This is a genomic window from Caballeronia glebae (assembly GCF_001545035.1).
Lineage (GTDB): Bacteria > Pseudomonadota > Gammaproteobacteria > Burkholderiales > Burkholderiaceae > Caballeronia > Caballeronia glebae.
The window spans coordinates 1-57,147 of sequence record NZ_FCOJ02000031.1 but is presented as its reverse complement, the minus strand read 5'-3'; the positions used below and the strand labels follow the sequence as shown (position 1 = coordinate 57,147).

Sequence of the window (57,147 nt, the reverse complement as noted above, 5' to 3'; positions counted from 1 at the left end):
ACTGCCGACTTAGGTAGCCTGTCGAAGGCCGCTGAACAACTCGACATGTCCAATGCAGCAGCAAGTCGAACGCTCAGTTCTCTGGAAGAGCGTCTCGGCGCGAGGCTCATAGAACGGACTACGCGGCGCATGTGGCTGACTGACGCAGGCCGCGAGTACCACCGCCGATGCACGGCCGTCATTTCCGAGTTGGCCGAAGCTGACTCGATTGCTTCCGAGGAGGCGGTGAGTCCGAGAGGCGTGCTCCGGGTAACCGGTTCCGTGTCGTTCGCGATGATGCATATCGCTCCCGCCCTACCTGAGTTCATCGGGCGCTATCCCAAGCTCTCAGTTCAGATTGTCGCGGCGAATCAATACCAGAACTTCATCGAGGCTGGAATAGATATCGCCATACGTACGAAGGAGCATGAAGGAGATTCTGGCATCACGATTCGGCGTTTGGCCGAGACCAGACGAGTGATGGCAGCATCGCCCGCCTATCTGGCGGCTCACGGGCGCCCTCAGAATCCTGAGGACCTGGAGCAACACAATATGCTTGTCTACAACCTCGCCGTCCACCCTTATCTGCTTCACCTGCGTCGAGGAAAGGAAGAACGCAATATCTCCATTGAGAGCGCTCTGGACTCAAACGAAGGTCAGGTTATCGTCGCCGCCGGGCGGGCAGGTTTGGGCATCGTTGTTCAACCTCTCTACATTATTTATGATGACATCGTGTCCGGGCGTCTTATCCCCGTGCTCGAGGACTGGCAGTTGCCACGGCTGACCATCAACTTGGCTTACCAAAGTCGGCGATATCAGCCCGCGAAAATTCGCGTGTTTACAGAATTCCTGATTGAGCGCGTGAAGAACCTCAATCTCGAAGAGCGCTGGATGACCTTCGCGACCTGACTTCATTGATGGTGCCGACACACCGTGATGCATCCCGGGCTGCTGATTGGGAAATCCTTCAGCGACCAAGCTTGTAGCCGCCTTGCACTGACGAAATGCGGACGCGCTCTCTGGAGCACGCCGGCATTTCGTCAGTGCGAGTAAGAATCAAACGGCCGCGGATGCCTTTCTGCGAGCGAACCGTTCGAACGGCGAGGCCAAAACCGCACCCAGACGTCCGTCGAGCAAGACCACGATGAGCAGCAACAAACCATTCACGAGAAGGATCTGCGTGGACGTGGCGTTCAGTAAGCCGAGGCCGTTGTTCAGAATGGTGAGAATCAGAACGCCCATAGCGACGCCGAGTGGGGAACCGATACCGCCGCCCAGCGCAACCCCACCAACGATGGCCGCCGAGGCCGCCTGGAGCAGGATGTTGCTGCCCATTGTCGCGGAGGCGGTCGCGAGGCTCAGCGATAGAAGGCCTCCCCCGAGAGCCGACAGTCCGCCGGAGATGACGAAGCCGACTGTCAGCGCCTTACCGACTCGAGCACCGCTTTGAATCGCCGCCTTTCGATGACCGCCTGATGCGTCGAGGTCACGACCTAGCGTAGTAAAGCGCAGGAACAGAGAAACGACGACGAAGCAGGCAAGTGTGATGAGGCTTCGCAGCGAGAAGATGCCTGCCACGCTTTGGTCGAGGAAGTCGCTGACGTCGAGATTGCCGTAACTCAAGACGCGACCGCCTGCGAGCCAGTACCCCACGCCGGTCAGAAACATCATCGACCCAACCGTGGTCACCAGCGAGGAGACGCCAAGCCATGGCAACAAGGCTGCGTTTGCGACGCCCACCGCCACCCCGAAGATAACCGCGTACAGAATGCCCAGCGAAGCACTATCGCCGCCGAACTTCACAGTGATGAGTCCGGCCACGGTCGAGATTGCCGCTACGCTCAGATCGAACTCGCCAGCAACCATCGTGACCGAAAGCCCGAGTGCGATAATTCCGAGGAACGCAAACGCCTGGAAAATCGCGTACAGGTTCGCCTGCGAAAAGTAGTGATTGACGCTAAGGCCGAATATAACGGGCATGCCGACGAGCAGGACAAGCCGAATCGCCAGATTGAGAAGTCGTTGAGATTGGTCCATTTCCGAGTCTCCTGTTATATCCGTACCGGTCCGAGCCGGGCGAGCAGCGCGCCGAACACCACCGCTGCGAGAACGACAATGCCTTTTGCGACCAGTTGGTATTCGTAGCTGACGCCGCTTACCAGTAGGACGTTGCTGATAACGGCGAGGAAGATAGCGCCGGTGACTGCGTCCGAAATCTGCCCGCGACCGCCACGAATCGAAATACCACCGACCAGCACCGCTGCAATCGCGTTGAAGTCGAGGTCGATGCCGTAAGTCAGATTGCCTTGGGCCGACGACGAGGCAATCAAGGACCCAGCCAGTGCAGCCGCTGCGCCGGCGAACGCGTAACAAACGAGCGTTGCAGCCATCGTTCGAAGTCCGGCGATACGCGCAACTTCAGCTCGCATTCCGAGCAAGCGGATTTCTCGCCCGATACGCGACTTCTGCAGAATGAAGCTCGCGATTGCAGCGAAGATGGCCAACACCAGGATTTGCGTCGGCAGCCAGCCAAACAGCTTGACTTGACCAAGCCAGGTGGCGTCGCCTTTACCGATGACAGTCAGGCCGCCAGTGTAGATGACGCCTGCACCGATGATGATTGACGAGGTGGCAATCGTGGTGATGATAGGATTCGCTTTCCCTAGAGCGATGATTCCGCCCTGAACGGCCCCCATCAGCAGACCGCTCAAGACAACGAGGAACAGCGTCGCACCCAGACCTAAATGAATCAGCGCTGCAAACATGACGGTGGAGACCGCCGCCGTCGCACCCATCGACAGCATGAACAGATTGCCGCTGAGGGTGACGAGCGCCATGCCGATAGCGCCGATGCCGACTGCTGCTACCGAATACATCAGCGACTGAACGTTGCCGAACTCCGTGAAGTGCGGCACGATGGCTGCAGCGATGATGATGAGAACAAGCGTGGCGATTCGAATCGACGCGGCATGAATGCTCGACGTTCCGAAAAGTGCCGATGCCCACCGTCGCAACGCAGTTGGCGACACTTGTGCAGTGGGCTCCAGAGCTGTCTTATGCATTACGCACCTCCGCGGGTTGGTTTCGGAAAGAGACATGTCCGTGAGATGCGTCGCTATCGCCCGCGACGATGTCGTGGAGCAGCGTGTCACCATCGATTTCAAATCGAGGCTTATGGCGCACCATTCGACCACGGAAGACGGTGAGAACGGTGTCGGCAAGTTCCAGAATTTCTTCGAGGTCTGTCGAGTAGAAGACAATCGCCAAGCCGTCGTCGGCCATCTTGCGAAGCGTCGAATAGATTTCCGCGCGAGCGCCAATATCAACGCCTCGGGTGGGCTCGTTCAACAGCAACAGGCGAGGCGCGAGCGCGACGGCTTTGGCGAGCGACACCTTCTGCTGGTTGCCACCGCTGAGCGTCGACACTTCATGAGGAAGGCGCTTCGGGTCGATGGCGAACATCGACGCGAGGCGTCGAGCCTCCTCCTGCTCACCGGCACGTCGCATAATTCCGGCCTTGCTGAACTTCGCCATGACGGAGGCAGTGATGTTGATAGCAATCGGCGCATCCAGAAAGACGCCCTTATCCGCACGGTCCTCGGCGACGTAGGCAATTCCTGCCTTCAGGGAACTGCGGATGCTGTCGAGCTTGATGGGCTGTCCATCGACCTTGACTGAGTTGGAGATGTCGCCGCGAAGCCCGGCGAGCGCCTCGACAAGAACTTCGGCGCCTGAACCCAGCTGACCGACGACCGCGAGAATCTCACCGGGCGCTACGTCGACCGACAGGTCTTTGACCTTATCTGCAACTGTGAGGCTTGACACCGACAGTCGCGGCGCGACGTCAGCGCGGCCCTCGGGTGGCGTGCCCTTGCTATGCACAAGTTCACGCCCAATCATTGCCTTGACCACTTCAGCAGTCGTCATGTCCGCGGTACGTTGCGTCAAAACGTGCTGGCCGTTGCGGAAAACCGTGACCCGGTCCGTCAGCGCAAACACCTCATCGAGCCGGTGGCTCACAAAAATCATTGCGGTGCCTTGGTCGCGCAGCTTGCGCGCAACGTCAAAGACTCGAACAATCTCCGCGTCCGACAAGGTGGCAGTCGGCTCGTCGAGGAGCAGAACCTTCGCCTGCCGCGACATGCCTCGCGCGATTTCTACGAGTTGGCATTCGGCGAGGCTGAGTCGAGATGCCGGAGCATCCAGCTTGACGTGTGACAACCCGACTGAGTCGAGATGCTCCCGGACAGAGTCCCGATACTCACCGCGACGGTAGATTGCGCTCTGGTCCGCGCCACCAAGAAGAATGTTATCGAGTACCGAGAGCGTCGGAACGATTGCAAGCTCTTGGTGAACGATTGAGATGAGCCGAGGGTCGGTGCGACTCCCGAGTTTCAGAGCGTGGCCGTCGACAGTGATTTCGCCGTCGTCAGGGTGAACGAGGCCGCCCAGAATCTTGATGAACGTGCTTTTACCCGCGCCGTTCTCTCCACACAGCGCATGAATTTCTCCGGGCGCCAGTTCGAGGCTGACGCCTGTCAGCGCCTTGACGCCACCATAATGCTTTGTGAGATTGCGAGCGCAGAGCAGACTCTGAACCGCTACCGGCTCAGCACCGGAATTCGCGTCTTGCAGCATTGTCTTCCTCCAAACGCGGACACTCTTTGGCCGTCCGCTGTCAAGGGCTGATGCCTGTCACTGTCGCCGACCTCCTGCGCGTACCTGGTCGTGTGTACGTGACGGCATACATGTCGAATAACGATGTCCCGCGTCGATGCGCTGCATTTCGCTTACCAAGGCTCAAAACGAGCGAGGAGGCGCTGCCGCATCAGCGACGCTGCTGTTGGCGGTCTCTGAGGAGAGGAACTCGCAGGGAATCGCTGCGTGCGCAGGAATGCATGTCGTCTCCAGCAGAAACCGTCAGCGGCTTCGTTATTGTTGAGTTGCAGGTTATTAGTTCGGCTGCGAAAGAAAAATGCGCTGCGGCGAAATGATATTTCCGGTGGAAGGAAATATCCCTGCTGGTCGAATTCCCGTCCCGCGGAGCCGCACGTGCTGCCCGACCAGCCGCGCGTAGCCTTGAGCCCGCGGCTCACTTTAAAGAGTGATTCGCTGCCCCTGCGCCGACGACCGAATCGCCGCGTCGACGATGCGCTGGATTTCCCAAGCCTCGCGGAAGTCTGGGAACGTGGGCGTGCCGTGCTCGATGGCCGCGATGAACTCAGCCATTTCAATGGTCTTCAAGTCATTGAAACCAAGCTGGTGCCCGCCGGCCACTGTGAAATTTTCGTAGGGAGGGTGAGCCGGGCCTGCTTCAATACGGGTGAACCCCGACGTCCGAGGCTCGCCCCCGGCCTTGAAATACTGCAGCTCATTGAAGCGCTCCTGTGAAAAGCACAGTGCGCCTTTCGTTCCGTACACCTCGAACTCGAGCTGCATCTTGCGACCGGTTGCCGCCCAATTCGCCTCTATGGAACCGGAGCATCCCCGCTCAAACGCCACCATCAGTCGGGCGATGTCGTCGACTTTGACCTCACGCCGCTCGGACGAGCCTGGTGCCACCGGGCGCGTTTTATTGACGGTCTCCAGCTGCGCGTTGACCTGGGTGACGGCCCCGAGGAGGAATCGAGATAGACCGACGATATGGTTGCCGATTTCGGCAAGCGCACCGGCCCCGTTCTGAGGGTCAACTCGCCATCCGTATGGAATCTCCGGGTCGGCCATGTAGTCTTCAGCGTGGACGCCGCGAAAGCTCGTGATTTCACCCAGTTCACCGGATGCAATCATCTCCCGCGCCAGTTTGAGCACGGGGTTTTTGATGTAGTTGTAGCCGACTTGCGTAACCACCTTCGCAGTCTCAGCCGCCTCCATCATCTCGAAAGCATCGGCGGCCGACGGAGCAGTCGGCTTCTCGCAATGAACGTGCTTCCCAGCGGCAATGGCGGCCAGCGCCATTTCCCGATGCAGGCTGCATGGCGTTGTGATTGAGATGACCTGCACACCGGGGTCGTCCAGCAACGTGCGCCAGTCAGTCGTCGCGCGCTCAAACCCGAAGTGCTCTGCCGCTTGCTGAGCACCTGCCTCACTCACATCGGCCACTGCCACCAACCGCGGCCTCAGCGAATTCGGAAAGGCGTTTGGCACGGCTCGGTATGCCAGCGCGTGAGCCTTTCCCATGAAGCCGGTGCCAATCACAGCTACGCCAATCTCTCGTCTCATCGTTGTCTCCGTTCGTAAAACGAAAGCGACCCCGAAGGGTCGCGAAAAACTTCTCGCCGCCTGTTCGACGCTCAACCTTGCGGCGCGCGTTACTTCTTCTGCGAGTAGCAGACGTTGAGCGTTGCCTTGGTCGCAGCGGGATTCGGCAGATACTGGATGGCTTGCGGTGCCTTGCCCGCCGCGAGGTCCTTGGCAGCCCGCGCAGCATACGCACCGTCGTCATACGGGGACTGCTCGACCGTGGCGTATGCCTTTCCGGCGGAGATGGCCTCCACTGCACCGGAGTCGCAGCCGTGACCGACGATGACGAGCTTCGACGGGTCGAGGCCGAGGCGCTGTGCGGCAGTCACGACGCCGCGAAGTTGCGAGTCGTTCTCCGTGTAGACGCCTTTCACGTCCTTGAATTGGGTGAAGAGCGCTGAGGCTGCGGCTTCTGCCTTCACAGCGTCCCAGTCGGCCGGTTGCGAACCGACGACTTCGATTCCAGGAGCATTCTTCTTGAGGCCGTCTACGAAACCTTGATAGCGCTGGACTTGAGGCGGCGTACCCATCGGTCCGTTGATAACGATGACTTTGCCTTTGTCGCCATACCCCTTTTCCTTGAAGCCCTGAATCATGGTCTTCGCGGCGACTTCGCCGTTACTGATGTCGTTCGGGCCCGTGAACACCTTCCAGTACTTGGAATACTTCTGGTCCGGCATCGAGTTCGAGATGACCAGCGGAATCTTGGCTTGGTCAATCTTGCGAATCGACGGAACCATGGCGCTCGAGTCCACAGGGATGAGAACGATGACATCGGGCTTCTGGGCGAGCGTCTGGTCGACCGCGGTGGCTTGTTCGTTCGGGTCGTAGTTGCTTACCTTCACGTCGAGCTTGAGGCCCTGAGCGGCCGCTTCCTTCTCGAAGCCCTTCGCATAAAGCGCCCAGTATTCAACGCTCTGCGTCGGCATGAGCAACGTAACGCGAGGCTGGTCGGCCGCACGGGCGCTCGTACCAAACGCGCTCGCGATGGCCGCCAGAGCAAAACAAGAAACGGTGGATTTGCGGAAGTTCATGCTGTGTCTCCAATAGGCCCCACGTCGTGGAAGAGCCGGGTTTTGATGTTTTGGTGGAGGCACAGTAAGGCTTGGTATCGGAAAGAAAAATGCGACAGAACGAAAAGTTATTTCCTCTCACTGGAAAAATCGCCACGGCCACAGAATAATTGCCCCGGACGTTTGAAGAATCGAACGATGCGCCTGATGCGGCGGTCCACACGGTGGCCACCACGCTGGACTTGCGCGATTGTTGAGTTTTACTCTACTTGAAGACGATTCGGGGGCTGTTTATTCGTTGCGACTTCTGCGTAATAGTACAGACATCGATTCCCCACGCCCGGCATCGAATCGCCTGTCGTCACTTTCAAGAGGTCTCATGTCCAAGTCTAAAGTCGAACTCGTTGCCGCCTACTTCACGCTCTCCGGCGATGTCTATCCGTTCGGTCCGACCGAAATCAGCCCCTTCAGCTTCAAGGACCGAGTCGAAGCAGCGGCGAAGGCCGGTTGGGACGGCATCGGCCTGATTCACTCGGACATCTACGCCACCGCTGACAAGATTGGCTTCCAGGAGATGCGCCGCATCCTCGAAGCCAACGGCATCAAGCACGTCGAGTTCGAGTTCCTGGTCGACTGGTATCAAACCGGCGAGCGTCGCCGCACCTCCGATAGCCAGCGCTACTACTACCTGAAAGCCGCGGAAGAACTCCGTGCGCGTATCGTGAAGGTTGGCCCTGGCATCGGCGATGACACCGCGAACGTCCCGCTCATGGTTGAAGAGTTTGGCAAGCTGGCAGACGACGCCGAGAAGCGCGGCACGCAGGTCATGCTGGAAATCATGCCGTTCAGCAACGTCCGCACGATTGAAACCGGCAAGGCCATCGTCGAAGGTGCGAACAAGGCCAACGCTGGTCTGCTGCTCGACATCTGGCATCTGAGCCGCGGCAATGTCGATTTCAAGGAAATCGCCACGATCAAGCCCGAGTTCATCAAGGGCATCGAACTGGACGACGCAGACCGCTACGCAATCGAGCCGCTGTGGATGGACACCTGTCATAAGCGTCGCCTGCCGGGCGAAGGCGTCCTCGACGTGAAGGGCTTTATCAAGGCAGTCCAGGCGACGGGCTTCGACGGTCCGTGGGGCGTCGAGATTCTCTCTGAAGTCGAGCGCAAGCTCCCGTTGGAAGAGATGGCCACGCGGGCATACAACGCGACGATCAGCCAGTTCGAAGACTAAGCAGGATAACGAATAGTCTCCCGACGGCTACAACCACAGGTTAGCGGCCGTCTTGCTATTTAAGATTCCACTCGCCGACTCCTGTTCGACGAAATGCCATTCACAGGCATCGCAACGAGCCTAGTCGCCGCCTCCAAAGCGAACACTGACAACCACGAAAAATGCTGGCTCTCTACATCCGATTCAAACTCGTTGCCTCGGCCAAGTCCCAGTTCTTGCCGCATCTCGACGAGCTGATTCAAGCGATGGCTACAGAACCATCGTTCGTAAGCGCAGTGCTCAATGAAGATCCGAATGCAGAGAATGAGCTAGTTCTCTTCGAAGTATGGAACGGATCGCACGACGAATGGCTCGCTCAGCAACCTAAGAAGCCGTATCGGAGCGTCTATGACCATGCGACGAAGGAGCTTATTGCCGACAAGGAAGTGCGATTCCTCTCGCCCATCGCCATTCGCAATGTATAGAGGGCACCACCCCGGGCCGGGCATTTTGTTCTTGCATTCAGTATGGATACTAATATAGTATCCATAAATGGCTTCAGTAAACACTCAATTTTCGATCGCTGTTCACGTACTCGCGGCAATCGTCCATCACGAAGGAATCTTCACGTCGGAGGTTCTCGCAGGCAGCGTGAATGCGAACCCGGTTTTCGTTAAGAGAATCCTCGTAAAACTCTCGAAGGCGAAGCTGGTTACGACGACTGTTGGTAAGTCGGGTGGCTATGGCCTGGCACGAAGCCCAAAAAGTATTTCTCTCCTGGACATCTACTCTGCGGTAGACCCTCCAAATGCGTTCGCCATCCACGCCTATCCCAGAAGGGACGAGTGTGTCGTGAGCTGTAACATCAAAGAAGTCATGAGCGACGTGCTTGCTGGCACTCAGGTGGCCGTCCGCAATGAGCTGAGGCAGACGACATTGGCGGACGTGGTGTCCAAAATCAGGGCTAGGTCCGGTTAGCGTTTTTTTTACTCTAAATAGATACTTTTATAGTAGCGAATATCTACCGAAAGGGATTCAAAATGGCCAAGCTGAATGGAAAGAACCCTGTGATCACCGGCGACGCCGCCGGAATCGGCCGCGCCGCAGCAGAGCGGGGCAAGGACGCGCCCACCGCCGTGCTCATCGGGGTGACCGGAGGACTTGGTCAAGCCTTGGTGAGGCTCCTCGCGGCCGAGGGCTTCCGCATGGTGCTGGCGGCGCGGCGCGAGCACGACGCTGCGGCGCTGACCGGTCGGAACGACGGCTCGGCAATTTACCTGCGCGCGGACGTCACCGATCCGGCGAGCCTCGAGAACCTGGCGGCGGCGGCCTTTGAGCACCTCGGCCGGATCGATGCGGTGGTGAACCTCGCGGGCATCTCGCCGCGCAAGGCCATCGAGGACTACACGTCGGCCGACGTGGACGCGCTGCTCGCGGTCAACGTGAAGGGACCCATCGGCGTGACCCAGGCATTTGTGCCGGGGCTACGCAAGCAAGCCGGCGGCGGAGTGATTGTCCACATCGGCGGCGCCATGGACGGCCGGGTGGCGCTGCCGTTTATGAGCGCCTACGCGGCGACCCGCGGCGCGCTGGCGAGCTACGTGCAAGGCGCCAACCGCGAGCTTGCCGGGACCGACGTGGTGCTTTCTTTCTTCGGGCCTGCGCCCTCGAATACCGAGTCGGAGTCCGCATATTTCGACATGTGGCGCAAGATGGGCGTCGCCCTCTGCGAGCCTGATGCGGTCGCGCGCGATATCCTCGCCACCATCCGCCAGCGACGTCGGGCCCACATCATGGGCGGCTCGCTGCTCAGGATGCTTACGCTCGTGAACGCCGTGTCGCCGTCCGCTGCCGACGCGATCGGTCTGCGGCGGTTCGGAAAGCTCATCGAGCAGCATAGTCCACGCTGATCTGCGCTCCGGGCGCCCGGCGCCTGTCAGTTCGATTCGGTCCTGAGCCGCGGTATTGCCCATCATCGTGAATCAGCCCCGTAGAACCATAAATCGCAGTGTAAAAATGTACCACTGCAGCGCACTGGAGAAGCGAGATAAACGTGTACCGGTACGCAGCCTTTATCCTTGGTTCATGGTTGATTTAAGGGAAGTCAGAAAGGATGTATTCGGCGGAGCCAAAGGCAAGCGGCGCGTGTCCACGCGTGTCCAATGTCTTGATTTCGGCGGGCGCGAATGCAGGTTACGCGCGGATTGAGGCGGCGGCAAATTCAGTGACGACATTCCAGGGCAGCAGATCGTTGATGCGATTGATCGGATGATCTCTCAAATGGCCGCGTGCAGCCCGTTGACGCCAATCTTCGAGCGACGCGCTCGCGAGGGCCGGGTAAGTGCCGAGATTGATCTGTTCGGCACGGCACCCAAACTGGCAGGTGCGGGCCTCAGCGCCGCCGGACGTCCGCGCCTGTCGATCCGGTTGATGGTCGGACTGCTCTACCTGAAGCACGCGTACAACGAAAGTGATGACTCGGTTTGCGAGCGCTGGGCACAAGACGTGTACTTCCAGTTTTTCTGCGGCGAGGAGTATTTTCAGCCGCACATGCCGTGCGATCCGACCAACCTCGTGCGCTTTCGGCAGGCGCTGGGCGAAGCCGGTGTCGAGGAGTTGCTCGCGACGACAATTGCAGCGGCCGTGCAAATGAAAGCAGTGAGGCCGGCCGAGTTCGAGCGCGTGATTGTCGATACGACGGTCCAACAGAAAGCGATTGCCTATCCGACTGACAGCCGATTGCTGGAGATTGCACGAGGCAAACTCGCAAGGCTCGCGCAACGTGCCGGACTGACACTCAAGCAAACATACGAGCGAGAGGGGAAACAGTTGCGTCGCCGCGCCGGTGGCTATGCACATGCGAAACAGTTTAAGCGCCTGCGCCGGGTGCTCAAGCGTCAGCGCACGATACTCGGACGATTGCTGCGTGACATCGAGAGAAAGTTGTCAGGCGCCTCTACTGAGCAGCAGGCATCCTTGCAGATCTGGCTTGAGCGCGCCTGGCGTATATGCCGCCAGCGTGCGAAGGATCAGCACAAGCTCTACGCGCTCCACGCGCCAGAAGTGGAATGCATTTCGAAAGTGCGACGTGAAGTCGCAAACATCATTGTCTCGCCCGCCCATAAGGCTGGTGACGAGACCGGCCGTTCCGTCGGCTGTAGCCTACCTGTGCATGCGTTGCCGGCAACAGCGACGTGTGAAGCCACGGGGACAACGTGTCGGGCCTTCTGGCCACGTCAGCTTCCGCGAGGAAGAGACGTCACCTGCGAGCATCGACGCGGGTGAGACGCCAGGCTGAGTGGCATGGTCAACAGATGTGAACTGCCGCAGGCATCGTTATGCATGACAAGCCAAAGATGCTGACAGGCTTGAACCAAAACGGTACGTGGTCGGTTATGCTCAGGCTCTCGCTGATGGAAAGATTTGCGACATCGTGAAATCCAACGAACAGCCTATCGAGGAACTTCATTTCAAACTCGAGCGGTGTGCTGTCTGCGCGCAACTGCACGTGCACAATGTTGCTTGCCGCCGCTACCTTCTTCGCGCCGGATTGCAAGTCCAGCGGACTTACGATAAATCCGCCGTCGGCGCCGGTGTCCTGTATTGAGTATGCCAACGACGCAACGATCGCCTGCGGTAAGTTAGAAGTGGTGTGTCGTTTGCATTCGATAACCATGAATGCGACACCGTCCTCGGCGACGCCCTTGGCATCAATCTCCCAGTCGGTCCCACTTCGGAGCCCAGTAACGTTCTGCTTTCCTTCGACACGGGCCAATCCCAAGTCCGAACAAAAACGGTTGAGTAACTCTGCGGCCACGATTTCGTATTGCCGTGCTTTCTTACTTTCGTTATTTGCCATGTTTTCCTAGTCTTCGAACGGAATATGTTGGCCCGAGCGCGACTGCATCCCCAACTTGCCTTCACTTCCCATCGCGTCCTGCCACGCAATCATCGCGTCTGCAACCGCATCCTTATCGCCGCTAAACGCCAGCACTGTTTCACCGCATGAAGGACAGGTGCCGCCGAAGGCGGCATGGATACCCTTCATGTTTCGAGTATCCATCGCATCGAAGTCGCTAAACGCCGTTTTGCATGCGCCGCAGACCAGCTTTTCAGGGCGCAGCGCATCCATCTTTGCCTTCGCTAGTGCGATGCGTTCATCCTTCGTACCGCGCTGTTTCGCTTGTCCCATCAAACACCCCTTCTTTTTTCCCGCTCTGTCAATGAGAGAAGTACATCACCATCGAAAAGACAAAGGCCAGCACAACGACAACCGACCAAAGCCGTTGCTGACCCGGACTAAACCGGTTGATTGCTTCGGCTAGTTGACTTCTCTTTTTATATCTGCGACGTGCCATGTGTTTTCCCAGGCTGGTCCCGTGCATTAAAAAATGCCAAATCTGAAGGCGTCTTGCACGTTTTCGCGGAGCGCCACGCACCCTTTGATGACGATCAAGGCCGAAGAGACCAGCCGTACGTCTCTATCGCGGTCGGCGCTGCGCTCGGGCGACCAGACCTTCGCTCCGTGGAAGAGGTTGTTTCGAACTCGTCGCACCATCAACAGGGTCTGCTGCGACCTCGGGAGGTTCGCATCGGGCGCCGATTCTTGCCACTCAATATGTCCATCCCTGAGCACCTGCTTGCGGGGTGGCTCATGGAGCATGATATTCGACACCTTCCTTGAAGTCTTCCGCCCTCACGCGTGAAAAGTGCCACGCTATATCGGTTGCGAACTTGTCCCAGTCGGCTTCGACGGACTTTTGACTGCCCTTCGCGAATCCTGAACACTTCAACGCGTATTCACAACGAGCAAATGTGCCTAAAAACTCGTAGGTCAATTGCTCCGGGAGCGGCACTCGGGGGAATACAATTTCGTCTCGCACCTTGTTTTCCGTGACGTTCTACAGTTTGTTGAATCGCGGCAACCGTCCGAATTTTTCCGCGTACTGGCGCAAGAGCACACGTTCATATACGGCTATCGTCGCCGCTGCGACTACGGGAGCCTTGCGCTCGTATTGTCCCTTGGCTGCGCCGGAATGCCAGATCGTAAAACGAAGGTTTTCTGCCGCAATATCGCCTGACTGCTGCTTGTACGCATCCACCGCGTCGTGTCTCTGTTCTAATCGTCGCTCGACGTGCTCTGACATTCCGATGTAGATCACTGCCTCGTTGAGGTCCCTGTCGGCTTCGGCCGACAAGCCCGCATCGACCTCGCTTGTTGCAAGCACATAGATGCCTAGCAGCCCGAAGCCAACCGGAACATCAAAATTTCGTGATGGCCGTTCTCGATTCGCCCATTTCTTCCAGTGGGGGAATTCGATTGCAGAAATCTCGATCGTCGCCACGCCGCTCTCCGTTTTCCGGGTTCTCGCATGCGAAACGTGTTTTCCTTGGTTACGCCAGCTCGATCTGAGAATTGGGTTCGATCGAATCTGGGAATGAGCCGATATCTGGGTAATCGCGAAGATTGACCGTGATGGTTCCGCCGGTGCGCTTGTCCGCACCGGCGAATACCAGCGAATCGCCATCGTGGTCGGCTTGATAGACACCCGCGACAATGTTGAGCCGCGCACCGTCTTCGGCCCTCCCGGAGAAGGGGCCGCGTCGCACACGCAGATTGATGATCGCCATGATCTCATCCTTCCTCGTTTTCCGTTCAGCTCATCGATGCGCGAACGAGTTCTCTCAGGAGCATCTCAGCAACCGTCACAGGCGCCAAACGGCCAAGCTGCGTGCTCTTCTTTCCGTAAGCCGATTGAACTGTCACAACGTTGCTGTCCAACGTGAAGCGGCCGGTGTAAAGCATCCCGTTGACCGTGATATTTATCTCATTCATGTCCTCTGCCGTTTTCCTATCTTTCCGTGGGGTAAGCGCTGTTTTCCTAAGCGTCTTCATCGAATTCCACGTTACCGTGAACTTGCACGGTCCCGGCGGCCCCGACTGACCAAAGTTGCGCCTTGTGAATGTCTCGCTGAACCGAAAACGCTTGTGACGGGTCGTGCCAGCGGTACCCAACACGAGACGTTGTTCCTTGGTAGGTCATCTCGTACTCGCCGAGGTTCCACTTCGCCGCGGCCGGGATCTCCTGAAAGCCGTAGGCGTGCAGGAAATCCTTAAGCGCCTGTTCTCCCTTAACAGCGTTGAAGTCCTCGTACATCGACATTGGCTCGCCCCTGTTTACCGTTGTCAGCTGACCCGGCGCCAGGCATCGTCGACTGCGCCGAACACGGGAGGCACAAAATCATGTCCCTCGAACGACACGGGCCGGTCGTCCTTCGGATACTCGAGCGCCGGCGACGCACGCAACATGTTCAGCACTCGGTGACTGTGCTCGCCGGTCGCGGCGACTTCGGCTAGAACGTCTGCTTCGATCTGGTGAAGGATCGCCCACGTCAGCACTCCAGCAACCCGATATCGATTCACAAGCGCGGGCACCGCTTCCTTTACAGCCGCATCGGCAGCGAGTAATTGGTCCATCGTCTCTCCGAGTTTTCCCGTGTGAATCGAGTTCGCTCAATGCGTCCAATCTTCATAGCGAAGATCAGGCACGCGCATAAATTCGCGCACGTTGTTGGTAACGACCACGGCACCGGCGCTGATAGCGTGTCCCGCGATCGCGGAGTCGTTATCGCCTATCGGTGTGCCGAGCTTTGCGAGCTCAACCCGTATTCTTGTCGTCGCATCGACCGCAGCAGAATCCCAAGGCAACACACCATCAAGCCTTGCTACGAAACCAGATACCATCCCTGCGTGCTTTGGCGACGCTTTCTTGCCAATCGAACCGAACCGCATTTCAGCATACGTAATAGCCGATATAACGATACGCTCCTGAGCGTCAACACATGCTTGCAGATGCTCCAAAAGCGCAGTGGGGCGCTCGCGCATGACGAACGAACAGATATTCGTGTCGAGCATGTACAACTGCGTCACTTGCCCGCCTCCTGTGCGTCCTCTTCCGCATCGCTCAAGTCGAATCGGCCAGAGTCAATCACGGCGGGGCGCTCGGAGAGGAAATCTGCATCCGCCAACGGCTCTTGTGCAAACGACGTCCAGTTAGGGCGTGCGGGACGCAGGATGATCGTGTCGCCTTCGCGGCGAATCTCTAGTTCGGTCACGCCCTCGTACTGCATATCCTTTGGGATACGAACCGCCTGATTGGCGTTGTTTTTGAAAATGGAAACGGTACGCATAGTTACCCCCTTGATGCTCCTTCCATTGTACGCATATGTTGCCATATGTCAATGTGCATACGCGAACATATGTCTGTTATCGGCGTGAGCGCCATTCCTCTTTAATCCAGCCCCAAGACTGCCGCTACTGCTCCTACCAAGTCTTGGGCTGAAACGTCAGTCGCGGCTCCGCCGCAACAAGTCTGCTTGGGTGCGTGTTGCTTGTCACCGCGGCGGCAACCGCTGCGCAACCTATCGAAATGCCGCGCCCAATCGGGCTGTCATGTCGCCGTCCGAAGTACTGAGATACTCGCGTAATAGCGCGCCACTTCCTCGACGACGCGTTGCTTCTCGGCCTGGACGTAGATGGTCGTGGTCTGCAGCGATGCATGGCCCAGCACCTTCTGTACAACATCCACCGGCACTTCGTCGGCGACCGATTGGGTGCCGAAGGTGTGGCGAAACGCATGCGCATTCGACTGCCCGAGCCTCACCCGTTCATCAAGGCTCAACCCATCCATCGTCTTGACCAGTTCGGTGACCATCCGACTGATCAGCCGGTTCAGTCCGTCGGCGGTGTAGCCTGCTTCCTTCGCAGGCTGTCCGTCCCCGCTTTCCGCACTCTGCCCGGGTCGATGCCGCCGGCGTGACGCGTCAGTCCACGGAATGACAACGGGGCTCAGCAGCGGCCCGCTCTGTTTTTCTTTTCCGGTTGCGCCGTCAAAATCCTGCCCCCGGTCGGCCCAATGCGCGCGCAACGCGTTCAGCGTCGCGGCGCTCACCGGCACCGTGCGTTCGCGCTGCCCCTTGCCGACGAGGGTCAGCTCCCACACGGGTCGCTCGAGCGTCCCGTACGATGACGGCCGCAGATCCTCGCGCCGGGCGCTCGCGGCTTCTTCACGCCGCAGGCCCGAGTCACCCATCAGCAGGATCGCTGCACGCACGGCCCGCCACTGTGCAGGGGCCGTAGTCCCGCTCTCTTCTGCTGAGCGCACATCGAGTTCACCACGCAGCTTGCGCCACAGATCGGCCGGCAAGGCGCGCTCGATTTTCATCGGCCGCTCGCGCTTGACCACCATCGGATCGTTGACCGCCTTCCACGGGTTGCCGCCCAGATAGCGCACATCGACCCACCAGGCGAATGCGGTACGCAGTACCCGAACGGTATAGCGCTGCGATTCGGGTGAAGCGTCGCCGACAGCGAAGCCTTGTCGTCACCCGCGACAGAAGACTTGGGCAAGGCGAAGGGTCGCCAGCGAGGCGAGTGCCGCGGAAAACGCTCACCGACGAAGCGCGGGTCCGGGTTTTTCAGAAAGTCTTTGTAGGCCTCACAGTCGTCGACGCGCAGGTCGCTCAGCGCCTTGCCGCGCAGCACCACCGCCCACAACAGGAAGCGCTCGAGCTCCTTGGTGTAGGCACGCAAGGTTTTTGGCTGATCGCGATAGCGGTTCAGATACGCGCGCACCGCATCGAGATCGTGGTTCGCCTGGATATAGCAGAACGCGGTCGCGCGGTTTTCGCCGCGGTACGGACCATCGGCGCCGGAGAGCGCGTGCGGCACCGCGACACGCTCGAGCGGGGCCAAGGTCAGCCGGCTTGCAGACTCTGGGCTGCTTGGACTGCTGCCTGGGCCGCTTCCCGTCACCTTGGCGGCTGGCGCGATTTCAACGAGTTCGGCCGCGATCAACGGAATGCCGTCCCGCTGTTCGGAGTCGACGTCGGATTCGATCGTTAGTTGCAGGGATGCCTGCTGCTTGCGGAGCCAACTGACGATCGCGCGCGCCCGGCCTGGGCCAATGCGCGGAATCGAGCGCCACCAGCTGCCGCCGCGTCGATTACAGAACGCGACCAGTTCGCCGAGCGTCTTGATGCCCTCGCCTTTGAGACGCCGCGCTACACGCGGGCGCAGCCACGCACCGATCGCGTGATCGGCCCGCGGCGGCAGCGCGGCCAGTTGCGCCGCCTCGGTCACCATGCGGAAGGTCACGGCCGTGAGCAACGGGCGCCCGTGCTGCTTGATCGACGCGCGCAGGTGTTCCGCGAGCGCGGTCGAACCGTGCGCGAGCGCCAGCGCGACCAGGGCGTCGAGCATCGTGGTGAGATGCCGCTCCATCGCGCCGGGCGTCGCCGCGTGCGCATCGGCGTCGGGGTCGTAGTAGGTGCGTGCGATCACCGCGGACGGGATGCGCTGCACATAGGCACGCAGCGCGGTGAAATCCTTGGTCGTGTAGCGGCGCTCGAGGGTGAGTTCCTCGGTGAGCCTTTCCGGGTGACGTCCCTTTTTTGCGGTGAGCTTTTCCGGGGACGACGCCGTCGCCACACGCGCGCGCTCAGGCATCGCCCCCCTCCTCATCGAGCTCGTCGCCGGGCTCGTCGCCTGGCCCGTCGTCCGACTCATCGATTGGTTCGCCGCGGCCGCCTCTTTGACCGTTCGTCGACGGCGACGCCGGGGTGCGCAGCCGGGGCAGGCCGAGTTGCGCGAGCGCCTCGCTCGCCTGCGCCATGAACGCCTCGGGCCACGTCGCACACAGAAACTCGAACGCCGGGCGGGCCTCGCGCAGCAGTTCCGCCAGCCGAGCATTCTCTGCGGCGTGCGCGGTGACATCGAAGTGAGTGGTCGGCCGCGCGCCGTACATGACCCGCTGCACCAGCTTCACCGCGCCGACATCCGCGATGAAGTCGAGCACCGGCAGGAAGCGCGGCGCCGCACTGAGCGCGGCGCCATAGCTTTCTGCGAGCGCGATCACCACCGCCAGCTCGAGCCGGGAGGGTTTCACCGGTAGCAGCGGCACCGCATCGCCGTGCGCGGTCAGCCACGCGGCGGCGGCCCGGCGCTTGAGGGTGATCGCGGCATCCACCGCGAGCACCGCCTGCGCGACGGTGGCCGTTGGCGCCTCGCTGGGCCAGCGTGCGTCTGCTGGCAAGGCGTCGTGCGATGCGTGCTTCGACGCGCCATTCAGCCCATCGCGCGAATCATCCGGTTCGTGGTCGGTGTTGCGGTCATCTGGCGGAAAACCATGTTCCACGGCCCTCTCCCCGGTGTTGTAAATGTGAATTATCGAATTCTACCCCTGCAAACGCTATCCCGATAATAGCCACTATCAGGCTTGGAATTTCATAGAACCCGACTATGATCGCGGCGTTGCAGCTTGCGTTGGGGTCAACGTCGATTCGGCCCGAAAGCTCCGCAGCTTGGGCCGTCGATGGAGCGAAGGGATGTCGGTGCTCGCGAGTTTTGCGAAGCTTTGCCTTCCGCTCGCTGCTGGTCGAATCGCTGAGTCGCCAAGCTAGTGAGCCCACGGAATTATCGCCGCGCGGCCGGTGCGCGGAGGATTGCATGCAAAACGAAGTGCTATGGCTTGCCGATCTTGCTGAGAAGTGGCTCGGCCCCGAGGCTGTATGTGCTTCAACGGGTGAACGTGGCTCGACGTTTCTGGGTCACGATCGCCGAAGCATCGCCGTCTGCAACGCGCCGTGTGCATCGAGCGCACCGGATCAGCCTTGAATCATTTGCTTTGGTCGGGTTTCGCTAGACGGTAGGATATTGCCGTCTAACACCGGCTTCTCTAACGCTGTACGCATAAGCTCAAGCAGCTTCGCGCCTTGCCTGTCGTCATCAATCTCCCACGCGAGCGGTACGAAGTCTTCGGTGCGCGCATATGGCTCGCCGTTCCGATAAAACACTTCGCAGATGCCGCACCAGGTCTCGCCCTCGGTACGAATCTTAACAAGCCGGTAATCCGACTCCTCAGGCGTCTCCGACTCGGTGATTTCAGTCCGCATTCGTGACGTTTGGGGATGCGGACCGCCCTCACACTCGTCCGTGCCGTCTGCGTCGGTCAGGCGTTCGATGCGCACGTAGCGAATCTCTTCTCCGTCGTGCGGATGGGCGACGTGTTCCCCGATCGCGAAGCGGAAATTGGGGGCGCGCCTCATCGCCGTCTTGATGGCCTGCTCGGCACCGAGTTTAGATACATTATCCGAGAGCACCAGCGCGGCGCCGATCGGCAGGATCAGCAGACGCTCGAACATGAACTCGTCGTCGTGCATCGCGGACCTCGGCTCGTGATGGATGGCCGGTATTAAAAGCACGTTGCATTCCCCGACCTGCTGTGTGCAAAAATTCGTACGGGACGATTGGGGCGGCGGGAGTAATAGCGGCGGAATAAGTGCGGGAGCGTCCCATAAGCGTCTTTGGCATCCCTGCGATCGATGAACTGTTGAATGTGAACGGAGAACGGCGAGGCAGACACGACTCGCTAGCGCTGCGAAAGAAAGCAAGGCGTTGACCGAAGTCTCACGAAGCGGCGCCCAAGCCGGTACCGAGCTTGTCTCGAAGGCCGGCAAAACTGGGAACGATTAGCTTCGGCCTTACAGCTTCAAGTAACAAACTGTCGCTTGAGAATTCGAAACGGATGGACGCGATAACGGGCGCTGGCGAAGAACACCGCTCAGATCACCACATTATTTGCATTGCGAAATTCATGGATGATGCGCAAGGCGCTGCGCAGAGCGTAAGCCACGCCGCAGGTTGAGCTCCCTCCCGCCTTCTCAATGAGAGGTCACAAAGTGCGGGCCCATCACCTCTGTCATTGGCAGACCGTGCTGAGCGAGAAAGCTCCGCCCAACGCCTGCACAGTGCGCAGGCATTTGAAACCGCGTTCTGCAGAGCCCTCCATAAGTGCTGGCACGCTCGCTGCTCTTTAGTACCGCCCAGACCCACGTCTGGACGGCAACGCGCTGGAGGGCAAGGATGACAATCCAGAGAAAAATCGCCAAATGGCGCAAGATCAGCCATTTCTGCACGGGACGGCTCGTTGATTACGGCGAACTGATTCCAATCGAACTCGCTGAGACGAAGAAACGCGTACTGCATGAAGTGGTCGCCCTCATCGGGCTCACGATTGGCCTGCTGTTCACACTGTCTTTCGTGTCGATCGCGGTGATCGTCACAGCGGCCGGCACGCCGCATCTCGTGCTGACGGCGTGGTGCGTGGCGGGTGCGTGGTTCGCGGTTGCGGTGATCGCTATGATCGTCATGCTGTCGCGCAAGCCCGCTGAACCGTTCCGTTTGCTGCGCGAAGAGTTGCGTCGAGACGTCGACGCCATCAGGGAGGCGGCGCAATGAAGCACGCTGAAGCCCAGGAAGCCGTGCTCGCGCGCATGGCGGAATCACGCGCGGAGCTCATCGCCGCACGTATCGCAAGCGAACCCGTCAGCGTCACGCGCGTGCCGCGCACATTGCCGGCCACCACGCGTGCCGCACCGTGGTTCCTGCGCACACCCAACGCGGAATTGGTCGCGCTTGCGCTCGTCGGCGTCGCCATCCTCGGGCTGCGTCGCACGGTGCAGACGGCAGTCGGAGCGGGATTGAGCGCGTCGACCCATCGGGTGGTCGACGTGGTGCTCGATGCGCTGCGCAACTGACTTTTCGTCGTCACCTCGGAATGGTGGCGTCACCATCGACGATGCTCGTTTCATCGATGCCTACTTCGGGCACGCTCGCAAGTTGGGGCTGCGCCAGGCTCCAAAGCTCGTCTGAGCGGCCGCTGTCGACCACTTTCGCGGCGGTGATACGTGCTCAACAGCTTCGTCACAGTCCAAACACCGAAGTGTCGAGGCACGCCAAAAGACCGCCAGGCCCAGTATAAATCGCCGTGCAACCCGCCTCCCGCAGCGCCTCTTCGGCGAATCCGCCAGACAACAAGCCCAACGCCCGTAAGCCAGCGCATGTTGCAGCTTGCGCGTCGTACGGCGAGTCGCCGATAGCGATCGCATCGGACGGAGAGACGCCAAGCTTGTGTATTGCCATCTCAAAGACATCGGGTGCCGGCTTGGAACTCTGAACATCCTCTGAAGAAACGATCGCGTCAAAAATGTCTGCGACCTCTGCAATCTGCAGATAGGCATCGAGCTCGTCCTTTTTTGCTGAGGAAGCGACCGCGAGCTTGATGCCATTGGCTCGCATTCGCTGCAGCAAGGCCGGCACCGCGGAGAAGGGGCGAACGAGTGGCAGATAGACGCTTTTGAAGTGCTTGCCGCGCCACTCTTCGAGCGCGGGGCCACATTCATCGATCTGCCGCGGAGTGAGGAACTCTGGAAGGAGATTGTCACCGCCTTTGCCGACCTGGCTGCGAGCCTGCTCGAAAGTCACGTTGTGGCCAAATTGGACGAATGCCTCGTGCCAAGCGAGCGCATGCAGATCGACGGAATCGATCAAGGTTCCATCAACGTCAAAGATCGCGGATTTGGACATGTGACGCTCCTATTCAGATACCTTTAAGCGGTGTGGCGGTGCTTCGTGGCGCGCCGAGCATCGGCTCGCTCCCGCGCGCGTCGCTTGACGATTCCCGCCGGCTCACCTTGAGCCTTTCCGATACCGCGCGCAAGGTGGCACCGAAGCCCTGCGGTGTGCGGGATAGCGTTCGCGCGCTGGTGTCGACACGCACCTTGTTGGTCCGGGCGATGGCGAAGCCGTTCTCCGTGAGCGCATGGACAAGTGCAACGTCCTCGTTGAAGGCGAGTGGCTGAAATCCGCCAGTGGCTTCGTAAGCGGCCGCGGACAGTCCGAGATTGGCACCATGCACATGGCGATGTCCCTCCACATCGCGGTACGTCGCGAGAAAGTCGGCTCTTGTCTCGGCTTGGTGGCCCGTCCAATCGGAGACCGTGATCACCCCACACACCGCGTCCGTCGCACACTCGAGTTGCTGCACGAGCCAGTCCGCGTGTACGGTCGTGTCGGCGTCCGTGAAAGCACGCCATCGCGCTTCGTGGGCGATGGCGGTGCGCGCCCCGAGGTCGCGTGCACTGCCAACGTTGCGCTCGGACGTGCTAAGGACGAGCGCCCCGCTTGATACCGCGATCGCTTCGGTGAAATCGCTGCAGCCGTCGGCGACCACCACCATCAGCACGCGCTCGCCACCGAGGCGCGGATGCGAAGCGGCGATTCGAATGGAATGAAGGCATCGTGCGATAAGGGCAGCTTCATTGTGCGCAGGGATCACGACGCCGAGCATAGTCTTCCTTTTCGTTTTTTATTAACAGCTGCTGCAGGGCCGTGGGCGGAAGTTCGACCGATCGCGAACGCGCGCCGAATGAATCCGGCCGGCTTACCCGCCTCATCGAACTCGACCTAGCAATCAGCTTGCCTGAGCCGAGCCCATGTCTCAGCAGGCCAGGCATGCGCAAACTTTCTGGCCAACTCGATTGAACGCTTGGAGGGAATGCTCGAGCGCACGCGCAGCCCCCGGAGATCGCAGCTACATCGTTGAGGTTGCACGGATGCCGACCCCGTGTCGAGGCCAGCTCGTGCCTTCAGGAAGCCTCAGCTCTGACCAGGAACACGATTTGCACGATTAACGGGCGGCGGACCGGCGACCGGCAATTAGCGCAGCAGAACGTCCTCCCATCTCTAACGTCATCAGGGAGCGAAAATGGACTCAAATACAACAGAAGGAAACGTCAAGGAAGTTGCCGGCACGGTGCAGGACGCTGCCGGTAAGGTGCAGGACGCGGCCGGTGAGTTGCTGGCGAAGACGGGCACGCAGGCGGTCGGCAAGGCGCGCGAACTCGGCGGCAAGGCGCAGCAGCTTTACGCCGATACGACGGAAATCGTACGAGACAAGACCGTTGATAGTCCGCTGACCGCGCTTGCAGTGGCCGCTGGATTAGGTTTCCTGCTGGGTGCGATTTGGGCAACCGCGAATTCAGCGCCCCCACGTTCTTACCCAAAACGGTATCGGGGCGATGACCGATATTAACGCGAGACTACGGACTGCAGCACCGTCAAAGCATCGCGAGACCGACGCGGAAACACTTTTCTGCGGTATCGAGCGTCAAGGCGCTCCATGGAATGGCGTGGAGCTTGGTGCCCATACCGAGAAAACCGCCTTCGGACAGCACAGCGTAGGCGAACCGTCCGCCCCGCACGTCGAGCATGATGTCCGAAATTTTGCCGATATCTTCGCCGTCCATGAGCGAACCTGGTTGCCATCCAGCGTAGCGGCTGCCATGATTTCCGGCCCCGGCCCTTCAAGCAGAGGGCTGCAGGTTCCACCTCGCGCCCAGGCCTGGGGCTTGGCCTTTTTATCGTCAAACAGATCATCGCCTCTCACAACGAAGACATCACGGTCGAGTCAGACAATCGAAGGACGGTGCTTGAAGTCGTTTTACCGAGAAACGCCAACGTGCAACAGCCGGTCCAGCACCCGCCACCAACTCAGTAGTCCACTTCTTTTTGGTGGCGCATCCGGCGTCGCACACTGCGTTGACGGCAGCTGATTGACGGCAGCTGATTTCGCGGGAGCTGAAAACGTTTCCTTCGACCCAGGCACCTACCGCTAATTTGGCCCGCGGCTCACACCGGCGAACAAACCAAGCGAGGGCATACCCGTTGCTGGCAGGGAAAGCATGACTTCCCCATTCAAACGCATGTCGCCCACCGTCATGTCGCCCAGCGTCGCTGCGCCTCCCGGGTTATGGAACGCTCGTCCGTTTGCGGGCGTTACGCCGCCGATTGCCGTGCTCATCGTCGACGATGACAGCGCGGGTGCCGAAGCCTTGGCCGCTGCGCTCGCCACTGAAGGCTTCCGCACGATTGTCGCGGTTGGGGGGACATGCCGCCTTTCGAACGGAACCTGCGTGGACGCCGCACGTCGTCATCCTCAACATCGAAATGCCAGACAGTGACGGCTTTGCCGTGGCCTCGGCGATGCGCGGCTCAGGCCGCTTCGCAAACGTACCGATCATCGCGTACACCTCCTTGGACGAGGCGGAGGTAATCGAGCGGGGCAGAGAAGCGCAGATCGACGCGTTTTGCCGGAAAGGCGATTCGATCCGGTCGCTCCTCGCCCTGATTGAGCACGTCGCGCCATCGACCGTGCGGGGGCGAGGCAGCGCGCTTTAGCGCCAGTCCTGGAAGTTCACGTGTCGTTCACGCGTCTTTTCAGGAGTCTGTCTGCTTCCTCAGCGCGCGCCCCTTTTCCCCGTCGACCACTGTCCTCGCCGCTCCGGTCATTGAGATAAACGACGAGCGCTCCACCGAGAAGCAACAGGACCACTGTCATCACGATCATTTCGGCACCTAAAGAGATCGGTCTACGCTGGTCATGTCGGCATTATGCGCGGGAGACGGCAAGGGAAGGCAATGGCCGCGCCGACGTTGAAGCCGTTCTATGCGAGCACCGCCGTGACGCCTGAAGTGTAGACCCGGCGGGGTCGTAGCTGAAACTCCATCCCAATGGTCGCAATTATTTGGATCACTAACATTATGTGTCAATGAGGTCAGGAGCGTCCACGATAGTCTTACCGCACGCGTTGCACGTCGTTGACAGCGATGTCTTTCTTTTCGAGCGGAAAAGCGGCAAGTGGAACGATCTGCGAGCGCGACCCGCGGTAACCGCTTGAATTTCACGCCGACCAAAAGCGTCTGAGGTTGGGACTCACGACTGAACTTATCCACAGATTCGGTTGAAAAGCCTGTGAACAACCCGGGCAGTAACTCCCTAAGCACCTGAAATAAGTGAGCTTTGTCGCCCTGCAACATCGCGGGGCTCGCCGGGCGACGATTGCCGGTCAGGGGCGATTTTTGGCTGACGCCACGAGGCATCGGAACCCCTGAGAGTCGCTGGCTGATCGGCGCGCAGAGGGCCTCGCTGCGCGAACGGACTGTTCAACTGCACGCTCTGCAGCTCGCCTCGGTCAGCCTGCGCGATCCGTCTGCCGCCGCGGACCGGCTTGAGCGCTTTCACCGCAGTGAGCGGCCGTCTCCCTAGCCAGAGCATATTCGCGTGGCCGTCCACGTGACACCTCGCGAGCGGCTTTGCCAGAACGCCTATACTGCACTTGACTAGTCAGCACCGCCAGATCCAAGGCAACCAGTGCGCCCCACCTAACGACATCGTTTCCGGCTTGGACCGCCCGTTACGGTTCGCTAAACCAGCTGTCGCCCAACGGGGAGCATTCATGGAAAGCCTTTCCCAGCAAACGGTGAATCATCTGATTGATCGCTGGACCATGCTCATCAATGAGCTCAACCGGTACGGGACGGGCAGTTACCTCGACTTGCTCGAGGCGGACGTACTCCGGCTCACGAGCGAAGCCGAACAGGTCGTCGCTCCTGATCCCTTCGACGCCGATCTTATCCTTACCGCTCGTTCGCTCATCGAAGCAGGCGAGCTGAAGATCGCGATGTTCAAGCTGCATGAAGTGATTTATGGTCGCTTGGGCGGTCGTTAGTCCACCCGCCGCCGCGACGCAACCCACGGCACTTGCACACTGATCTGCCGATCCGAATCGCAGGCACAGTCGGCGAGCCGCGTGATCGGAGCCTCTGTCGCGAACTGGTCCCTCCGGATGCACCGCTGCCCACTACGTGAACTGCGCGATCGGAGTCGTGAGTGCCTTTTTGAATGAGCTTCGGTCAACCTTACAAGAGACGCTGGATAGGTGACTGTCCGGACGGAAACCATTGCGCGCGCAGAACTCGATGGTGCGACGGTTCGCTTTGTGAGTTCGCAGCAGCAATTGGTTGTATCCCACACGACGACAAGACCTCGCGGGATTTGATCTGTCGTACGAACGATAGCCGTATAATCATTATCTCGAGCGGCGCTATAGCTACTTTGGAGCTTCCCCCAAAGGCGTGTGGTCTTCCAGACCGTCATGTGGTGTGCTTACGGTAGTGAGGCCGTTTCCAGACCAGCGGCTCGGAGAAGGCGTACAGTTGACGGTGCACGAACACCGGCGGCGACTGCGCCGAGCCGCTTGTGCTCAAGCAATCCGGATTGCGCGCGCGGAATCAGCAAGTCGTGCACCACCGAAAGACGCGAGGGTTACTTTGTCTTGTTCGCTAGCTTGTCGAGAAGCTCGCTGATGTTCGCCGGCTTGACGAAGTAGGCGTCGAGGGGATTTTCTTCCGGGTTCAGCTCTACCTCTGCCTGCCACCCTGTGAGCGCGATAAGCATCACGTCCGATCCGCGCCTGGAGCGGATCCTTCGCGCCACCTCCGTCCCATCGATATCGGGTAAGCCAAGGTCCAGAATAACCGCATCGGGATGGAACGCATCCTCCAAGCGTAGAGCATCCAGGCCACAGCTCGCTGTTTCCACTGTATGGCCTTCCGCTTGAAGCAAGAGCGCGAGACTGGCTGCGGCATCTTCGCTGTCGTCCACTACCAGCACCCGGCGCTGTTTCGATGGCGCTGAAAGCGATTGATTGGCCGCGGAGAGACGGGTCTCTTCCACCGACGAAGCGTGGTCAGCACGGAGGGCCGGAAGCCGAACTTCAAATGTGCTTCCTTTTCCCGGTCCTTCGCTTGCTGCTGTCAACTGCCCGTCGTGAAGTTGGACGAGCGCCCGTACGAGCGCCAGGCCGATGCCAAGACCGTCCTTCGAACGTCCGTGGCCCGACGGGACCTGCGCAAACATAGTAAAAATCGTCGTCAGGTCCTCATGCGAGATGCCGATGCCGCTGTCGCCTACGGTGATCACGACGTCGTCGCCCTGCCGGGTCACCAAGAGCCCGATCTTTCCGCCCGATGGCGTATAACGGAAAGCGTTGTTGAGCAGGTTTTGAACGATCTGTGCGAGCCGAACCGAATCCGCTGACAGGAAAAGGGGACCATCTGGAAGGCGTACGTCGAACTCGTGCGAGGACTCAGACCCAGCCTGGCGAGCGCGGGTGCTTTCAACGACCTCATGAATGATCGCGCCGATCTCGACGCGCGTTTTTTTGATCTCGATCTTTCCTTCGGCGATGCGAGAGACGTCTAACAGATCATCAGCGAGGCGCGTGGCTTGATCGAGTTGCCGATCGAGCATCTCCAACGGCCAAACCGTGTCAGCCGATAAGCTCGGCTGACGCGAAAGCAGGTCGATGGCTGAACGCATCGCACTGAAGGGCGTGCGGAGCTCGTGAGCGAGCGTCGCGAGAAATTCGTCCTTACGACGGTCGGCGAGTTTCAGCGCAAGTTCCGCCGTCTCCTTGGCTTTCAGGGCTTCGTCTGAGCGGCTCCGTGCGGCGACCAGCTCGCGCTCGTATTTATGCCGGTCGCCCATGACCATGACGGCGAACTCGTCAAGCTCAACACCGCCTTCGGTCACCCGGCACACGTTCACCATCATCGGGACGACCGCCCCATCCTGGCGACGCATATCGAGTTTGACTTCCGCCACGGAGCGCTGCACCTGCAGCAGCGGCGAGAGATGGGTTTGGAGAAAAATCTTTCCGCCCATCGTCAGCAGGTCGAGAAAGGTGCGGTGCCCAACCAGCTCTGTTGCTGAGAATCCGAGCCATTCACAAAACGTTCGGTTCGCTTGGAGGATTTTCCCGCCTGCCGTCGCCGTAAAAAGCCCGCAGGGCGCGCGGTCATACGCTGCTCTGAAGTCGGATACGCTTCGGTGCAGCTCATGCATGATCAGAGTCCTGTCTCATGCAGGAAAGACTCGATGGCGTCGACGCTGGCGCCCGGAGCGCTCAAGTGCGGGCAATGTCCAATATTCTTGACGATGGCGAGGCGGCTGCCCGGGATATGTCGGTGCATGTACTCTCCGACGGAAACCGGCGCTAGGAAATCGTCATTGGACTGCACAATCAGCGTCGGCGTCGTGACACGTGACATCTCCGCGCGATGATCGGCCAGGAAGGTCACGCGCGCAAAATGTCGCGCGATCTCGGGATCGGTCCGGCAGAAGCTGTTGACGAGCTCTTCACTGAGTTGCGGCTGTTCGGGCGCGCCCATGATCGCGGGCGCCATCGTGCTGGACCAGCCCAGAAAATTGTTCTCCAACGTTTCGAGCAATTCCTCGATGTCCGCGCGCGCAAAACCGCCCGGGTATGCACCATCGTTAATAAACGACGGTGACGGCCCGACCATCACGTTGGCGGCGAATCGCTCCGGCGCTTTGATCGCCGCAAGCATGCCGATCATCGCGCTGACCGAGTGGCCCACGAAGACGACCGGCGGTGCCTCGACTTCAGCGAGTATCTCAAGTATGTCGTCCACATAGCCGTTCAGCGAGCTGTACTTCGCAAAATCATAGCTTGCAAGATGCGACCCGCCGCTTCCAACGAGATCGAACAACACCGTCCGGTATCGACTCTCGAATGTCGGCGCAACATACCGCCACATCGACTGGTCGCAACCGAAGCCGTGAGAGAAAACCATTGTCATCGGGCCATCGCCGACGACGTGCAGGTTATTGCGCTTGATGACGTTCATTTGAGAAGAAGGCAGAAGGTGGCGGGCGCGCGACGACTTACGTGGCGGAGATCGGTCCGGCATATTTGACACAATATCACCCTGAGCAGGCTGCTCAGAAAGCACGTACGAGGACCACGATGAATTGTTCTCGCGAATCTGGCGGTTTCTCGTGCGTCGGACAGTGCACCCGCCGACGCATGGCAACTCGCTTCAGTTTCACCTGTCGCAAACATCAAGAAGCGAAGTCGACGGGGTGAGTCCGGCCAATTTCCGCCTTATTTCGCGTCGACGCGTTCGCCCCCTGCGTGCTTGTCCGTGGTCCTCGCCTGGGCATTCGCTAGACGGCGCGCAATTTCCGCGGCCGCACCGTCGTCGACGCGCAATGCCTGGGTGCCATCGCAATTCCGCTCCTCCGCCAGTTGCAGATAGGCGGCGGCGAGCTCGCGCAACTCATCTTCAGTCGCGTCCTCGATGCCGATCAGCTGGTTGCTTGCCCGCTTGTTGGAGGCGAGCAGTTCGTTCAGCTTCAAGTGAAGGGCGACGCTGTCCTTGTTCGCGCTCTGCTGGATGAGAAACACCATCAGAAAGGTGATGATCGTCGTGCCGGTGTTGATGACCAGTTGCCACCCATCGGAAAACTTGAAGACGGGACCGGACACGAGCCATACCACGATGGCAATGACGGCCACCCCGAATGCGACGGGCGACCCCGCCCAGCGCGTGACGGCGCTCGCGAAGGCATCGAACGCTCGCGTGACACGATGCGCTTTCGCATAGCCTGGACTGGACGTCGAAGGGACGGTGTCCATGGGCGCGGCGTCGGGAAAGGGGGCTTTTTCATTCATCATGGGCCTCCATTAAGTCTGAGTCCGATAGACCCGAGTCGCCGCGGTCACCTCTACTAGCGAGATGGTGATCCCGACTAGGAAACCGAGGGCATCACGGTGAAAACCAAGAAAAGACGTCGGCCCTCTCACGCATTACCGGTCTATGAAGCTATGAGATCGGGGACGTGCCGTCACATCCCCGCGTCGGATGTCCGCCATTGGAAGAATGTTTGTAATGATCGGGAAAGATCCGACCGACCAAGTCGTCGTACTCGGCCGGCTGTGCCTTCACAATCGTTCGAAGCATCTTGATGAAAGCGTTGCCGTCCTCCAGGTTCTCCACAATCACCCGTGCTGTGCGCAGAGAGATGGTCTCCGCAATTGGAGACGTAGTACCGTCGTCCAGCAGGAATTTGAATCGGTGAATCTCCACCGATGCGTCCGCAGGAGGAGATTCGTGAGCGATTATGGTGGCCTTCATGTTGGTCGTCCGGGTTGCAAGCAGACGAGCGATGCAAAAGGCGTACCTCGATCGCTTGCGCACCCCCAGGAGCAATGAACGGCTATGGGTGGACGTCGTGCCGACGAAGCACGACGCGCGTGCACGGGATCCACTGCGGCGCGATCAACGCCCGTAGCGCGCATGCGCGCATGCGCGCACGCGCAAGGTGCCGCGGCGGTGTCCTAGCCATGGCCGGTCGCGGGCCTGACGGAGTAGATGTCCTGTCCTAACGTATGCGTGTGAAACGGCTGACAGCAGCCCTCAGCATTGAATGCTGGCTCCCAGGTTGCCGTCTCTCGACCACTTTCAACTGACGAAGCAGCGCAAGCACGGGGAACGGCTTGCTCATGAAGCAGGCACACCGGACGCTCGGGCGTCGTCGAGAATCGGAGATGAGAATTACCGGGATGTGTGCAAGTTTCGGCTCAGCGAGCATCACCCGGATTAATCCCACGCCATTAAGGCCGGGCATCGCACAGTCGGTCACGACAACGTCCGGCGGTGCAGCTTTCGCAAGCGCTAGCGCGTGCTTGCCGTCACTCGCGGTTCGGACGACATAACCTTCCGCCGCGATCGCGACGCCAAGCGAACCCAGCCATCCCATGTCGTCATCGACGAGCAACACGGAAGCCATCCATACCCCTTCGCCGCTTTGCGCGGATTGCGCTGCGTCAGTTCCTAGGCGCCGCCTCGCTGCGGCTGTCTGCCTAGCGGTTCATCCTAGCGCGCAGGTGGAGCGGTTTATTGCTTTATCTTGCCTGTCGCCTTCGCGTTCGCGTCCGGCCCCGACGCGCCGTCCGGCGACATGCCCTTCTCCCGTTGCTGCATCAGCGTGGGGGCGCTGCTCCCGCCGGTTGGGGCAGGCTGAGCTGCTTGGCCTGTCGGCGTGCCGCGCTGAGTCGCTGGTGACGGAGCGTTGGAAGTGTTTTGTGCTATTGCGCCCGCGCTCGCAGCAAAAAGCACGACGCTTAACAGAGTCCGGATGGAATTCATGGCTGTCTCGTAAATTGCGCTTCGTAGCTTTACGCAAGCATCCAACGTGCCTCGGAGCCAAACTCCTTCCTTCAGCCGATTGAGCGGAAGTGTGGCGCAGCAACCATCAGATCACAGCCGTGAACCGGGCGCCGCCGCTACCTCCTCGCGCCGGGCAAGACGTTGATCTGGGTTACAGCGGACCCTTTGCCCACCTCTTTTCGAAAACGCCGGTCCTACTCCCACGACGACGTGGTTTGGGTGCTTATCGTTATCGCGAGAAGCGACAGCAGTTCGTCGCCGTCAATGAACACGGTCGCGACGCGAACCGCAAATCCACCGCGCCGTCTTCGTTGGCAAAAACGCGCAGGCACCTAACGAGACGAATCGACCATCCTCATTGAGAACGAGGATCCGGACAGCAGCGCCGTGTCTTCGCGTGTGATAGATGGCAGAAACGCGGCGCCCTGGCAATACCTGGCCATATTTCGGTTCTGAGTATGTTGAGCAGCGGGCCTCCCGGAAGTTCGAACCCGCGCCGGCCGTTGAGCGACGGCTTGCCCCGCGGAATGCCTTCGATGTGCTAACCGTCGTCAGCTATTTTGGGGGCTCGTCGATCTCATACGCAATCTGTTTGCCGTCGCGCAATTGACCCCGTGCCTTTCCAAAGGCGTTGCTTGTGAGGCATCCAACCAGCAGGCATGCCCTGATTTCTGCCCGGACGGTTTGGGGAAGACATCTGGGCTTATAGCCCCGCTCGGCGATGGCTTGCAAGATCCGGTTCTCTTGCTGCTGGCTCGCGCGTAGCGGTTTCCCTGGTCCAGCACAGCTGACCCGATCGCTCGGTTGGCTCTTCACGAATGTCTGCGCGACATCATCGAAGTTCGGGTGGTAGTTAAGTTGGTTCGCCCGCGCGATTGCCCACCAATCCATCACCGTCCGACGACGGCGTCGGTCGGAGTTTTTGACTTCCTGGCCATCGGGCCACTGCACGCCAGAGGCTGATTCGCAGCCCGGCGCGCCCCCGCTTCGGCCGGCCCGCATCGAGTTCACCACGCAGCTTGCGCCGCAGCTCAGCCGGTAAGGCGCTCGATCTTGATCGCCGCTCCCGCTTGATCATCACCGGATCGTTGACGGCCTTCCACGAATTCGTGAGGCTCGACAGGACCCTGGACATATGAATCAGGTTCAGCTACTTTCTTCATACATAAGCCAGAGCCGCTACGGCGCATGGAGAGAGGCCCATGAAAGATTCGTTTGAACCCCTTATCCTTCGAATCTATCAAACGCCGAACGGACAATGGGCGGGGCGACTAATGATCGGCAACGAGGATCTTGGTTGGCTTTCGGGGTGTGCCTCGCCTACGGAGGTGGAGCAGGCGATTCGTGAAACCGGTATGTGCCCGGACAGGGTTGAGGTGCGTGCTTCATAGTTTCATGAAGCCGTCGGACTTCGATGGCGGCCTACCGCCAGATTTTAACGCGCCATGATGCAGAAGAATCGCGGGCCTGGGTCGTGGCGCCCACGCGACGAGCGAGCGGTGCGGCAGGCAGGAAGAACCCCTCGCGGTTCTCTCGAGGCTACCGCAGCCTGATGCAAGATGAAGCGGCCACCGCGTCCACGCCCCGAAGAACTCTTCATAGCCGGTACGGTCTGATTCACCTACATCTGAACGAGCGCGTGGGCACTGTCGTCAGAAGGACACTCGCGCGTCTCGTACGAATCCACTGCGGAAAATCGTGCACGGGCTCCGCGGGCGGATAGTCTAAGGCCCGCGCCTGTGATGTTGGACAGGTTGATCGAAAAGTGTGCGGTACCGCTCTGTGATTGCGAGCCGCCCGGCGATACTGACGGTAACCGTCGTCGGCTGCTTGACCCAGCCGAATTGCCGGTTCGGCGTGCAGGGGTTCGCCCTATTTCCTGCACGCCGCTCCTGTATTTTGAGATCCACTCCCAGGAGCCTCCACTACCGCTCGTGTCCCCTGGCAGGTTGACGCTCATGCGGCGTCGCCGGCCGATCTCTCGTTCGTGGCTTCTCTACAAAGTGTGATTCGCAGACGGTCGACACGGCGCTTTTATAGACGGTCTGGATGCCCGTCGGCGACTCCAATGCAAGAACGTATTTGTCAAACGAGATCAACTGACCGGTCAGTTTGATCCCGTTCACCAGAAATACCCAAACGACTTTCCGTTCGCGCATGAGGGCATTTAGGAAGTCAGCTTGGATGTCGTTCGCATCGGTGAGCATGATGGCACATCCCAGTCGCTTATCTCGCCAACGGCTCCGTGGTTCATTGCCCGCCGAACGACGCAGCCTCTATTGCTCGTCCTCGTCATAGTAGCGCGCGGCGGCCTCGAGCATGCGCCGTCGCTCCGCCCGCACATAAATCGACGTGGTCTGCAACGACGCGTGTCCGAGGATCGCCTGCACCACATCGGTCGGCATCTCGCGCGCAACGGCGCGCGTGCCGAACGTATGCCGAAAAGCGTGCGCCGACGTGTTCGCCAGTTGCACCAGGTCGTCCGCGCTGAAGTCGGCCAGCGCAGCGGTCTGCGCGCTCAAGCGATGCACCGCCATGCGCACGAGCCGTCCCAGGGCATCGACGGTGTACGGCACGTCTTCCGCGTTCACGTCGTGCCGATCAAGCGCGGCGCGCGTACCCGGAATCCACTGCGGCGCGATCAGCGGTCCGTCAGCGCGTGGGGCGTCGAAGTCGCGCCCCCGGTCGTCCCAGTGTGCCCGCAGGGCGCCGATCGTCGCCCCGCTCACCGGCACCGTGCGCTGCTTGCGACGCTTGCCAATGATGCTGAGCGTCCACACTGATGAAGCTCCACGGCCGGGTTCCGCCAAGCCCATGGGCTTGGCCTGCGTTGTCCCGCCCGGCGTCGTGTGCGTGGTCGAACCCGACGCGGTGCGGCGCGACGTTCGCCCCTCCTCGGGCACCTCAGCGCTCCGCAGGTCTTCTCGACGCGCGAGCGCAACTTCCGCACGCCGCAACCCGGAATCGCCCATCAGCAAAATCGCCGCGCGCGCGGCGCGCCACTGCCTGAGCTCGTCATCGTCTTGCGGATCCACCCCACCGAAAGCTTCGCAACGCGCATCGAGCGCCTTGCGCACCTGAGCCCATAGTCTGGCCGGCAGCGCCCGGTGCACTTGCACCGACAGCTCCCGCGTCACGGTCGCCGGTTCATGCACTGCACTCCACGGGTTGCCGGCTAGATACCGGACCTCGACCAGCCACGCAAAGGCCGCGCGCAGCACGCGCACCGCGTACGCCTGACTGTCGGCCGATAAACCTTCGGGGACGAACGGGCGCCAGCGGCCGCTGGTGCGCGGTCGCTTGGGCCCCACGAAAGATGGCAACGGCGCCTTCAAGAAGTCTTTGTACGCCTCGCAGTCCTCGACCGTGAGCGACGACAGCGCTTTTTGCCGAACCACGACGCTCCAGAGAATCAGTCGCTCGAGCTCACGCGTGTAGGCCCGCAAGGTCGTCGGCCGATCGCGATAGCGGTGTAGATATGCGTGCACCGCTGCCAGGTCGTGTTCGGCGCGGACGAAAGCGAAGTTGGCCGCTCGATTGACGCCCGTCGCGCCGGACAACGCTGCAGGCACGACCAAGTGCTCGAAGGGCGCGAGGCGCGGTTCGCTCGGATCGCCGCCGATGACAATGACACGCTCGTCTCCCTTCCCTTCGCTCGCACTGGCCGGCACCAACGACGTGGTGTCGACGTCGGCGGCGACTGTCACGCCGAGCGTCGCTTCATGCCGCCGCAGCCACGCGACGATCGTCCGCGCGCGCAACGCGCCGATGCGCGGCACCGAGCGCCACCAGCTGCCGCCGCGCGCATTGGAGTAATCGATCAAGGCGCCGAGCGTGCCGATCCCCTCCCCGCTCAGCCGTTGCGCGATCAGCGGCCGAAACCACAGGTGCACCGGGTGCGAGGCGAGTGGCACGGCCGCCGCCAGGGTCGACGCCTGCTCGACCATGCGCAAGGTCATCGCGGTGAGCTTCGCGCTGCCGTGCTGTTTGATCGATGCCTTCAGGTGATCGGCCAGGACCGACGAGCCATGCAGCAGCGCAAGATGGACCAGGTCGTCGCGCATCGCGCCCAAAAACCGCTCCATCGCATCGGCACTGGCCGCGTGCGGCGAGCGCTCGGGGTCGTAGTACAGCCGCGCGATGGTGGCGACGGGCAAGCGCTGCACGAACGCACGCAGCGCGGTGAAGTCGGTGCGCGTATAGGTGCGCGGCGGCGGCAGCGTGAGCTGTTGCGGTTGATTAGCCATGGTGAGACGCCCTTCCGTACGAAGGCGCGAACCCGAACGCGTTCCAACGCTTGGCTCGATGCGGTGAGCTTTTGCGGGAGGGGACGGTGAGCCGATACGGGCGATAAGGGCGCGTGTGTCGTCTGTGTTCGTGTCGCCGCCGGTCCTTCACGCCGTCCCCCTGCGCGCGCAGGCGCCACGCCAGCGGCGCTGATATTGACAACGACATCGGCCGAAGGGCGGCGTCCGACGGGATCCGTTCGACCACGGCATGGCATTCCGGCGAACTGTCGATGGCGCCTGCCTGCAGCGGCACCGAACGGACCTCCGCGGAACCCACCCCCATGCGGACCAACGCCGGCACGCACAGCTTCGCCCATGCCGGTGACCATTCGACTACCGACAGCGGGGTTGTATCGGCTAGGCTGGACGCCACGGTATTACTCGGGCACGACGAGGCGAAGCCCCGGCAGATCAGCGAAGTCGGCGCCATTCAAAGTCATCAGCGCGTAGCCGTGTTCGATCGCTTGGGCGGCGAGCCACAGGTCGTTGTACCGCGGCCGTGGCGAACGGCCCGATTGTTTGACGGCGGCGGCGAGTACGCCAAAGGCCGCGGCGGTATGCCGTGACACCTCGAGAATCGGCCGCCGCTCGAGCTGTTGAAGGTACGCCGCACGCCCGGCCCGCTCGACCGGGTCAATACACGCCTGCACACCGAAGCCGAGTTCGCCCAGCGAGATCACCGAGATGAAGACGGGCGCCGCGCCGGCCAGATCGATCACCGTCTGGCGCTCGAGCGTATTCGCAGCGAGCGCGACCCAGATACAACTGTCGAGAATGACGCCCGCGTTCGAGCCTACGTTCACGGCTGCGGTCAGGGCCTGCGTCACGCCCACGGATCCCGCACGGCGTCGTTGAAATCGGCTCGGCTGTCATCGGTCCAGGCCTGCGCCTGATTCGGCGTCAGCGTCGTGGGCAGATCCGCGAGCGCCTGAGCCGCCGTCATGATGAATTCGGGCGGGACCAAGCGTGCGACCGGTGTGTTGTTGCGCTCAATGATCACGGTCTCGCCGTTGCGCGCGACGGCATCAAGGATTTGGCGGGTTTGTCGCGCCAGGTCGGTAGCGGTGATGGTGTGCATGATCGTTCTCGAGTCAGGACGATACGTATTTTACGTATTCCACGGCTTCCACGGGCCCTTTTCCAGGCGCAAGTGAGACGTAAAAGCGATGTTCTTCCATTTTAGCCATTAAACCATTCACTGCTAATAAAAACTATCAGACAAACGGTCTTGATAGTAACCCGATTTCTCTTGTCTGGAGTCAGTTTGCCGGCACCCGAGCAAGGGATGAGACAAGCCGCCGATGTCAGGTGGAATAAAGTCCCGTCGTTCAGTTACCGACACCCAAATCGAGTTGCAGTGCGCGACGCCTTAGAGGAAATCGGAACCGGGCCTGATACAGGCGCCTTAATGCTGCGAGCGCCGCAAAGCGCGCGTGAGGAAGAGTCGCGTCGTCACGGTCGAGTCCGGTCAACGCGACCGCTCGAATTGATGTTGCTCATCTCGCCCGAAGTCATTCGCGCGATTTAGTTCGGGCGCGATAGCTTTTTCCGATAGAGCCTTTCAGAACACTAGCGTTTAGCGCGAGCACCAGTTTCTACACTCGATCCTGCGCCGGCGCTTGGAAAGATGGACGCGAAAAGCCAATGGTGGCGCTGAGGTTCGGCCCGGCTACGTTACGTGATGATGCCATCACGCGTAAACCCTGCTGCGCCGGCGACCGAAGCATGTGCTCATCTACGCTCCGTTGGTCGGCGATGTTTGACCGGAGCGCACCGCTTTAGGATGCGCTGCCACCCGTTTCGGACTCGCACTGCTTCGCCAAGAATGTCGAGGTATTCGTCGTGGTCGACGCGGTCGTCCGGCGGCGGAGCACCATTTGCATGCCGCTTGAGCGCTTCTTCTCTCTGTCTGACGCCGGTAGTCATCGAGGTAATGCGGCTGTAGGCCTCGCACGCATAGGCAAAGGTTTCGCGTTTGGCGTAATCGATATCAAGGAGGTACTCCTTGCGACGGCTCTCGTTCAACCCGACAGTGGCTCGCTTGCAGTTGTGAAAGACGTGAGCCGCCTCGTGCACGACGAAATCAGCGAACGGGTCGGCTTCCTCGAAATAGGACATCGAGACAAAGCACATGGTTTCTTCACTCAGTCCGACGATGTGGCAGGCGTCCTGCGATAATACCGGTGCGCCCATACTCGTCAGGTAGAGGTTTGCAAGGTCCCACGCGGTCGACAGCCACCTTTGGTCTGCGAGCACTGACGCAATGTTGTGCGGCGTGAGGAACACGATGCTGCTAGCGAGGGTATTCAGCACGATCGAGCGTTGATCTGCGGAAAACAGCCCATCGACCATCGGTGAAAGCTTGGTTCGCGACCACAGGTGCAAATTTTCAGGCATCTTCATCCGAATCGGGATGCGGTCTACTCGCCGGATAGTTTCCTCTACGAGCGCCGTCCTTAGGCGTCGAGTCGCGTTTTGCGCTACGTCTACGAAGTTGTCTCCTGGCCAGCCCGCGAAGTCGCTGTCATAGTCGCCACTAGCGACATACCGCTTCACTTCGGCTTCGAGCCACTGTTGCGTGCCGTGTCTCAGGGGTTCGGTCGCGAGTTTCAACATCTGTTGACACCTCCATAACGCTAGCTGGTCGATGTGCAGAACTCAGGCCGACGAGTTTGTGGCCAGAGAGAAGAGGAAAGCGAAAGGTGATCTACCGTAAACCTTGAGGCCGACGTAGGCACCGTGCGTCATCCCCTCCGCGCCGATACATCTGGATGGCCTTCTGAAGATTGAGCGTCTTACCGGTGCTGGGCACTCCCCGCACCTCGATCCGCTCATGGATTGTAGACCGAGAGCTGCGTCGTTTGCGCCGGCGAGAATGTGAAGACAGCATCGCTTAGCCCCTTCACCGTGGGGCGGTTGCCGGGACCGGTATCGAGCACGGTACATTGCTTACTACGAAGCAAACCGATCTTGTAGTCGCGCTCAGGGATGATGACCGCACCCTGCTCGTAGTACTTGCTGTGCCGCCGCTCGGCCTGCGTCGTGTCGAGCCGGTCGAGCAGCGTGTACTCCCGACCGTTACCTTTCAGTCCCAACGCTCGCTGAATCCCGTCATTGATGGTCTTGCGGCTCTGATTCGTGCCCGTGATGACAAGCGTTTGCGCGCGCTGCGCGGGCGTCAACCCCGCATAGGCCTTGACGATCTGAGCGTACCGCACGCTCGAATCTTTGACCTCCCGCACACAGGTCACGTGCGCAAGCGATGCCGCGGTCTTGCCAATCGCCGCCAGTTCGACGGCCTTCAAGAGCGATGGATCCTTCTGGCGCTGAATCGTGCGGATCTCCGTCGACTGCATCCCGGCGTTCAACAGCTGCTCGAACGGCTTCCCCGCTTCGATCGCCTTGGTCTGCGCCGTGTCGCCCAGGAAGACGACCCGTGCGCCATGCGCTTCGACGATTTTCATGGTGTCGAGCATCTGCCGAGCGGGAATCACGCCCGCCTCGTCAATGAAGACCACCGCGTTGCTGTCGAGCTTCTTGTTCTTCGCCTTGAGAAACGACTGGAGCGTGCGCGCTTCGATGCCCTCCGATTCAAGGGCCTTCTTCTGGCTGCCATAGGGGGCGAGCGCGGTAACGGTGTAGCCATGCCGCTCGAGCAACGCTTTCGCCGATCGCGTCATATAGCTCTTGCCCACGCCGGCGAAGCCGGGAACGGCCATGAACCGGTTCGTCGTGTCGGCGATCCGCGCGACAGCGCGCGCCTGCTCAACGTTCAGTCCTGGACGGTCGGGTGTTTGCGTGCGCGTCGCCAGATACGCCTCAATGTGACCCGGACCCACGCGCGACGTGACGGTGCCGCGTCCAGCCCGCTCCAGCGCCAGAATGTCGCGCTCGCGCCGCTGGGCGATGTGTGTCGTGTAACGGGGACCCACGCTCTCCAGCCGACCCTTGATGATCCCGTCGTCGACGAGCGCCCTCGCCTGCGCGCGCGTGCGTCGATCATTGCGGTGATCATTGGTCAGCGAACCGATCCACTGCTCGCGCGTGAATGCCGGCCCCTCCGGTGTCGCCTTCCGGTCCGCGCCCTTTGCCGGGTTCATCGACCGGTAAAGCGTCTCTTCCTTGATCAGGCGTCCACCCGCCCTCGCACGGCCGATCGCCGCGCGAATATCGGAGGCCGTCAGACGCCCATAGCCGTGCTTCAGAGCGACCGCCAGTAATTGCTCGCCGGTAACAATCGCCTGCCGTTCCGTGAGGCTTTGAATCGCAAAGCGCACAGTCTGGTCAGCGTGGTATTCGAGCGGCTGGTCGATCTGCGGCGTGCGGTGTACCGTCTCCCTGGGACCATCGTTACCTACGCCGGCCCATTCGCGGCTGTGAAAATCGATGCCAAGCTCTTTCGCGCGCGCCTGCCACCCAGCGCGCACGTCGCCACGATCGGTAGCCGCCTTACGCTCGCGCGTCTGCATCGCGGCCCGGTCGCGTTGCTCCGGCGTCGCGCGCTCGCGACTCACCCCCCATTCCGCCAGCTTCGCATCGATCTGATTGCGTCGGGCGCTGAACGCGTTGATCTGGTGCTCGGTAAAGTGCGCGAGGTCAAAGGTGCCGTTGCGATCGAACTTGAGCTTGAACCCCTGAAGCTCGAGCGCCTTCGCCAGTTCGGCCTTATACACATTCCCGAGATGACTCAACGAGTTCACCATGCCGTCGTTCATTAGGGCACGCCACTCGCCGATTTTTCGTTGGGTCATGTTGAGCACGAAGGCGTGGTATGAAGATCCGGATCCACCTCGCGCGACGTTTCATGCCGGAAGATCGCGGCAACCAGTTTATGGGTGCGCTCGATGCTCGTTTTGCCGTTCACGGTGTAACGGGCCGCGGCGCCAAGGATTTCGCCATCGGGCGACACAATGCCCGGCACACGACACCTGCGGGTGTACGTGACCGATTCAGTCTTGAATTTCGCGATCGGCAGGTCACCGGGGAACGCGAGGTATCCTTCCAGGTTCGGCAAGCGCATCAGCTCCGACGCGAGCACGACCGATTCCGGCTTGATTTCCTCGTTCTGGCCGTTCGTCCCGAGACCGCCGAACGCCCGGCGACTGCGTCCCGAAGGCTGGCGCATGATCCTCGTGCTGACCCAGGGCGCGCGACATTCTCTCGGCAGTTTTTTCACCCATGCGGCCGACGCCGAGCGCCACCATCGCGCGATGATTGCCGAGCATGGGTTCCGCAAGATTCTCGCCATAGACGTCCACCAGTTGGGTGTAGGTCTGGTAGCCCGATACGACTCGCAGCCCCTTTTTGCGGCCTTTGGTCAACGCGTCACCTAAGGTCGGCAGGCGCGCGAGTTCTTATGCATCTGCTTACACTATCATCCTGCCTAAGCTGCCGTCGTATCGAGCGCGTACACAACCGCTTGCGATGAACTCGGCTCGTCTTGCGATCGCGACCCAGTGCTCCTTGGAACTCGACGTCTGTTTTGGTACTAAGCTTGGTACTCGCGTCCAGCGTAGGAATGCGGGCTATGAAAATCTCCATGACCGAACGGTTCATCGGCCTTGCCTTTACGCTTGTCGGCGCGTGTCTAATCGGTACGACTGGATACGGCCTCCTCAAGCTTCTCTTGTCGGTTCTTCTTGTTTTGCGACCAGGATCGTGAAACGTTGCTCTTCGTAAGACCGCTGCCGTGGCGTTGTCTGCCGTTCCATCCTTCACATCTGCTCATACGGGGATTATGACCGGCGAGTAAATCCTGGCGACTTCCAGCCGACGGTGCTCGCGTTCTGAGAATTGTCGATCTCCGAAAGCTTCAGAACGTACACGGCTCGTTGTCGGCCGAGCGCGTCCGCGATCTAGTGATGTGCTGTCTACCTTTCAGGGGCTGGGATCGGCCCGTGAGCCTGCAGTACGCCTCGCAGCGTTGTTCCGACTGACGATGCCGTTCAACTTCATGTCGCCGCGCTCGAGGCCGCCCGACATCGGGTCTATTTTTGGCTCGCTCGGAACGCTGACGATGCTCGGCCGCTGAAGGTTTTCAGCGTCGGCTTTGGCCGCATAGGGACAACTGCGCAGAAACTTCGTTTAGGTTATCTGATTGTTTACTCTCGGCCAATAGCAGCAGATATCTTGAAGGTCCGATGGTGACCGCCTGTGTGAAGGCCATTGGCGCGGCAACGCTCGAGGGGCGGTCGTTCTCACCTTCAAGGTAAATCGTGAGAACGACCATTAGTTGCGTCCCTGACGTCGACGACGGGGTTGGTGTGCCGCCTCCACCACCGTCGCTGTATGTTGCGCGGATAGGCCGATCTTCTTCCCGCCGGCGCCGTCGTATTCCGGTGCAAGAGCGAGACGGCTCGCGACTATGTCGTAGAAGTTTCCGGCCAACCCTAGTCGCCGCCCTTCTTGAGGTGCATGTTTCCTTCGCCGGGAACTCGTAGCCACGTCGCGCGATATAAAGGTCCGGCCAGTCCCGAGAAGCTGATCGCGACCATGCTGGTCGAAACGACGTTATCCTGCGCATTGGCCGTCAGGCCCTTGCCGTTGCGGATGCCGCTCGCATACCGTTCCTGCGCAGAAAACGCCTCTCCCATCTTGTTCGCGTCGTACCGATTCCCGTGCGAGCTCGGGCGCTGTCATCCATACTGGAGTGCAGGCGGTCACTTTATTTGGTTAGTGATTCGAATCAAATATTCCGCGGTGTTGAAGATTTCTTTGAGCGGCCCGCTTCCCAACTATTGACCCTTCTTTAACCGCGCCGCAGCCGACCACGCGGCTGGCGACTTCAGGAGGTGAGCGTTTGCATTTTCCTGTAATCAAACACTGATAGCGCCTCGACTATAATCTTAAAGTCAGCATATCAACGATTGCAGGGAGCCCTACCCTATGACTCAACCCCGCGGCCGATATGCGGGATCTCGAGACAGCGGCCAGCGCCAGCCTCGCCATGTGAACAAATCGTCATCGAACCGGCCGAGACAGTCGTACGCGAAGGCGCCTGCTCGAGACTCTGCTCAGACGGCTTCAATCTTCAAAACGCGTTCATTCCAGTTTCTGGTCGATGCAGTGGGCGCCGAGAATATCGCGTTAGGACTGGATTCCAGCATGACGCGAGTGGCCGAACTCTTGAAGGGGGAAAGGTTCACGCCCGAGACCGCCTTTCACATGGAAACCACGCTCGGGTTGCCGCACGGCTTTTTTGATCAGCCGCATCCCGCGCTCACGCCCGAGACGATCGCTCGCCTGAAGTCACCGCTCGACTTCGTTCAAACGGACGAAGAGCCGGAAGCAGAGTCTGACATCGGTAACCCTGCTTCAGCCGTCAACGCCGCCCCGCAGCCCTCTTTTGAAGTTCGATCGTCCGAGGAAGCCGAAATGCCAAAGAAACCCGCGGGCGGCTCGCCCATGGCTCACAAGAATAATGAGCGCGAGATGGCCAAGCAGCCGAACCGGGGTGCTGCCCTCAAGGGTGCCCCTTCCCAATCCAAAGCATCGCAAAAATCGACTCAGCAACACGCGCTGCCCTTAAGCGACGGCGCCGATGTCGAAAGCATTCGACGCGCGAATCTTCACGTTCTCACGACGCGCAACGGATCGAAAGTAAGACTTGGGGTGGTCATGGCGTTGAGCGGGTCCAACATGGCCCATCGGCTACATGGCAAGAAACGCATGGACGATATCGAAGCAAGCCGCTTTACCGAGCGCCTTGGCTTGCCGGCCGGCTGGCTCGACACGCCGCGCTCGGAAGCCGAGATTCCAGAGTCGGTGTCACGTTTGCTCACCCCTGCTGCGCGTGGCCGCGCATCCGTGCAGCACGATGAACCGCCTGCGCTCGCAGCCCAGAGCAACGAACCCAAGAAGCGCGCTGCAGCGAAGCCGCGCCCGGGAGGCCCTCATCTGGACGACCTGGGCGACACGCAAAGCTTAACTGGGTCGGCAAGCGTCCCGCGAGAGGAAGCGACGATCGCCGTCGAGCGGCCAGATCCGGTCAGGGCTGCTCCTGGCGAACGTGGTGGCCACTCACTTGACGAAAGCGAGCGGCATTTTCCGCCCGCCGCACCGGCAACGATTGAGCCGCCGGCCGCCTCCGTCCTCACTCAGGGAAAAGCCATGTCGCTCTCCACTTCCGCGACCAGCCTGGACAATCTTGACGGTATCGAACCCATCGCGGAAGCCTTGCTCAAGACGCTAGCAGGCAAAGCACGCACGGGTCGATTGGACGAGTTGAAAGCGCTGGAGCTTTTGCAGCAAGCGATCCTGCTGTAACGCCGGGCCCGTTGCCAACCGCTATCACGCGGCGACGCCTCGTCTGGCGCGCGGCCGTCTGCCAGCGACCCGTCCGCCTTCTTTTGAGCGACGATTGAGCAAGGGCGCGTTCTTGTCCCATCCGACCCGCGCCGCTTGTCGCACCGCGCTGACTCGCTGTTCAAGGTGGCGTATCGATCGAGTATCGACACGCCGGCCCGTGACTCAATGGTCAAGAAACTGTCGGAGCTTGTCTGCGCGACTCGGGTGCATCAGCTTTCGCATCGCCTTGCTTTCGATCTGCCGGATCCGTTCGCGCGTCACGTCGAATTGTTTGCCAAGCTCGTCGAGCGTGAAGTCGGACGGCGTATCGATGCCGAAGCGCATCCGGAGTACCTTCGCTTCGCGCGGCGACAGCGCCGCGAGCGCCTCGTCGATCGCGGCGCGCAGGTTCGCGTGCACGGCCGCATCGGCGGGGGAAGCCGCCATCGGATCTTCGATCATGTCGCCCAGCGTCGCGTCCCCGTCCTCGCCCACCGGCATCTCGAATGACACCGGTTGCTTGGCCACCTTCAACATGGCGCGGACCTTGTCTTCGGTTAGTTCCATACGCTCCGCCAGCAGTGCCGGATGCGCCTCCTGCCCCGTGTGCTGCAGAATCTCGCGCGAAATCCGATTGAGCTTGTTGATCGATTCGATCATGTGCACTGGCACGCGAATCGTGCGCGCCTGATCCGCAAGCGAACGCGTCACCGCTTAGCGCACCCACGAGGTCGCGTAGGTGGAAAGCTTCCAGCCGCGTCGATATTCGAATTTGTCGACGGCTTTCATCAGGCCGATATTGCCTTCCTGAATCAGATCCAGGAAATGCATGCCGCAGTTCACGTACTTCTTCGCGATGGAGATCACCAGGCGCAGGTTGGCTTCGATCATCTCACCCTTTGCCTGCCGCATTTTCGACTCGGCCGCCATCATCTGCCGGTTAATTTTCTTCAGTTGTTGCAGCGGCAGAACGGCGGTGGCTTCGATCTCGATCAGCTTTTCCTGCTCGGCCTGAATTGCCGGCAGACTGCGCTCGAGCGCGGCGCCATACTTGTTCGATGCCGTGGCCATGCGTCCGGTCCAGCCAAGATCGGTTTCTTGCCCCGGAAAGGACTCGACAAACTTCTCGCGCGGCATCCCGCATCGGTCGACGGCAATCTGCAAAGCACGGCGCTCGATTTCCCGCACTTGCGCGACCTGCTGCTGCACCTGCACGCACAGCCGATCGATGGTTCGCGCCGTGAGCGAATCGGCGCCAGTTCGCGCTGCATCGCCTCACATACGTGTGCGAAGGCCACCCCGTCCGCGCCTTGCGTCGCATCAGCGCACGGAAGTTGAACGAACAACTCGCGCACGCGCGCAAAGATGGCAAGGCTCTCACTCGTCAGCTGTTTCAGACGCGCTTCGTTTGCCTTGGCCGAATCCCCTTGTTCCGTCGCGACGCGTTCGTCGGCTGCCTCGCCGCCCTCCTCGTCGCCGTCCCCCTCATCGCCGTCGTCGCCATCGTCGCCGTCGTCGCATTTGGCGTCACCCGCGTCGAGCTCAGCCGAATCAGATGCGTCCGAGATCAGCGCTTCGGCCACGGCGACGTCTTCATTGAGACCGTCAACCAATTCGTCGATGCGCAGTTCACCCGCCTCAATTTGCGCCACACTCGAAAGAATCGTGGAGACCGTCGCCGGACAGGCCGCAATCGCGTGGATCATCTCGTGAAGGCCGTCTTCGATGCGTTTCGCAATCTCAACTTCACCCGCGCGCGTCAGCAACTCCGTCCCGCCCATTTCCCGCATGTACATCCGCACGGGATCGGTGGTGCGACCGAACTCAGAATCCACCGTGGCGAGCGTGACTTCCGCTTCTTCGTCAGTCTGATCGTCCGACATCGCGGCCGGTGCCGCGGCGTTCAGGAACAGCGTCTCAGCATCCGGAGTCTGCTCATAAACCGCCGGGCCCATATCGTTGAAGGTGCCGACAATGGTTTCAATCGCAGCGGTCTGCGCGAAGTTGTCCGGCAAGTGATCGTTGATTTCCGCGTGAGTCAGGTAGCCGCGCGTTTTGCCCAACTGGATCAACGCGCGCATCTGGCGCTACCGCTCTTCGTCCTGTACCGCCGAGGACACCGTGTCCAACGGCAGTAGCAATGCAGCAGCCTTGGCCTTCGGCCCACGCCGGCCTGGGGCCTTTGGCACGAATGAAGTTGTAGCAGACCGGGAAACCTCGCGATCAAAACTTGTCATGCATTCTCCTTGGCAGGTGTGCTCGGCGATGGCGTGATCGGCGGCAAGGGATCGCGGCCGGCGCGTCACGAACATTCAAGGGCTGAAGGCGGACGTGATATGTGATATCACAACGAGCGGGGACGCGGCCCGCTTACGCGAGCAGGCCGGATGAAATGGCGCAATCAAGAGACAGTGCGGTGGGAGCACTGCCTAAAATAGTAGCACGAAATTGCTGCGCCGCACAAATCAGCCAGACCGACCTGTCGTTCCTGCTGCGCCAGCGCGGCAAGGGACACAGACCTGCCCTTGAGCAACCGCTACGATGCTTTGACCTTCGCATGACGCGGAATTCCTCTCGATGTCCTTTGCCGCATGCCGTCTCGCCGCCGCCCGAATTCCGGCTCTCGCGCGCCATCGCGAAAGCCATCACGAAAGCCATGTTGCTGCCGATGCCCGAGTGCGCGGCGCGAGAAATCTCTCTGGTGAACCATTTGAGCTTCGCCGCCTGCAGAAGTGGCGCCGGTTCCGCGTATCTTTTCAACGAACTGATTCGGCTCGTCTACCTCAGCGCTACGTGCAGGACGCTGGCTTTGGCGACACGGACTTGATGATCTACGCGCGGGTCGAGGCCGCCATTGAGCGCAGTCTCGAACGTGCCGAAAGCGGGCGTGCCTGGATGCTCGGTGCCGAGGACCTCCCGCTTTTCGAGGCGGTGCTGCGTGAGTCTGATCGTCAACTCGCGCATGCGCCGCGGCATGTTCATATTGGCGCACGCGAAAGACTCGAACGCTTCGCGACCAACGGGCGGGCGTCCCCGCTGCGCTCCACAAAACCTGCCAGCCGTCCGTGACGGTCGATGACGGGTTCGGCATGACGTTGCTTCAAAGCCTCATTGCTTCCACCACAGTCGGAGGCGAGGCTAGGTCCGTGGAAAAGGCGGATGGCTTAGAGGCGCGCACAATCGATCGTCAGCGTTTCGCGGAATTATTATCGGGCGCGTCCTGGTGGACGACCTCAACGTCGACGGTCCGGCCGTCGTCGCCGAATCCTCGCCCCTGCCGACGCAGCGCGCGTGTCTTCCACCAGAAATAGCCGAAGACGATCGTGCCGACGCCAAACAGTACGGCGAGCAGCACCATCGACAGCATCGCGGCCGCAACGAGGACGATCGCGCTCAGAAGCATCGCGAGTAATCGGGCGAACCATCCTGAGCCGCTGGTCTGAATCCCTTTCCCGTAGGTCACGCGCCGTCGCGGCGGACTGCCGTTCTGCATCTTTCGTCTCCCTGTCTCGGTTCGGCGACGACTTGAAGCAGGTCGGCCGTCGTCCATCGCTTTGAATCTGAAATGCACACGTCGTCGGCGCAAGGGCGCATGCGGCAATCCGTGAACTTCGGTTTGGACCACCGCATCACGTCAGGAATTCGCCGGCGGGCGTAGAAAGTTCGGAATGCAGCGGGACGAGGTCGGCGTGCTCGAGCGCTTTGCCGCTGCGACCGGTAACGCCGCAAGCGAGACAAACGCGTTCACACGCGAGGCGCTCAGCGCGCGAGCGAAGGAGACGGTCCGCACCGATGACAGCGGACTCGTCGTAGCCGCGCCGTCAAGTTTTACGAGAAGTGCCCAGTACGCCACGCGTTGAGGGTCCGCACTTCGCCATTGCTGCGCTTTGCGGATGAGGCGAGCGCCGATGATTGCTTGCCGCGAAGGCGACGCGTCAGCCGAGGTATCAAACGCTACAGAATATATGTCGTTTAATACGATTCGCGAGTTTTCCGCTGTTAGATGATCACGATCGAGGTCGCAGGCAGGTTCGAAGTGCGTTGGTGCCCCGACACCGTGAAACAGCTCACCGTTCACAGCAATATTTTGGAGGTATACAGCAAATAATCAATAAGATAGCGCGAACTCTGAAACGACGACATATGTTTCACGACTGGACAAAAAGTGAGGGTTTCTCACTTTTTAAACCCTTCGCCTTCGCTGTTATTTTGGCTTCGGTCGAACGCCTTTCGTGCGTCTGCCCTGCCGACGCCCCGACAACCGCGCGATCGCCGGGGCGCGACGAGTTAGGCCGGCTTGATGTTCGCCGCCTGCTTGCCCTTCGGCCCCATCTTCTCGTCGAACGTCACCTTCTGTCCTTCCTTGAGCGTCTTGAAGCCCTCAGTGCGGATTTCCGAGAAGTGCGCGAACACATCTTCACCGCCGCCATCGGGCGTGATGAAGCCAAAACCCTTGTCATCCTTGAACCACTTGACCGTACCGGTTGCCATTTTTGTGTGATCTAAAAAGTTGAGAACGGCGTTGCCCTCGCGAACGCCGGACGCTATCTTGATCGGCCATCGCTAGTAACGCAACTGAGCAAAGGCGCCCTCGGCTCCGCGTCTCGGTGGGTGTCGGCGGAAGGGTGATGATGCATGGCAGGCAGGCTGTCCACAGGTGAGTGCGCAGCCCTATCCCGCTAACACGACTTATCAGGCTTGAGTGCCGCGTGCCGATCGGGGCTTTCCCGGCGCAAGATCCGACGGGAGCGGTGCCCTGCCACGCCCCGCCCTTTGTGCTTTAAAAAGGTCTCGGAGAAATGACGCAAAGCCGGGCGCTCGCCCGTCAAAAGCCATGACACGCTATCCAGCCCAAAACCTGCCGATCTACGCTCAGCCCTGACGGACTCTGGGCCGGCCACTATGTCTTCCCGTACGGCGCCCTCGATCGCGTACGCAACTGCGCATGTCCAACGCCGTCGAAGCGACGGTCGTCGAGGGGCGGGGTGTAAAGCCCACGCGCATCACAGTCGAGCCGCCGAGTTCGGGCCGGCCGCCCGCGTCAAGCGAAGCCAAGCCCGCTAAGCCAAGCCTTCGAACTGTTGATGCGGGCCAAAGCGGATCGTGACATCGCGGCGGCCGGCGTGGGCATCCTCCACCAGCAGCGCCGCGTCGCCACGCTCAGACGTGACGGGCACGATACCGCGCCCCTCGCCTCGGCGCAGGCGGTTGGCTCGAGAAGACAGCAACACCCGCACGCATAGGCGAACGGGTCGTCGACGGACGCCAGCCTAGGTCCCCCTTGCAATCTAGGGGTCGACGAACATCTGTTCGTCGCGCTGCAGGGATTGCCCCCTGACCCATTCGCGCCGGTCGATCGTGGCCGATCGGCATGCGGATCTGCAGTCGCTTCAGCGGTGCCGATGAACTCGCCTGGACTGACGGTCGCGCGTTGGGTCACACTGGGTGGGCTTCGATGCCGGCCGGGATTTTCACGTGCGTCGTGACGGGACCGCCCACGCGAGTAGTTTATGGGTTTGCGTAGAGGCAGATCGGTAGTTGCGTTTAACGACCGTCTCCGCAGGCCGGCTGAGGCCGTCGCATGTGAGGGCTCGGCACGCTCGGTGCGGGGCACCCTCGACGAGATGGGGACGGCTATAGCCGACCCGGATGCCCAGCCGAATAATTCAGATGGCCGGTTCGGTGAGTTCCCCCCGGTTTGCTGGGCGTTCTCCACGGTGCGCCGTTGTCAGAGTCGACCTGCTAAGGCAGGCCGTATTGAGCGAAGGCGCGCGGCAGATGCTCGCGTAAAGTCGGGCCGTTTTGGCGCGGCGCGCCTGCAGCACGAGGATGAAGCTCGAATGGTCGTTCAGCACCGTACGTGAGGCGCGGGTGCGACCGAGCATGGCGAAGGGGAACTTGAAGTCCATCGTCATGCGCGGTTCTCAGGCCGCAGGTCGCGCACGGATGTCCAGTTAGTGGGTTGCATTTCGTCAGAGGGAGCGCGCACAAGATCGGCCGGCGCTAGCGCGATCTGGGGTTTCGGGGCTTACCTGCCGATAGCACGCATTCATTTGCAACCGGTCGCCGGCTGATGCGATAGCGTGGGCATAGATAGCTGAAGGCCATGCCCCGCTGAAACTGTCCGCGCTGTCCCGGGTCTATTCAGACCGGTTAAGGACGCACGCGAGCCAGAATCTGATGTGCGGGTTCGGAGACTGGGCGATTGCCGGCCCTCATGGACTGGTGCGCGTCGTCGTGGTGGAGAGACGCGTCGTCGTCATGTATGGGCGCACCGACCTGAATGCACACGCTACTGCACGCGCTACTCAGCTGGCGTTCGTTGTTTGTTACGAGAGAGTTCAAAGCCGGATGTGCACGAGCTAGCCGGCGACTTGGTGGCCGACCCTGCCCCAGATGGTTCCCACACCATCGGAGAAGCGCTAGTGCCTCTCGGCCTCGCGTGGTTTGCGAACGAAGAGGAACCATTACCGCGATGCGAAGGGCCGAAGTATGTGCAAATGTTGACTCTTTTGCGTTGCGAAGAGTCGCCTTTCACCCCTTCATGACGCCAGCCTAGATGTACGTTCACCGCTCGTCGAAAGTCCACAACTTCTGTCGAGCAACTCGGGCGCCGCATACTAGCCCTAAGTGTGTCGAGTCGACACACGCCCTATTAGCCTCGCACGGCGGGTGTCGGTGTGTCGAATCGACACACTGACACTCTGCACCGGCGCATTACCGCCGCAGACCACGATCTAGCTCGAGCGTAAGCTTCCCCAAGGGAGGGTCCATACATTTCGTGTCACCGCAGGCGTTCCGGGAGCGAACACAGATGCCGCAGGCCCGTGCGCTGAAAAACTTGCAGGCCCTGAGACCGCGTTGACGAAACGTAACAACAGTTGCAGAAGAGAGACACGAAGCGTGAGGTGTAGGACGACAGCGAGCCTCCTGCCGCGGCTTGTATCGTCTCCCTGCTCGCAACGGAATTTAGGCGACGCTGCCGCGCAACGCGTTGCAGCGCAGATGCCGCGCCACCGATCATCGGATCTGTCGTGGTTCGGTCGCCAACCTCCGACTCATTTTTGGACCCGTCGCCTCGTCGCAGGATCAGAGTAGGAGATATGTTGCGACGATAGTGGCGCGCTCAGAAATGGAAATGGCCGCTCTGCCGCGGCCATCAATGAATCAGCTAGGTATCAAGCTAAAAAACGAGCTAATCAATTTTCGAATCTCCTTTTCTTGGTCGCCTGTCAGAACCCCTGTCTTGATCTTCACCGTGAAGCTATTGGAGTCTCTCGTGATCGTGCCAGCATGACTTTTCCCTGCAAAAATCTTGTCGATACTGCGTTCGCGTACACCTTCGTCGCTATGCCCTCTCGCTACGTATTGGCCGATTGCAGTGGCGAACTTTCCTTGGTCAAGCGCCCCACCCGCCACGGAACTCCAAAGTGCCCGGGCCGCCTCTATCCCTGCGTCGCCATGCTTTTTAATCGCCGATACCACTTCGTCGGCAGCCGTGCTGCCAAGCAAATGCGGATTCAAATCAAGATCCTGACGAACAAAGTCTGGAAGGTTCGTGAACGCCAGGAAGCGATACAACCCTTTACGCGACATGCCGAGCGCCTCGGCCATGCGCTTCCGGCTGGGGAACTCTGCCTCCACGACGTGCAGAGATTGTGCAATCTCGTAGTCCGTCAAGTCTTCGCGACCGACGTTTTCGACCAGTGAAAGCACCGCCATGTCCTCGTCGGAACATGCTATAACCGCCGCCCTGATCTCTTCGAGTTTGAGTAATTTATGTGCACGAAGGCGGCGCTCGCCGGCAATCAACTGATATCCGCCTTCGACGCGGCGGACGACTACGGGCTCAACAAGTCCCACTTCGCGAATCGACTCGGCAAGTGATGCAAGCGCGTCGTCGCTAAACACCTTACGCGGCTGCCAGGGATTGGGGCCAATCGCCCCCACTGACAACATCAGCTTGTCGCTCGTCGCCTCCAACTGCTGAATGCGCTGCTCCGCCGCAGCCAGCGCTCCGAGCATTCCAGGACCTGTCTTGAAGGCACTTGAACGACGCGCTTCGGTCGGCGCTGACGGCGCCTTCGCCTGGCGCTCCGCGGTCGCCCCTAACTCGGCGGTCTTTTGCAGCATCCGCTCGCGAAACGAACTCATTTGCCCGTCCTCCAATGTTCGATGTATAGCTCGTCCAACCAACGAACATAATCCATTAACGGCTGGCGAACACGAGATACGGTTTTTTCAGCGAGGTCACCCTTGCTGATGTCGAATACCGTCGCCATGGCTAGCGCACCGTTGCTCATCGCGGAACTCGCCGGCACTTCGAGCCCACTCAGCCATTCCTTGTACGTTCGTTGAACCCAAGACCGTACGACTGGCGCTGACGACGACGTCCCATTGTCGACCTTTGACAAAAGGACGGAGATGAAGTCGTACGTACGAGTATCGCCATGTTCCATGATGCTCTGAGCGAGATCAGAGAACAGTCCCCAGAAGGAAACCGAACTAATGAAGTCTAGGCTCTCGGGAACCAGGGGCATCACCATCGAATCCGCCGCCATCAACGCATTGATAGTCAAATACGAAAGCGAGGGAGCCGTGTCAAGAATGATGTAATCGTAGCGCTTGCGCAGCGGCTCCATCCCGTCACGAAGCAGCGACCAGAACTTATAATTCGGGTTCTTGATGACAGACCCGGGGATGTGAAACTCCGCCGAGAAAAGCGTCGGATGTGCCGGGATTACGTCCAGCCCATCCCAGTACGTCTCTTGCACAAAATTGAGCAGGCCGCCTTCCATCTGCGGGTTGTAGATGAAGGGCAACACCGTGTTTTCCTCGGTTACTTCCTTTTCTGCATAGAGACCGCAGAGCTCTGTTAACGACGCTTGTGGATCGAGATCGATCAATAAAACCTTGCGCCCTCGTAACGTGAGTCCCTGCGCAAGACACATCGTCGTTGTTGTTTTTGTTGAGCCACCCTTAAAGTTTGCGACGAGTACAACCTTCCCGTTACCGTCGCGCGCACCGGTATGTAGTGGAGTCTGATAGATATCAGATACTTTCTGTACCCATGTCCGTGTCTCGCCCAACGAGAACGCGCGACTCCTCCCGGACCCATGAACTTCGCCCGGAGGAAGCTCACTGCCTTCGCGGGATGCGAGATAGTTAAGCTTCGCTCTGTCGATTCCGCAGAGTTCCGCCACTTGTGCTGACGTAAACCGCGGCGCCGTCTTCCGTGGTCGCGGCGCGAGCATCATCTCTCGAAGTTCGTCGGAGAGCGTTGCTGCTTCTTCGGCAAATTCAATAACCCCTTGCAAATCGATCCGACGATCAATTTCTGGCAATTCGATAGTTTTCGCCATATAGACGCTTTTCGTCAAAAATAGGATAAAGCGAAGAATACACGCAAAGCATCAAAGTGCCCATTAGCAACCGCACTTTCGCGAACAGATGGTTAGACGGACGACAGTAACGGGCGGCACAACGGGTGCGGAGCGGAAACGGCGAGCGAAAGGTAACGATTTTTGTGCGCTTTTGCAGTTCCGTCGCCATTGAGGCGGTGCTAGGTGTCGTTTTTTGTGCATCCCACGCTAGCCGGTGCGGACTCCGACCCCCAACATGCACACAAACCGTTACCTTGAGTCCGACACCAGGCGATCGGGGAGGGGGTGACACACGCCAAATGAGATCTGCGCACATATTCCGTTACCTTCTTCGACCGATCCTCTTTGCGGTACTCGCGTACCTGCCCTCGCGTAGACGGCGAGTCAACGTCCCACACCATCGTTTGCCCATCCGACTCAAAAAACGTTACCTCCGGTGGGTAAAGCGCACAAAAAACGTCACCGTTGAACGCGGTGCGTCCTTGGACAGGCCCGTCGATACAGCAATCTGTGGCTTACCAAATGCAAATCTTCAGGCCCAGCTGCAATGTTGGTTAGTTTTTATATAAACAAAAACCTACCAACCAACTAACAGCAATGCAGCTATCAATGAGATCAATGAGTTAACCCTCCGAACGCCACGATTTTTGTGCCATGGGTCACGTTCCTTGTGCGGTCAGGTACTGTTCTTTGATCGACTGAGTAACTGTCCTTGTGCAGCAAGGCACGGTTCTTGTGCCGCGATGGGAAACACCCGGCGGAAAGGTAACGTTTATTGTGTTGACTATGCGTTGCGGAGTGGTACAGTCCGCCGGAACTTATGCGGAGGAGGGATGGACGATCAAGCAGGGCAAGGGGCAACGTCTGCGCAGATGTCCCTGCAGCTATTTGAGGATATGTCGGGGCAACCGATCGACGAGTCGACGAAAGAGATCGGCTTTAAGCGTAACAACCTCTTCGTTGCGATCAGCGGGCTCGGTCTCGCTCCGCGCCGTTTCATCGATGCTGCCTATTTCATCGCAGCCCAAGATCCGGCTCAACGGGACTATTACGATGTCGACTTGAACTACTTCAAATGGCTGATGCGCTATGACAGCCGCAACGTACGTCATTTGCGCTCGGTGATCAAGGATGCGCAGCGTGTGCTGATCGAAGTTACCGACACCCCCCCCGACCGTGCTCCCACCGAGGACGATCGCTGGGTCTCCGAGCAGCTTATGGGTACCGTTGGGATAGGGAAGGGCCGCATCCAATTTCGGATACCCCCGCTCATCCTGCGGCACATCACCGGCCCGGAGAAGCATCACTGGCTGAACCTTTGCATTACGGCTGCGTTCACGCAGACCTATTCTCGTGCCATATACGATTATGTGCTTCCACATGCTCACGATGGCCTGACCGATTGGCTCGATCTCGATGTGATGCGCAGTTGGCCTGGCAAGCTTGGCAAAAGCGCGTCCGAGTTCAAGCATTTCCGGCAGAAGTATCTCGAGCCAGGGGTGAAGCAGGTCAACGAGCTCTCGGATCTCGACGTCGCCTATGAAACGCGCGCCGACACGCCAGGCTCGAAGAAGATCAACCGGATTCGCTTCCGCATCAAACGCAAGGACACAGTTGCGTCAATGCTTGCGCGTCAGCCCGAATCCCACGATTTGCTGCTAATCCTTCGCAATGAGTTCGGCCTCGACACGAAGCAGTTTGATGCAATCGCCCAGCATCGCCTTGATTGGACGGACGAGCGCATCCAACAAGCGATCGAATACACTCGTTTTCGGCTCAATCAGGGCAAGGTGACAAAGAGCCCGGCGGGGTATCTAATGCAAGCCCTGAGCCACAACTGGCGTGTTTCCGAAGCCGAACGCAAGATGGTAGTGATTCAGGAGGAACGGGCGAAAGCTGAGAATATGGTAGCGACCGCGAAATCGGCGGCGAGCGAAACGGTCGCGAAGAGTGTCGCCCAGCGGGATCAAGAAGCGCGCGAACGCATGAACAACGAAGTCCGTCTCGGGCGTGAACATTTCGAGGCCGCAGACGACAAGACCCGTAAAGATCTCGTTCGTTTGTACGTAGTTTCGGCGCAGGGCAAGCTGACGCTCAAGCGTCTTCAGCTGGACGCATCCGCGTTATCCGACGGCAATATCCTTGGACATTCGGATCTTGCGTGGTATTTTGGTCAGTTCGTGTTCGGGCGCATCAAGCCGCAGGTCCGCGTGGCGCGGTAAATGAGCCGCGGAAGTCCCACATGATTGCCCGCACATTCGTTCGACACATCTTGTCACATGCGCCGCTGAGTTGAGGAGTGCTATCAATTCCTATGGCTTCGTCGCCCGCAGAACGCTTCAGATGGAACGCCATTATTGTGTCGTGCTACGAGCGAAGATCAAGCCGACCCGGGGTTCTGAAGTTATGTGCGTCAAGTTGTGCAGAAATCGGATGCCGGTGGTTTCAGTTGATCCTTCCGTGCGGCGTGCGGCGTGCGGCGTGCGGCGCGAACGGCGTGGCCCGCAGCGCCCAACGCCGCGCGTCCGCCACGCAGCAGCGCGCGCAAGAACTCCTTCTTCTGCTCGGCCGACAAGGCCATATTCAGATAACGGCTGTTTTGCAGCCACGTTTCATGCGTTTCGCTACACAGGGCCCGGATCAGCCGAAGGCACGACGCATCGCCCATTAAACGACAACAAATTGTGAAATCTATCGCGCAAAACCCACTTGCGTTAGCTGCGCTCTACCGCAGCGGTCTTGGCAAAAACTGGGAGAATCAAAGCCAAGCGGCTAAAGCGCTTGCGCGGTTGAACGTGTCTAGAGTCCATCTAAATAGAGCCGTGCGCGTGGCAGCCATGCCGGAAACGGTCCTATCGTTGTTCTCATCGACCGGCGTCCTAGACATCACAGCTCGCGAGCTCCTGCGGATAGAACGGAAGTTTGGCGCAGAGCAGCTTGCAGCCCGTGCCGCGCATATAAGTCCTGACGGCCGTTCTTGATCCGAAATCGTGGCCATGCTGGAGGGAGAAAAGCCGGTAGCTCCTGCGTACGCCGTCCACACGGAACGAAGGCCACTGGAACGCGCTGCGCAATACGCCGAAGGCTTGGCAAGTGGGCTGTGGTCATCGGTGAAGGAGGCGGCACAAGCGACGGGGTGGGATCGCGGCGACTTGTATCGGGCTATCGCCGTGTCGAGGCTGCCTGCTGCAGTAATAGACCTCTTCGGCCAAGCGACCCTGTCAAGGGAAATCGGCGAGACGCTCCTTTCTATAGAAAAGTCGATCGGCGCAGAGAAGATGCTCCGAAACGCTAGGGCTGTCCGCGATAGGCCTAAGCGTCGGACGACCGATGACCTGCTGAACGCATTGGCAGGCGCTAAAGACTATTCCGACATGTCGCTGAAGATTCGAGGCACTGGCAACAAAATAACTTTTGAGATGACGTTCGACGTCGAAGATGCCGAGCAGTTGCTTCTCGATGAGGACGAGGTCAAAGGGCATATCCAAGCGATGTTGATGCTGGCACCGCAGCGCGAAAAGAGAATGAAGCGGTGATTGCGAGCCGGCCGAATCGGAACCGCTTAACTATTGCGAAGTACTCAGTCAGACACGATGGGTTGCTCGCATTTTTAATAATTTGGGCGAGCCCGAAGGGCGCGTCAGTCCGCGATGAACGCAAGGACACCGTCGGCGCGTGTCGCGAAAAAACGCTGTGACTTGGGACAGGCTGTGGCGCCTAAGCCAAACTATCGGCCTCGTATCGTCAGCGCCTCACCTGTACATGACCTTGCACCAGCGGCAGGGGCGAACAGCAACCCAAGCAGCGCCCGGAACGCTATGCCGTGTCGGTTGGGGTCTAGCTGTGGCGCGGCAGCTATGGACGTCGAGCGATCACGCACGTGCCGCGACGTCGCGTCCGCTTGACTTGCTCGGAAGATACGCGGATGGCTACATCGGCCCTTAACAGCATTTGATTACACATAAGTCAGTCGCCCAGTTCTCGGGCGTATCTGAGGCCGGCGGCGAAATCTGTCACTCGCTGC

Annotated in this window: 54 protein-coding genes and 4 pseudogenes (1 of these 58 only partly in view); 16 read left to right on the top strand and 42 right to left on the bottom strand. The window is 60.0% G+C overall.

Annotated elements, in window-relative coordinates; translation table 11 throughout:
* Window positions 1-888, top strand: the 3' portion of a protein-coding gene (locus tag AWB82_RS21020; protein WP_086970695.1) for a LysR family transcriptional regulator. It extends 36 nt beyond the left edge of the window; 888 of the gene's 924 nt are visible here — the last part of the coding sequence; the start codon falls outside the window, past its left edge; the stop codon is at window positions 886-888.
* A 147-nt stretch (window positions 889-1,035) separates the two neighbouring features.
* Here AWB82_RS21020 and AWB82_RS21015 read toward each other — a convergent pair whose 3' ends face one another.
* The 5 genes from AWB82_RS21015 to AWB82_RS20995 all read right to left on the bottom strand — a co-directional run bounded on the left by AWB82_RS21015 (window position 1,036) and on the right by AWB82_RS20995 (window position 7,253).
* Entirely contained in the window at window positions 1,036-2,016 is a 981-nt protein-coding gene (locus AWB82_RS21015; protein WP_086970639.1) for an ABC transporter permease, read from the bottom strand.
* A gap of 14 nt (window positions 2,017-2,030) precedes the next feature.
* Window positions 2,031-3,041 carry an ABC transporter permease gene (locus AWB82_RS21010; protein WP_086970637.1) on the bottom strand — a complete coding sequence of 337 codons (1,011 nt, stop codon included), beginning with the start codon at window positions 3,039-3,041 and terminating at the stop codon, window positions 2,031-2,033.
* Window positions 3,034-4,617, bottom strand: a complete 1,584-nt coding sequence (locus tag AWB82_RS21005) for a sugar ABC transporter ATP-binding protein (protein ID WP_086970634.1) — start codon at window positions 4,615-4,617, stop codon at window positions 3,034-3,036. The genes AWB82_RS21010 and AWB82_RS21005 overlap by 8 nt, the downstream gene beginning before the upstream one ends.
* Before the next feature lie 459 nt (window positions 4,618-5,076).
* On the bottom strand, window positions 5,077-6,198 hold the full coding sequence (locus AWB82_RS21000; protein WP_086970631.1) for a Gfo/Idh/MocA family protein: 1,122 nt from the start codon (window positions 6,196-6,198) through the stop codon (window positions 5,077-5,079).
* A gap of 89 nt (window positions 6,199-6,287) precedes the next feature.
* Window positions 6,288-7,253, bottom strand: coding sequence for a sugar ABC transporter substrate-binding protein (locus AWB82_RS20995; protein ID WP_086970629.1), 966 nt, complete (start codon window positions 7,251-7,253; stop codon window positions 6,288-6,290).
* A gap of 229 nt (window positions 7,254-7,482) precedes the next feature.
* Between AWB82_RS20995 and AWB82_RS20990 the strand changes: the two genes are divergently transcribed.
* The 5 genes and pseudogenes from AWB82_RS20990 to AWB82_RS20970 form a co-directional block, all read left to right on the top strand.
* Window positions 7,483-8,469 (top strand): sugar phosphate isomerase/epimerase family protein, encoded by a 987-nt coding sequence (locus tag AWB82_RS20990; protein WP_235023382.1) that lies wholly within the window; start codon window positions 7,483-7,485, stop codon window positions 8,467-8,469.
* Between the two features lie 161 nt (window positions 8,470-8,630).
* Window positions 8,631-8,933: an antibiotic biosynthesis monooxygenase gene (locus AWB82_RS20985; protein WP_086970625.1), complete on the top strand. Its 303-nt coding sequence runs from the start codon at window positions 8,631-8,633 to the stop codon at window positions 8,931-8,933.
* Window positions 8,934-9,000: 67 nt separating this feature from the next.
* On the top strand, window positions 9,001-9,426 hold the full coding sequence (locus tag AWB82_RS20980) for an Rrf2 family transcriptional regulator (protein WP_086970623.1): 426 nt from the start codon (window positions 9,001-9,003) through the stop codon (window positions 9,424-9,426).
* A gap of 62 nt (window positions 9,427-9,488) precedes the next feature.
* Window positions 9,489-10,358, top strand: coding sequence for an SDR family NAD(P)-dependent oxidoreductase (locus AWB82_RS20975; protein ID WP_086970621.1), 870 nt, complete (start codon window positions 9,489-9,491; stop codon window positions 10,356-10,358).
* 460 nt (window positions 10,359-10,818) lie between these two features.
* Window positions 10,819-11,529: pseudogene (locus tag AWB82_RS20970) on the top strand (IS5 family transposase); the annotation flags it as partial.
* 226 nt (window positions 11,530-11,755) lie between these two features.
* On the opposite strand, the gene AWB82_RS20965 reads toward AWB82_RS20970, so the two are convergent.
* The 13 genes from AWB82_RS20965 to AWB82_RS20900 all read right to left on the bottom strand — a co-directional run bounded on the left by AWB82_RS20965 (window position 11,756) and on the right by AWB82_RS20900 (window position 19,668).
* Complete coding sequence (locus AWB82_RS20965) at window positions 11,756-12,307, bottom strand: restriction endonuclease (RefSeq protein WP_086970619.1); 552 nt, start codon at window positions 12,305-12,307, stop codon at window positions 11,756-11,758.
* A gap of 6 nt (window positions 12,308-12,313) precedes the next feature.
* The gene (locus AWB82_RS20960) at window positions 12,314-12,640 is read right to left on the bottom strand and encodes a hypothetical protein (protein WP_086970617.1); all 327 of its coding nucleotides are present in this window, start codon (window positions 12,638-12,640) and stop codon (window positions 12,314-12,316) included.
* A gap of 709 nt (window positions 12,641-13,349) precedes the next feature.
* Complete coding sequence (locus AWB82_RS20950; protein WP_086970613.1) at window positions 13,350-13,793, bottom strand: hypothetical protein; 444 nt, start codon at window positions 13,791-13,793, stop codon at window positions 13,350-13,352.
* 49 nt (window positions 13,794-13,842) lie between these two features.
* Window positions 13,843-14,079, bottom strand: a complete 237-nt coding sequence (locus AWB82_RS20945) for a hypothetical protein (RefSeq protein WP_086970611.1) — start codon at window positions 14,077-14,079, stop codon at window positions 13,843-13,845.
* 25 nt (window positions 14,080-14,104) lie between these two features.
* Window positions 14,105-14,284: a hypothetical protein gene (locus AWB82_RS20940; protein WP_086970610.1), complete on the bottom strand. Its 180-nt coding sequence runs from the start codon at window positions 14,282-14,284 to the stop codon at window positions 14,105-14,107.
* Between the two features lie 46 nt (window positions 14,285-14,330).
* Window positions 14,331-14,606, bottom strand: a complete 276-nt coding sequence (locus AWB82_RS20935; RefSeq protein WP_235023381.1) for a hypothetical protein — start codon at window positions 14,604-14,606, stop codon at window positions 14,331-14,333.
* Window positions 14,607-14,635: 29 nt separating this feature from the next.
* On the bottom strand, window positions 14,636-14,926 hold the full coding sequence (locus AWB82_RS20930) for a DUF2471 family protein (RefSeq protein ID WP_086970606.1): 291 nt from the start codon (window positions 14,924-14,926) through the stop codon (window positions 14,636-14,638).
* A gap of 36 nt (window positions 14,927-14,962) precedes the next feature.
* Entirely contained in the window at window positions 14,963-15,379 is a 417-nt protein-coding gene (locus AWB82_RS20925; protein ID WP_086970604.1) for a type II toxin-antitoxin system VapC family toxin, read from the bottom strand.
* Window positions 15,376-15,639, bottom strand: a complete 264-nt coding sequence (gene vapB / locus AWB82_RS20920; protein WP_086970693.1) for a type II toxin-antitoxin system VapB family antitoxin — start codon at window positions 15,637-15,639, stop codon at window positions 15,376-15,378. Before vapB ends, AWB82_RS20925 begins: the two co-directional genes overlap by 4 nt.
* Window positions 15,640-15,899: 260 nt before the next feature.
* A complete protein-coding gene (locus AWB82_RS39000) occupies window positions 15,900-16,742 on the bottom strand; it encodes a tyrosine-type recombinase/integrase (RefSeq protein WP_235023380.1) in 843 nt (280 codons plus the stop codon).
* Window positions 16,670-17,956, bottom strand: a complete 1,287-nt coding sequence (locus AWB82_RS38995; protein ID WP_235023379.1) for a phage integrase family protein — start codon at window positions 17,954-17,956, stop codon at window positions 16,670-16,672. The genes AWB82_RS39000 and AWB82_RS38995 overlap by 73 nt, the downstream gene beginning before the upstream one ends.
* Window positions 17,949-18,644 carry a hypothetical protein gene (locus AWB82_RS20905; RefSeq protein ID WP_235023378.1) on the bottom strand — a complete coding sequence of 232 codons (696 nt, stop codon included), beginning with the start codon at window positions 18,642-18,644 and terminating at the stop codon, window positions 17,949-17,951. The genes AWB82_RS38995 and AWB82_RS20905 overlap by 8 nt, the downstream gene beginning before the upstream one ends.
* Before the next feature lie 469 nt (window positions 18,645-19,113).
* Window positions 19,114-19,668: a hypothetical protein gene (locus AWB82_RS20900; RefSeq protein WP_086970602.1), complete on the bottom strand. Its 555-nt coding sequence runs from the start codon at window positions 19,666-19,668 to the stop codon at window positions 19,114-19,116.
* Between the two features lie 631 nt (window positions 19,669-20,299).
* Here AWB82_RS20900 and AWB82_RS20895 point away from each other — a divergent pair.
* Both AWB82_RS20895 and AWB82_RS20890 read left to right on the top strand, forming a co-directional pair.
* Window positions 20,300-20,746: a phage holin family protein gene (locus tag AWB82_RS20895; RefSeq protein WP_235023377.1), complete on the top strand. Its 447-nt coding sequence runs from the start codon at window positions 20,300-20,302 to the stop codon at window positions 20,744-20,746.
* Window positions 20,743-21,045, top strand: coding sequence for a hypothetical protein (locus tag AWB82_RS20890; RefSeq protein WP_086970598.1), 303 nt, complete (start codon window positions 20,743-20,745; stop codon window positions 21,043-21,045). The genes AWB82_RS20895 and AWB82_RS20890 overlap by 4 nt, the downstream gene beginning before the upstream one ends.
* A gap of 166 nt (window positions 21,046-21,211) precedes the next feature.
* Here the strand turns inward: AWB82_RS20890 and AWB82_RS20885 are convergent, their stop codons facing one another.
* On the bottom strand, window positions 21,212-21,874 hold the full coding sequence (locus tag AWB82_RS20885; protein WP_086970596.1) for an HAD family hydrolase: 663 nt from the start codon (window positions 21,872-21,874) through the stop codon (window positions 21,212-21,214).
* Window positions 21,875-21,887: 13 nt separating this feature from the next.
* Entirely contained in the window at window positions 21,888-22,637 is a 750-nt protein-coding gene (locus AWB82_RS20880) for a glycosyltransferase (RefSeq protein ID WP_086970594.1), read from the bottom strand.
* Window positions 22,638-23,054: 417 nt separating this feature from the next.
* Here AWB82_RS20880 and AWB82_RS20875 point away from each other — a divergent pair, with 417 nt between their 5' ends.
* Window positions 23,055-23,381, top strand: coding sequence for a CsbD family protein (locus tag AWB82_RS20875; RefSeq protein ID WP_235023376.1), 327 nt, complete (start codon window positions 23,055-23,057; stop codon window positions 23,379-23,381).
* A 37-nt stretch (window positions 23,382-23,418) separates the two neighbouring features.
* Here AWB82_RS20875 and AWB82_RS20870 read toward each other — a convergent pair.
* Window positions 23,419-23,660: pseudogene (locus AWB82_RS20870) on the bottom strand (PRC-barrel domain-containing protein); the annotation flags it as partial.
* Between AWB82_RS20870 and AWB82_RS39200 the strand changes: the two are divergent.
* The 3 genes from AWB82_RS39200 to AWB82_RS20860 all read left to right on the top strand — a co-directional run bounded on the left by AWB82_RS39200 (window position 23,604) and on the right by AWB82_RS20860 (window position 25,857).
* Window positions 23,604-23,846 (top strand): ATP-binding protein, encoded by a 243-nt coding sequence (locus AWB82_RS39200; RefSeq protein ID WP_407643027.1) that lies wholly within the window; start codon window positions 23,604-23,606, stop codon window positions 23,844-23,846. The pseudogene AWB82_RS20870 and the gene AWB82_RS39200 sit on opposite strands and share 57 nt — an antisense overlap.
* A 323-nt stretch (window positions 23,847-24,169) precedes the next feature.
* Entirely contained in the window at window positions 24,170-24,526 is a 357-nt protein-coding gene (locus tag AWB82_RS20865) for a response regulator (protein WP_159462606.1), read from the top strand.
* A gap of 1,058 nt (window positions 24,527-25,584) precedes the next feature.
* Window positions 25,585-25,857: a hypothetical protein gene (locus AWB82_RS20860; RefSeq protein WP_086970590.1), complete on the top strand. Its 273-nt coding sequence runs from the start codon at window positions 25,585-25,587 to the stop codon at window positions 25,855-25,857.
* Window positions 25,858-26,453: 596 nt separating this feature from the next.
* Here AWB82_RS20860 and AWB82_RS20855 read toward each other — a convergent pair.
* The 14 genes and pseudogenes from AWB82_RS20855 to AWB82_RS20785 form a co-directional block, all read right to left on the bottom strand.
* Entirely contained in the window at window positions 26,454-28,034 is a 1,581-nt protein-coding gene (locus AWB82_RS20855; RefSeq protein ID WP_086970588.1) for a hybrid sensor histidine kinase/response regulator, read from the bottom strand.
* Between the two features lie 2 nt (window positions 28,035-28,036).
* A complete protein-coding gene (locus tag AWB82_RS20850) occupies window positions 28,037-28,840 on the bottom strand; it encodes an alpha/beta fold hydrolase (RefSeq protein ID WP_086970586.1) in 804 nt (267 codons plus the stop codon).
* A gap of 257 nt (window positions 28,841-29,097) precedes the next feature.
* Window positions 29,098-29,667 carry a low affinity iron permease family protein gene (locus AWB82_RS20845; protein WP_086970687.1) on the bottom strand — a complete coding sequence of 190 codons (570 nt, stop codon included), beginning with the start codon at window positions 29,665-29,667 and terminating at the stop codon, window positions 29,098-29,100.
* Window positions 29,668-29,818: 151 nt separating this feature from the next.
* Window positions 29,819-30,130, bottom strand: coding sequence for a hypothetical protein (locus tag AWB82_RS20840; protein ID WP_086970584.1), 312 nt, complete (start codon window positions 30,128-30,130; stop codon window positions 29,819-29,821).
* A gap of 247 nt (window positions 30,131-30,377) precedes the next feature.
* Window positions 30,378-30,776 (bottom strand): response regulator, encoded by a 399-nt coding sequence (locus AWB82_RS20835; protein WP_407643022.1) that lies wholly within the window; start codon window positions 30,774-30,776, stop codon window positions 30,378-30,380.
* A 2,314-nt stretch (window positions 30,777-33,090) separates the two neighbouring features.
* On the bottom strand, window positions 33,091-33,372 hold the full coding sequence (gene hfq / locus AWB82_RS20820; protein ID WP_086970575.1) for an RNA chaperone Hfq: 282 nt from the start codon (window positions 33,370-33,372) through the stop codon (window positions 33,091-33,093).
* Window positions 33,373-33,441: 69 nt separating this feature from the next.
* Window positions 33,442-35,412 (bottom strand): site-specific integrase, encoded by a 1,971-nt coding sequence (locus tag AWB82_RS20815; protein ID WP_086970573.1) that lies wholly within the window; start codon window positions 35,410-35,412, stop codon window positions 33,442-33,444.
* Window positions 35,413-35,831: 419 nt separating this feature from the next.
* Window positions 35,832-36,215 carry a type II toxin-antitoxin system VapC family toxin gene (locus AWB82_RS20810; protein WP_407643026.1) on the bottom strand — a complete coding sequence of 128 codons (384 nt, stop codon included), beginning with the start codon at window positions 36,213-36,215 and terminating at the stop codon, window positions 35,832-35,834.
* 62 nt (window positions 36,216-36,277) lie between these two features.
* The gene (locus AWB82_RS20805; protein WP_086970571.1) at window positions 36,278-36,532 is read right to left on the bottom strand and encodes a type II toxin-antitoxin system Phd/YefM family antitoxin; all 255 of its coding nucleotides are present in this window, start codon (window positions 36,530-36,532) and stop codon (window positions 36,278-36,280) included.
* A 653-nt stretch (window positions 36,533-37,185) separates the two neighbouring features.
* On the bottom strand, window positions 37,186-38,070 hold the full coding sequence (locus AWB82_RS20800) for a hypothetical protein (protein ID WP_235023374.1): 885 nt from the start codon (window positions 38,068-38,070) through the stop codon (window positions 37,186-37,188).
* A gap of 215 nt (window positions 38,071-38,285) precedes the next feature.
* Complete coding sequence (locus AWB82_RS38395) at window positions 38,286-39,923, bottom strand: AAA family ATPase (RefSeq protein ID WP_407643025.1); 1,638 nt, start codon at window positions 39,921-39,923, stop codon at window positions 38,286-38,288.
* A pseudogene (gene mobF, locus AWB82_RS38390) lies at window positions 39,909-40,519 on the bottom strand (MobF family relaxase); the annotation flags it as partial. The gene AWB82_RS38395 and the pseudogene mobF, both read right to left, overlap by 15 nt.
* On the bottom strand, window positions 40,431-40,775 hold the full coding sequence (locus AWB82_RS39195; RefSeq protein WP_200818160.1) for a TraM recognition domain-containing protein: 345 nt from the start codon (window positions 40,773-40,775) through the stop codon (window positions 40,431-40,433). The pseudogene mobF and the gene AWB82_RS39195, both read right to left, overlap by 89 nt.
* Window positions 40,776-41,843: 1,068 nt before the next feature.
* Window positions 41,844-42,047: a hypothetical protein gene (locus AWB82_RS20785; protein ID WP_086970567.1), complete on the bottom strand. Its 204-nt coding sequence runs from the start codon at window positions 42,045-42,047 to the stop codon at window positions 41,844-41,846.
* 292 nt (window positions 42,048-42,339) lie between these two features.
* On the opposite strand from AWB82_RS20785, the gene AWB82_RS20780 reads away from it, so the two are divergent.
* Window positions 42,340-43,719: a hypothetical protein gene (locus tag AWB82_RS20780; RefSeq protein ID WP_086970566.1), complete on the top strand. Its 1,380-nt coding sequence runs from the start codon at window positions 42,340-42,342 to the stop codon at window positions 43,717-43,719.
* A 204-nt stretch (window positions 43,720-43,923) separates the two neighbouring features.
* Here AWB82_RS20780 and rpoD read toward each other — a convergent pair.
* Window positions 43,924-45,821, bottom strand: a pseudogene (rpoD, locus tag AWB82_RS20775) (RNA polymerase sigma factor RpoD).
* 496 nt (window positions 45,822-46,317) lie between these two features.
* Between rpoD and AWB82_RS37180 the strand changes: the two are divergent.
* Window positions 46,318-46,809, top strand: a complete 492-nt coding sequence (locus AWB82_RS37180) for a hypothetical protein (RefSeq protein ID WP_143756788.1) — start codon at window positions 46,318-46,320, stop codon at window positions 46,807-46,809.
* Window positions 46,810-46,927: 118 nt separating this feature from the next.
* Here AWB82_RS37180 and AWB82_RS20765 read toward each other — a convergent pair whose 3' ends face one another.
* From AWB82_RS20765 to AWB82_RS20740, 5 genes are all read right to left on the bottom strand, one after another.
* A complete protein-coding gene (locus AWB82_RS20765) occupies window positions 46,928-47,233 on the bottom strand; it encodes a hypothetical protein (protein ID WP_086970562.1) in 306 nt (101 codons plus the stop codon).
* Window positions 47,234-48,027: 794 nt separating this feature from the next.
* Window positions 48,028-48,231 (bottom strand): cold-shock protein, encoded by a 204-nt coding sequence (locus tag AWB82_RS20755; protein WP_086970558.1) that lies wholly within the window; start codon window positions 48,229-48,231, stop codon window positions 48,028-48,030.
* 1,175 nt (window positions 48,232-49,406) lie between these two features.
* Entirely contained in the window at window positions 49,407-49,655 is a 249-nt protein-coding gene (locus AWB82_RS20750; RefSeq protein WP_086970556.1) for a hypothetical protein, read from the bottom strand.
* 1,252 nt (window positions 49,656-50,907) lie between these two features.
* Complete coding sequence (locus AWB82_RS20745) at window positions 50,908-51,894, bottom strand: ParB/RepB/Spo0J family partition protein (protein ID WP_086970554.1); 987 nt, start codon at window positions 51,892-51,894, stop codon at window positions 50,908-50,910.
* A complete protein-coding gene (locus AWB82_RS20740) occupies window positions 51,891-53,102 on the bottom strand; it encodes a ParA family protein (RefSeq protein WP_086970552.1) in 1,212 nt (403 codons plus the stop codon). The genes AWB82_RS20745 and AWB82_RS20740 overlap by 4 nt, the downstream gene beginning before the upstream one ends.
* 854 nt (window positions 53,103-53,956) lie before the next feature.
* Here AWB82_RS20740 and AWB82_RS20735 point away from each other — a divergent pair.
* Window positions 53,957-55,345, top strand: a complete 1,389-nt coding sequence (locus AWB82_RS20735) for a replication initiation protein (RefSeq protein WP_086970550.1) — start codon at window positions 53,957-53,959, stop codon at window positions 55,343-55,345.
* A 191-nt stretch (window positions 55,346-55,536) separates the two neighbouring features.
* Here AWB82_RS20735 and AWB82_RS20730 read toward each other — a convergent pair whose 3' ends face one another.
* A complete protein-coding gene (locus AWB82_RS20730; RefSeq protein WP_086970548.1) occupies window positions 55,537-55,791 on the bottom strand; it encodes a hypothetical protein in 255 nt (84 codons plus the stop codon).
* Window positions 55,792-56,119: 328 nt separating this feature from the next.
* Between AWB82_RS20730 and AWB82_RS20725 the strand changes: the two genes are divergently transcribed.
* The gene (locus tag AWB82_RS20725) at window positions 56,120-56,659 is read left to right on the top strand and encodes a hypothetical protein (protein ID WP_086970546.1); all 540 of its coding nucleotides are present in this window, start codon (window positions 56,120-56,122) and stop codon (window positions 56,657-56,659) included.
* Window positions 56,660-57,147: the final 488 nt, after the last annotated feature.

Coding starts and splice junctions, on each gene's coding strand:
- AWB82_RS21015 (WP_086970639.1), bottom strand. CDS start 2,016: ATGGACCAATCTCAACGACTTCTCAATCTGGCGATTCGGCTTGTCCTG.
- AWB82_RS21010 (WP_086970637.1), bottom strand. CDS start 3,041: ATGCATAAGACAGCTCTGGAGCCCACTGCACAAGTGTCGCCAACTGCG.
- AWB82_RS21005 (WP_086970634.1), bottom strand. CDS start 4,617: ATGCTGCAAGACGCGAATTCCGGTGCTGAGCCGGTAGCGGTTCAGAGT.
- AWB82_RS21000 (WP_086970631.1), bottom strand. CDS start 6,198: ATGAGACGAGAGATTGGCGTAGCTGTGATTGGCACCGGCTTCATGGGA.
- AWB82_RS20995 (WP_086970629.1), bottom strand. CDS start 7,253: ATGAACTTCCGCAAATCCACCGTTTCTTGTTTTGCTCTGGCGGCCATC.
- AWB82_RS20985 (WP_086970625.1), top strand. CDS start 8,631: ATGCTGGCTCTCTACATCCGATTCAAACTCGTTGCCTCGGCCAAGTCC.
- AWB82_RS20980 (WP_086970623.1), top strand. CDS start 9,001: ATGGCTTCAGTAAACACTCAATTTTCGATCGCTGTTCACGTACTCGCG.
- AWB82_RS20975 (WP_086970621.1), top strand. CDS start 9,489: ATGGCCAAGCTGAATGGAAAGAACCCTGTGATCACCGGCGACGCCGCC.
- AWB82_RS20965 (WP_086970619.1), bottom strand. CDS start 12,307: ATGGCAAATAACGAAAGTAAGAAAGCACGGCAATACGAAATCGTGGCC.
- AWB82_RS20960 (WP_086970617.1), bottom strand. CDS start 12,640: ATGGGACAAGCGAAACAGCGCGGTACGAAGGATGAACGCATCGCACTA.
- AWB82_RS20945 (WP_086970611.1), bottom strand. CDS start 14,079: ATGGCGATCATCAATCTGCGTGTGCGACGCGGCCCCTTCTCCGGGAGG.
- AWB82_RS20940 (WP_086970610.1), bottom strand. CDS start 14,284: ATGAATGAGATAAATATCACGGTCAACGGGATGCTTTACACCGGCCGC.
- AWB82_RS20935 (WP_235023381.1), bottom strand. CDS start 14,606: ATGTACGAGGACTTCAACGCTGTTAAGGGAGAACAGGCGCTTAAGGAT.
- AWB82_RS20930 (WP_086970606.1), bottom strand. CDS start 14,926: ATGGACCAATTACTCGCTGCCGATGCGGCTGTAAAGGAAGCGGTGCCC.
- vapB (WP_086970693.1), bottom strand. CDS start 15,639: ATGCGTACCGTTTCCATTTTCAAAAACAACGCCAATCAGGCGGTTCGT.
- AWB82_RS38995 (WP_235023379.1), bottom strand. CDS start 17,956: ATGCCTGAGCGCGCGCGTGTGGCGACGGCGTCGTCCCCGGAAAAGCTC.
- AWB82_RS20900 (WP_086970602.1), bottom strand. CDS start 19,668: ATGCACGACGACGAGTTCATGTTCGAGCGTCTGCTGATCCTGCCGATC.
- AWB82_RS20890 (WP_086970598.1), top strand. CDS start 20,743: ATGAAGCACGCTGAAGCCCAGGAAGCCGTGCTCGCGCGCATGGCGGAA.
- AWB82_RS20885 (WP_086970596.1), bottom strand. CDS start 21,874: ATGTCCAAATCCGCGATCTTTGACGTTGATGGAACCTTGATCGATTCC.
- AWB82_RS20880 (WP_086970594.1), bottom strand. CDS start 22,637: ATGCTCGGCGTCGTGATCCCTGCGCACAATGAAGCTGCCCTTATCGCA.
- AWB82_RS20875 (WP_235023376.1), top strand. CDS start 23,055: ATGGACTCAAATACAACAGAAGGAAACGTCAAGGAAGTTGCCGGCACG.
- AWB82_RS20860 (WP_086970590.1), top strand. CDS start 25,585: ATGGAAAGCCTTTCCCAGCAAACGGTGAATCATCTGATTGATCGCTGG.
- AWB82_RS20855 (WP_086970588.1), bottom strand. CDS start 28,034: ATGCATGAGCTGCACCGAAGCGTATCCGACTTCAGAGCAGCGTATGAC.
- AWB82_RS20850 (WP_086970586.1), bottom strand. CDS start 28,840: ATGAACGTCATCAAGCGCAATAACCTGCACGTCGTCGGCGATGGCCCG.
- AWB82_RS20845 (WP_086970687.1), bottom strand. CDS start 29,667: ATGAATGAAAAAGCCCCCTTTCCCGACGCCGCGCCCATGGACACCGTC.
- AWB82_RS20840 (WP_086970584.1), bottom strand. CDS start 30,130: ATGAAGGCCACCATAATCGCTCACGAATCTCCTCCTGCGGACGCATCG.
- hfq (WP_086970575.1), bottom strand. CDS start 33,372: ATGCTCACCGATGCGAACGACATCCAAGCTGACTTCCTAAATGCCCTC.
- AWB82_RS20815 (WP_086970573.1), bottom strand. CDS start 35,412: ATGGCTAATCAACCGCAACAGCTCACGCTGCCGCCGCCGCGCACCTAT.
- AWB82_RS20805 (WP_086970571.1), bottom strand. CDS start 36,532: ATGCACACCATCACCGCTACCGACCTGGCGCGACAAACCCGCCAAATC.
- AWB82_RS20800 (WP_235023374.1), bottom strand. CDS start 38,070: ATGTTGAAACTCGCGACCGAACCCCTGAGACACGGCACGCAACAGTGG.
- AWB82_RS38395 (WP_407643025.1), bottom strand. CDS start 39,923: ATGCAGACGCGCGAGCGTAAGGCGGCTACCGATCGTGGCGACGTGCGC.
- AWB82_RS20785 (WP_086970567.1), bottom strand. CDS start 42,047: ATGGGAGAGGCGTTTTCTGCGCAGGAACGGTATGCGAGCGGCATCCGC.
- AWB82_RS20780 (WP_086970566.1), top strand. CDS start 42,340: ATGACTCAACCCCGCGGCCGATATGCGGGATCTCGAGACAGCGGCCAG.
- AWB82_RS37180 (WP_143756788.1), top strand. CDS start 46,318: ATGTCCTTTGCCGCATGCCGTCTCGCCGCCGCCCGAATTCCGGCTCTC.
- AWB82_RS20765 (WP_086970562.1), bottom strand. CDS start 47,233: ATGCAGAACGGCAGTCCGCCGCGACGGCGCGTGACCTACGGGAAAGGG.
- AWB82_RS20755 (WP_086970558.1), bottom strand. CDS start 48,231: ATGGCAACCGGTACGGTCAAGTGGTTCAAGGATGACAAGGGTTTTGGC.
- AWB82_RS20750 (WP_086970556.1), bottom strand. CDS start 49,655: ATGACGATGGACTTCAAGTTCCCCTTCGCCATGCTCGGTCGCACCCGC.
- AWB82_RS20745 (WP_086970554.1), bottom strand. CDS start 51,894: ATGAGTTCGTTTCGCGAGCGGATGCTGCAAAAGACCGCCGAGTTAGGG.
- AWB82_RS20740 (WP_086970552.1), bottom strand. CDS start 53,102: ATGGCGAAAACTATCGAATTGCCAGAAATTGATCGTCGGATCGATTTG.
- AWB82_RS20735 (WP_086970550.1), top strand. CDS start 53,957: ATGGACGATCAAGCAGGGCAAGGGGCAACGTCTGCGCAGATGTCCCTG.
- AWB82_RS20730 (WP_086970548.1), bottom strand. CDS start 55,791: ATGGGCGATGCGTCGTGCCTTCGGCTGATCCGGGCCCTGTGTAGCGAA.
- AWB82_RS20725 (WP_086970546.1), top strand. CDS start 56,120: ATGCTGGAGGGAGAAAAGCCGGTAGCTCCTGCGTACGCCGTCCACACG.